46 protein-coding genes (1 of these 46 running past the window's edge) are annotated in these 57,671 nt (G+C 30.4%); 31 read left to right on the forward strand and 15 right to left on the reverse strand.

Going from position 1 to position 57,671, the window contains the following annotated elements:
* From Q0762_RS12425 to Q0762_RS12465, 9 genes are all read left to right on the forward strand, one after another.
* On the forward strand, positions 1-2,753 hold a 2,753-nt coding region (locus tag Q0762_RS12425), incomplete at its 5' end, for a gliding motility-associated C-terminal domain-containing protein (RefSeq protein ID WP_298767229.1).
* Between the two features lie 24 nt (positions 2,754-2,777).
* Entirely contained in the window at positions 2,778-3,695 is a 918-nt protein-coding gene (locus tag Q0762_RS12430) for a type IX secretion system membrane protein PorP/SprF (RefSeq protein ID WP_298767230.1), read from the forward strand.
* A 13-nt stretch (positions 3,696-3,708) separates the two neighbouring features.
* Entirely contained in the window at positions 3,709-5,700 is a 1,992-nt protein-coding gene (locus Q0762_RS12435; RefSeq protein ID WP_298767231.1) for an OmpA family protein, read from the forward strand.
* A 113-nt stretch (positions 5,701-5,813) separates the two neighbouring features.
* The gene (gene ileS / locus Q0762_RS12440) at positions 5,814-9,218 is read left to right on the forward strand and encodes an isoleucine--tRNA ligase (protein ID WP_298767232.1); all 3,405 of its coding nucleotides are present in this window, start codon (positions 5,814-5,816) and stop codon (positions 9,216-9,218) included.
* Positions 9,219-9,222: 4 nt separating this feature from the next.
* On the forward strand, positions 9,223-9,600 hold the full coding sequence (locus Q0762_RS12445) for a TraR/DksA C4-type zinc finger protein (RefSeq protein ID WP_298767233.1): 378 nt from the start codon (positions 9,223-9,225) through the stop codon (positions 9,598-9,600).
* A gap of 63 nt (positions 9,601-9,663) precedes the next feature.
* Entirely contained in the window at positions 9,664-10,320 is a 657-nt protein-coding gene (locus Q0762_RS12450; protein WP_298767234.1) for a hypothetical protein, read from the forward strand.
* A gap of 88 nt (positions 10,321-10,408) precedes the next feature.
* A complete protein-coding gene (locus Q0762_RS12455) occupies positions 10,409-10,669 on the forward strand; it encodes a hypothetical protein (protein ID WP_298767235.1) in 261 nt (86 codons plus the stop codon).
* Between the two features lie 119 nt (positions 10,670-10,788).
* The gene (locus tag Q0762_RS12460) at positions 10,789-11,406 is read left to right on the forward strand and encodes a lipoprotein signal peptidase (RefSeq protein ID WP_298767236.1); all 618 of its coding nucleotides are present in this window, start codon (positions 10,789-10,791) and stop codon (positions 11,404-11,406) included.
* A gap of 33 nt (positions 11,407-11,439) precedes the next feature.
* Positions 11,440-12,036, forward strand: coding sequence for a DUF4230 domain-containing protein (locus Q0762_RS12465; RefSeq protein ID WP_298767237.1), 597 nt, complete (start codon positions 11,440-11,442; stop codon positions 12,034-12,036).
* 76 nt (positions 12,037-12,112) lie between these two features.
* Here the strand turns inward: Q0762_RS12465 and Q0762_RS12470 are convergent, their stop codons facing one another.
* The 7 genes from Q0762_RS12470 to Q0762_RS12500 form a co-directional block, all read right to left on the reverse strand.
* A complete protein-coding gene (locus Q0762_RS12470; RefSeq protein ID WP_298767238.1) occupies positions 12,113-12,295 on the reverse strand; it encodes a hypothetical protein in 183 nt (60 codons plus the stop codon).
* Between the two features lie 28 nt (positions 12,296-12,323).
* Entirely contained in the window at positions 12,324-16,301 is a 3,978-nt protein-coding gene (locus tag Q0762_RS12475; RefSeq protein ID WP_298767239.1) for an Ig-like domain-containing protein, read from the reverse strand.
* Positions 16,302-16,403: 102 nt separating this feature from the next.
* Complete coding sequence (locus Q0762_RS12480) at positions 16,404-17,024, reverse strand: tail fiber protein (RefSeq protein ID WP_298767240.1); 621 nt, start codon at positions 17,022-17,024, stop codon at positions 16,404-16,406.
* Positions 17,025-17,191: 167 nt separating this feature from the next.
* On the reverse strand, positions 17,192-17,872 hold the full coding sequence (locus Q0762_RS12485; RefSeq protein ID WP_298767241.1) for a response regulator transcription factor: 681 nt from the start codon (positions 17,870-17,872) through the stop codon (positions 17,192-17,194).
* Complete coding sequence (locus tag Q0762_RS12490) at positions 17,869-18,675, reverse strand: sensor histidine kinase (protein ID WP_298767242.1); 807 nt, start codon at positions 18,673-18,675, stop codon at positions 17,869-17,871. The genes Q0762_RS12485 and Q0762_RS12490 overlap by 4 nt, the downstream gene beginning before the upstream one ends.
* A gap of 134 nt (positions 18,676-18,809) precedes the next feature.
* The gene (locus Q0762_RS12495) at positions 18,810-19,463 is read right to left on the reverse strand and encodes a hypothetical protein (protein ID WP_298767243.1); all 654 of its coding nucleotides are present in this window, start codon (positions 19,461-19,463) and stop codon (positions 18,810-18,812) included.
* Between the two features lie 5 nt (positions 19,464-19,468).
* Positions 19,469-19,864, reverse strand: a complete 396-nt coding sequence (locus Q0762_RS12500; RefSeq protein ID WP_298767244.1) for a hypothetical protein — start codon at positions 19,862-19,864, stop codon at positions 19,469-19,471.
* Positions 19,865-20,031: 167 nt separating this feature from the next.
* Between Q0762_RS12500 and uvrC the strand changes: the two genes are divergently transcribed.
* Together uvrC and Q0762_RS12510 are read left to right on the forward strand one after the other, a co-directional pair.
* Positions 20,032-21,831 carry an excinuclease ABC subunit UvrC gene (uvrC, locus tag Q0762_RS12505; protein WP_298767245.1) on the forward strand — a complete coding sequence of 600 codons (1,800 nt, stop codon included), beginning with the start codon at positions 20,032-20,034 and terminating at the stop codon, positions 21,829-21,831.
* Positions 21,832-21,838: 7 nt separating this feature from the next.
* Complete coding sequence (locus tag Q0762_RS12510; protein WP_298767246.1) at positions 21,839-24,043, forward strand: patatin-like phospholipase family protein; 2,205 nt, start codon at positions 21,839-21,841, stop codon at positions 24,041-24,043.
* 54 nt (positions 24,044-24,097) lie between these two features.
* Here the strand turns inward: Q0762_RS12510 and Q0762_RS12515 are convergent, their stop codons facing one another.
* Positions 24,098-26,344, reverse strand: a complete 2,247-nt coding sequence (locus tag Q0762_RS12515) for an inorganic phosphate transporter (protein WP_298767247.1) — start codon at positions 26,342-26,344, stop codon at positions 24,098-24,100.
* A 261-nt stretch (positions 26,345-26,605) separates the two neighbouring features.
* Between Q0762_RS12515 and Q0762_RS12520 the strand changes: the two genes are divergently transcribed.
* Positions 26,606-29,344: a TonB-dependent receptor gene (locus tag Q0762_RS12520; RefSeq protein WP_298767248.1), complete on the forward strand. Its 2,739-nt coding sequence runs from the start codon at positions 26,606-26,608 to the stop codon at positions 29,342-29,344.
* Positions 29,345-29,558: 214 nt separating this feature from the next.
* Positions 29,559-31,502, forward strand: a complete 1,944-nt coding sequence (locus tag Q0762_RS12525; protein WP_298767249.1) for a hypothetical protein — start codon at positions 29,559-29,561, stop codon at positions 31,500-31,502.
* A gap of 71 nt (positions 31,503-31,573) precedes the next feature.
* On the opposite strand, the gene Q0762_RS12530 is transcribed toward Q0762_RS12525, so the two are convergent.
* Positions 31,574-32,056 carry a heavy metal-associated domain-containing protein gene (locus tag Q0762_RS12530; RefSeq protein WP_298767250.1) on the reverse strand — a complete coding sequence of 161 codons (483 nt, stop codon included), beginning with the start codon at positions 32,054-32,056 and terminating at the stop codon, positions 31,574-31,576.
* 94 nt (positions 32,057-32,150) lie between these two features.
* On the opposite strand from Q0762_RS12530, the gene Q0762_RS12535 reads away from it, so the two are divergent.
* The gene (locus Q0762_RS12535; protein WP_298767251.1) at positions 32,151-33,026 is read left to right on the forward strand and encodes a DMT family transporter; all 876 of its coding nucleotides are present in this window, start codon (positions 32,151-32,153) and stop codon (positions 33,024-33,026) included.
* 100 nt (positions 33,027-33,126) lie between these two features.
* Here the strand turns inward: Q0762_RS12535 and Q0762_RS12540 are convergent, their stop codons facing one another.
* On the reverse strand, positions 33,127-35,175 hold the full coding sequence (locus tag Q0762_RS12540) for a pitrilysin family protein (protein WP_298767252.1): 2,049 nt from the start codon (positions 35,173-35,175) through the stop codon (positions 33,127-33,129).
* Between the two features lie 45 nt (positions 35,176-35,220).
* The gene (locus tag Q0762_RS12545; RefSeq protein ID WP_298767253.1) at positions 35,221-36,534 is read right to left on the reverse strand and encodes a pitrilysin family protein; all 1,314 of its coding nucleotides are present in this window, start codon (positions 36,532-36,534) and stop codon (positions 35,221-35,223) included.
* A gap of 261 nt (positions 36,535-36,795) precedes the next feature.
* On the opposite strand from Q0762_RS12545, the gene rplU reads away from it, so the two are divergent.
* The 15 genes from rplU to Q0762_RS12620 all read left to right on the forward strand — a co-directional run bounded on the left by rplU (position 36,796) and on the right by Q0762_RS12620 (position 52,102).
* A complete protein-coding gene (gene rplU, locus Q0762_RS12550; protein ID WP_298767254.1) occupies positions 36,796-37,458 on the forward strand; it encodes a 50S ribosomal protein L21 in 663 nt (220 codons plus the stop codon).
* A gap of 40 nt (positions 37,459-37,498) precedes the next feature.
* Positions 37,499-37,759 carry a 50S ribosomal protein L27 gene (gene rpmA / locus Q0762_RS12555; protein ID WP_208080109.1) on the forward strand — a complete coding sequence of 87 codons (261 nt, stop codon included), beginning with the start codon at positions 37,499-37,501 and terminating at the stop codon, positions 37,757-37,759.
* A gap of 118 nt (positions 37,760-37,877) precedes the next feature.
* On the forward strand, positions 37,878-39,785 hold the full coding sequence (locus tag Q0762_RS12560; protein WP_298767255.1) for a sensor histidine kinase: 1,908 nt from the start codon (positions 37,878-37,880) through the stop codon (positions 39,783-39,785).
* A gap of 1 nt (position 39,786) precedes the next feature.
* Positions 39,787-40,509, forward strand: coding sequence for a response regulator (locus Q0762_RS12565; protein ID WP_298767256.1), 723 nt, complete (start codon positions 39,787-39,789; stop codon positions 40,507-40,509).
* Between the two features lie 239 nt (positions 40,510-40,748).
* Positions 40,749-41,993 carry a glycosyltransferase N-terminal domain-containing protein gene (locus Q0762_RS12570; protein WP_298767257.1) on the forward strand — a complete coding sequence of 415 codons (1,245 nt, stop codon included), beginning with the start codon at positions 40,749-40,751 and terminating at the stop codon, positions 41,991-41,993.
* A 2-nt stretch (positions 41,994-41,995) separates the two neighbouring features.
* A complete protein-coding gene (locus Q0762_RS12575) occupies positions 41,996-42,550 on the forward strand; it encodes a YeeE/YedE thiosulfate transporter family protein (RefSeq protein WP_298767258.1) in 555 nt (184 codons plus the stop codon).
* Between the two features lie 28 nt (positions 42,551-42,578).
* Positions 42,579-42,992, forward strand: a complete 414-nt coding sequence (locus tag Q0762_RS12580; RefSeq protein WP_298767259.1) for a YeeE/YedE thiosulfate transporter family protein — start codon at positions 42,579-42,581, stop codon at positions 42,990-42,992.
* Positions 42,993-43,985, forward strand: a complete 993-nt coding sequence (gene moaA / locus Q0762_RS12585) for a GTP 3',8-cyclase MoaA (protein WP_298767260.1) — start codon at positions 42,993-42,995, stop codon at positions 43,983-43,985.
* Between the two features lie 249 nt (positions 43,986-44,234).
* Positions 44,235-44,771, forward strand: a complete 537-nt coding sequence (locus tag Q0762_RS12590; protein ID WP_298767261.1) for a GRAM domain-containing protein — start codon at positions 44,235-44,237, stop codon at positions 44,769-44,771.
* A complete protein-coding gene (locus tag Q0762_RS12595; protein WP_298767262.1) occupies positions 44,768-46,003 on the forward strand; it encodes a molybdopterin molybdotransferase MoeA in 1,236 nt (411 codons plus the stop codon). Before Q0762_RS12590 ends, Q0762_RS12595 begins: the two co-directional genes overlap by 4 nt.
* A gap of 50 nt (positions 46,004-46,053) precedes the next feature.
* Positions 46,054-46,410 (forward strand): four helix bundle protein, encoded by a 357-nt coding sequence (locus tag Q0762_RS12600; RefSeq protein ID WP_298767263.1) that lies wholly within the window; start codon positions 46,054-46,056, stop codon positions 46,408-46,410.
* 25 nt (positions 46,411-46,435) lie between these two features.
* On the forward strand, positions 46,436-46,909 hold the full coding sequence (gene moaC / locus Q0762_RS12605) for a cyclic pyranopterin monophosphate synthase MoaC (RefSeq protein WP_298767264.1): 474 nt from the start codon (positions 46,436-46,438) through the stop codon (positions 46,907-46,909).
* 1,142 nt (positions 46,910-48,051) lie between these two features.
* Positions 48,052-49,182 (forward strand): NTP transferase domain-containing protein, encoded by a 1,131-nt coding sequence (locus Q0762_RS12610; protein WP_298767265.1) that lies wholly within the window; start codon positions 48,052-48,054, stop codon positions 49,180-49,182.
* A gap of 63 nt (positions 49,183-49,245) precedes the next feature.
* Positions 49,246-50,325: a HesA/MoeB/ThiF family protein gene (locus Q0762_RS12615; protein ID WP_298767266.1), complete on the forward strand. Its 1,080-nt coding sequence runs from the start codon at positions 49,246-49,248 to the stop codon at positions 50,323-50,325.
* Between the two features lie 7 nt (positions 50,326-50,332).
* The gene (locus tag Q0762_RS12620) at positions 50,333-52,102 is read left to right on the forward strand and encodes a DNA mismatch repair protein MutS (protein WP_298767267.1); all 1,770 of its coding nucleotides are present in this window, start codon (positions 50,333-50,335) and stop codon (positions 52,100-52,102) included.
* Here Q0762_RS12620 and gldD read toward each other — a convergent pair.
* From gldD to mutY, 4 genes are all read right to left on the reverse strand, one after another.
* Entirely contained in the window at positions 52,099-52,665 is a 567-nt protein-coding gene (gldD, locus tag Q0762_RS12625; RefSeq protein ID WP_298767268.1) for a gliding motility lipoprotein GldD, read from the reverse strand. The two genes, Q0762_RS12620 and gldD, sit on opposite strands and share 4 nt — an antisense overlap.
* Positions 52,658-53,986, reverse strand: coding sequence for a gliding motility-associated protein GldE (locus tag Q0762_RS12630; protein WP_298767269.1), 1,329 nt, complete (start codon positions 53,984-53,986; stop codon positions 52,658-52,660). Before Q0762_RS12630 ends, gldD begins: the two co-directional genes overlap by 8 nt.
* Positions 53,987-54,008: 22 nt before the next feature.
* A complete protein-coding gene (ssb, locus tag Q0762_RS12635; RefSeq protein WP_298767270.1) occupies positions 54,009-54,446 on the reverse strand; it encodes a single-stranded DNA-binding protein in 438 nt (145 codons plus the stop codon).
* A gap of 83 nt (positions 54,447-54,529) precedes the next feature.
* On the reverse strand, positions 54,530-55,600 hold the full coding sequence (gene mutY, locus Q0762_RS12640) for an A/G-specific adenine glycosylase (RefSeq protein WP_298767271.1): 1,071 nt from the start codon (positions 55,598-55,600) through the stop codon (positions 54,530-54,532).
* 141 nt (positions 55,601-55,741) lie between these two features.
* On the opposite strand from mutY, the gene Q0762_RS12645 reads away from it, so the two are divergent.
* Positions 55,742-56,032 (forward strand): HU family DNA-binding protein, encoded by a 291-nt coding sequence (locus Q0762_RS12645; protein ID WP_187482354.1) that lies wholly within the window; start codon positions 55,742-55,744, stop codon positions 56,030-56,032.
* Positions 56,033-56,351: 319 nt separating this feature from the next.
* On the forward strand, positions 56,352-57,671 hold the 5' portion of the coding sequence (locus tag Q0762_RS12650; RefSeq protein WP_298767273.1) for an Rne/Rng family ribonuclease. The gene runs 210 nt beyond the window's last position; 1,320 of the gene's 1,530 nt are visible here — the first part of the coding sequence; the start codon lies at positions 56,352-56,354; its stop codon lies beyond the right edge, outside the window.

Here is a 57,671-nt window from a genome sequence, read left to right on the forward strand (position 1 = left end):
CAGTAACAGGTATTACATCTCCAATAGATGCTAATAACCCAGTAACATTAGATGATGGAACGGTAGTTTCATTAAATTCAGATGGTACATTAGAGGTTACACCATTTACGGATAGTACAGAGCCAATTAATTTTGACTACACGGTAGTTGACGAAGATGGCGCATCAGATACAGGAAACGTAGCGATTACTTTTACACAATTATTACCAGTAGCTGATAACGATTCAAGTGTGGGTAACTTAACTGGAACTCCAGTATTAATTGATGTATTGAATGGTGATGATGACTTAGATGGTGAAATAGACCCTACTACTGTTCAAATAGTAGGTACAGATAATCCAGGTGATTCATTAGTAGTTCCTGGAGAGGGAGAATGGACAGTTGATCCAGTAACAGGAGCAATTACTTTTATTCCAGAGTTTGGCTTTACAGCAGATCCAACACCAATTGCTTACGTTGTATCAGATAATGATGGAAATATAAGTAATGAGGCTGAAGTAACTGTAGATTATGAAGTACAGGCGCCAGTAGTGATGTCAGATGAAAGTTTAGGCAATGTACCACCAGGTAGTACTATTTCAATAGATGTTCTTAGTAATGATAATGATTCAGATTCAGCTGCAGGAGGTACGTTAGATCCAACTACGGTAAGTTTAGTTGTTCCTTCAGGAGTTACGAATATATTAACAGATGAAAATGGAGATATTATCGGATTTACAGTGCCTGGTGAAGGAGATTGGCAAGTTAATCCTATAACAGGAGAAATTAGCTTTATTCCAGAAGAAGGCTTTACAGGAGATCCTATGCAAATTTCATATACAGTTAAAGATAATGATGGAAACGAAAGTAACGAAGCAACAGTTACTATAGGTTATGACGATAACTGTTTGAATGATCCTAACGCAGATTGTGATGGAGATGGAGTTTCAAATGCAGACGAAATAGCAACAGGAACAGACCCTAATGATCCATGTGATTTTGACGGATCAATCCAGAATATGGCCAATGTAGATGTAGCTTGGTTAGGTGCAGATTGTGATGGTGATGGAGTAAGTAATGGTACAGAGAAAAATGATGGTACCAATTTTCAAAATCCATGTAGTTATTTATTAACTAGCCAGAATTTAAGCATTGTAACATCGGAGTGGAGCGATATTGATTGTGACGGTGATGGTGTAACTAATGGAACTGAAGTAACCATTGACGGTACAGATCCTTTTGTACCTTGTGATTTCAATCCAACAAGTATTACACTTGAATTGTCAGTATCTTCTAGTGCGTTAGATTGTGATATGGATGGTCTTGCTAATGGAGATGAAATTACAAATGGTACAGGTTTATTAAATCCTGATACAGATGGAGATGGATTATTAGACGGTGTTGAAGTTAATATTGGTACAGATCCATTAAATCCAGATACGGATGGAGATGGAGTAACCGATGGAGATGAGATAGCTAATGGCACAGACCCATTAAATCCAGATACAGATGGAGACGGAGTAACCGATGGAGATGAGATAAATATTGGTACAGATCCAAATGGATTAAATCCAGATACAGACGGAGATGGAGTAAACGACGGAGATGAAATCGCCAATGGTACAGACCCATTAAATCCAGATACAGACGGAGATGGAGTAAATGACGGAGATGAGATAGCTAATGGTACAGATGCATTAAATCCAGATACAGATGGAGATGGAGTAATTGATGGAGATGAAGTTAGAGATGGAACTTCAGGAACTGACCCTTGTTTATTTAACCTTACAAGTCAATCAAGACCAGTATCTGCAGCTTGGAATGCTTTAGACTGTGATTCAGATGGTGTTTCAAATGGTCAAGAATTTGCAGATGTAGCAGACCCATCTAAAGATTCAGATGGAGATGGTATTCCTAACTATTTGGACACTGATGATGATAATGATGGAATTTTAACTGCAGATGAAGATAATAATGGTGATGCAGACTTCTCTAATGATGATGAAAATTTAGATGGTGTTCCAGATTATTTAGATGGCACAGATACCGATGGTGATGGTGTTCCAGATTCTATAGATTTAGATGACGATAATGATGGTATTCCAGATTTAATAGAAAATGGAGGAGATAATTCATTAGATTCAGATGGTGATGGAATTCCAGATCATTTAGATTTAGATTCAGATGGAGATGGTTTAACAGATCTTGAAGAATCTGGATCTGGAGGCGCAGATGCTGATGGAAATGGTGTTATTGATGATAGTGCTAATAGGTCTGGAAATAACGGTTTATTTAATCCTTTTGAAACATTTGTAGACAGTGGTATATTAAATTATACAGCACAAGATACAGATAATGATGGTAAACGTAATTTCCAAGATGTAGATGATGATAATGATGGAGTAGCATCATCAGAGGAATTCATGTTGGATTGTGATAATGATGGAATTCCAGATCATATAGATCTTACAGATTGTGACCTAGTGCCCAATGCATTTTCACCTAATGGAGATGGGACTAATGATGTGCTAGTTATTCCTGCATTAGCTGCGTATCCAAACTTTACAATGGAGGTTTATAACAGATGGGGTAATCAGGTATATGATTATAAGAATAATGGTAATACATCGCCAATATGGTGGGATGGTTATTCTACAGGTAGGTTAACATTAAACGATAGCAAACCAGTACCAGCAGGAACGTATTACTACATTATTAATTTTAATGATGGTACTAGAGAACCATTAGTAGGTTGGGTATATTTAAATAGATAACAGATAAAAATAAAGGCAATAGAAATGAAAAAAATTATAGGAATAATTGCAGTTGTATTATTTACTGTTTCTGCAAAGGCGCAACAAGACCCACAATATACTCAGTATATGTATAATATGAATATCATTAACCCAGCTTACGCTGGGTCATATGATGCGCTGAGTTTAAACTTTTTGGGAAGAACACAATGGGTTGGTATAGACGGTGCACCACGAACGTTTACAATGGGGATTAATACTCCTGTAGGTAAAAATGTTGGTTTGGGACTTTCTTTAATAGTTGATGAAATTGGTCCTATTCAAGAGCAAAATGCTTATGGGGATTTTTCTTACACTTTAAAAGTTACGGAGAATGCGAATTTAGCTTTCGGTTTAAAAGGAGGATTTACATTTTTTAATGTTTGTTTGCCTTGTTTAAATCCGGTTAATGGTGGTGATGCTGCATTTGTAAATCAAAATGTAAACAGAGTAATGCCTAATATAGGAGCTGGTATTTACTATTACACAGATAAATTCTTTTTAGGGGCATCTGCACCTAACTTATTAGAAACATTACATTTCGATAAGCAAGGAGGTCAAATTACAAGAGCTTCAGAAAGAAAACATTTGTTTTTAACTTCTGGATATGTTTTTGATTTATCAGATGCAGTTAAATTGAAACCATCTACAATGATAAAAGCCGCGGAAGGTGCTCCATTATCAATAGATTTATCTGGTAATGTTTTACTTTATGATAAATTAGAATTTGGTTTATCTTACCGCTTAGACGAAAGTGTTTCTGGGCTAGTTAATGTTAGAGCAACTAATAGTTTAAGAATAGGTTATGCTTATGACCATACATTAACTAATTTAGGTAATTTTAATTCAGGATCTCACGAGATATTTTTATTATTCAACTTTGACTTCCAAAGAGATAAAATTAAATCCCCAAGATTCTTCTAGTAAAAACATAATTATGAAAAAAACTATACAAATAACTACCTTACTTCTTTTTAGTTCTTTTGTGCTGTTAGGCCAAACTAGATCTACAAAAATTGCAGATGATTTCTTTGAAAATTTAGCATATGTAAAAGCTGCAGCGTCATATAAGTCTTTAGCAAAAGGAGGGGCAACAGAACATATTTTAAAAAGGCTTGGAGACTGTTACTATTTTTTAGTACAAATGCCAGAGGCATCAGAAACATACAGTGAGTTATTTTTAAGATTTCCAAATCAAACTCCAGAATATGTGTTTAAGTATGCGCAAGCTTTAAGAAGTGTTGGAAAATACAATGAATCAGATAAGATGATGAAAAAATTTCATCAATTAGCTGAAGATGATTCAAGAGGTATAAACTTTACAGAAAATAAGTGGTTACTTAAAGCACTTACACCAAAAAATCCTAGTTTTAAAGTAGAAAACTTAAAAAGCATCAATACTGTAAATTCAGATTTTGGTGTAACAGAATACGGTAATACTATTTTATTTTCGTCTCCACAGGCAGATGGGATATACGTAAAAAGAGATCATTCAAGAAATAACAAAAGTTTCTTGGACATTTACAAGGTTTTAAAGAAAGACATAACAACTACAGAAGGTGATAAGTCAGAGATTAAACCAATGTTTACCAATAGAATCAATTCTAAATATCATGAATCTTCAGTTACTTTTTCGCCTAAAAAAGATACCATGTATTTTACTAGAAATAATTATTTGAAAGGAAAATACAGAAAAGATGGGGAAGGCGTAAATAAGTTAAAAATTTATAGAGCTACTTGGAAAAAAAGAAAATGGGCTAATGTAGAGGAATTACCTTTTAATGGAAATGACTTTTCAACAGGGCATCCAAGTTTAAGTGCAGATGGAAACCAATTGTATTTTGCATCTGATAGACCAGGAGGCCTAGGTAAATCTGATATTTATGTCGTAGAAGTAAAGGCAGATGGTTCTTTTGGTGAAGTTCAAAATTTAGGTCCAACAGTTAATACAGAAGGTAGAGAAATGTTTCCTTTTAAGGCTTTAGATGATGTTTTATATTTTTCTTCTGATGGTCATTTTGGTTTAGGAGCTTTAGATGTTTTTGCTACTAATAAACAAAAAGACGGTTACACAACTCCTTTAAATTTAACGGCGCCTGTAAATTCTAAGTTAGATGATTTTGCATTTTCTATAAACCCATTTACAAAAAAGGGTTACCTATCTTCTAACAGAGAAGGCGGTTTAGGAGATGATGATATATACAGTGTTGAACAATTGCAAGATTTAGCGCAAATTGTAAAAGAAGTTATGCCAAAAACTTGTACTCAAAATGTTACAGGTATTGTAAGAGATAAAAAAGATTTAAAACTGTTACCAGGTGCTAAATTGGTGCTTTTAGATCAAAGCGGCGCAAATGTAGGAGAAACTATTGCAGATATTAATGCTACTTTTTCGTTTAATTCTTTAGCATGTGATCAAAACTTTACAGTAATAGCAGCAAAAGAGTATTACAGTGAAAACAGCGTGTCTTTTATAAGTACAAAGGATAAAAAACTTAATTTAGAAATTTCTTTGGATATAGCTAATGATTTTTCTTACAATGAAATAGGTCAAACCATTATTAAAATAAATCCTATTTATTTTGATTATGATAAATCTTACATTAGACCAGATGCAATTATAGAGTTAAATAATATTGTTAGGATAATGAAAAAATATCCAAACATGATTATAGAAAGTGGTTCTCATACAGATGCAAGAGGAAATTCGTCTTACAACGAAGCCTTATCAGATAGAAGAGCAAAGTCTACGGTTGCATATATTGTAGAAAAAGGAATTGAAAGCTCTAGAATTTCTGGAAGAGGATATGGAGAAGAAAGGTTAGTTAACGGATGTTTAGAGAACGATAGCAAAACCAAGACAGTAAAATGTACCGAAGAAGAACATCAATCAAATAGAAGAACAGAATTTGTAATCATAAGAAGATAGTAAATTTTAACACATTTACGTGAAAGAGCCTTTAGGGGCTCTTTTTTTATGGCTAAAACTCGCTATTTTCAATAAATTGATTAATTTCGCAATCTGATTTGAAAAGAAACAAAATGAACGCTAAATTTCCTGAATATAAAGGACTTGACTTACCAAAAGTTGCAGAAGAAATTCTTAATTATTGGCAAGAAAATGACATCTTCGATAAAAGTGTAACTTCTAGAGAAGGAGCAAAACCTTATGTGTTTTTTGAAGGACCACCATCTGCAAACGGCCTTCCAGGAGTGCACCATGTTTTAGCAAGAGCTATAAAAGATATTTTTCCACGTTACAAAACCATGAAAGGCTACCAAGTAAAACGTAAGGCTGGTTGGGATACGCATGGTTTACCTATAGAATTAGGTGTAGAAAAAGAATTAGGAATTACAAAAGAAGATATTGGTAAAAAAATAAGTGTAGAAGATTACAATGCTGCCTGTAGAAAAGCGGTAATGCGTTACACAGATATTTGGAACGATTTAACCCAAAAAATGGGGTATTGGGTAGATATGGAAGATCCGTATATTACTTATGAACCCAAATATATGGAATCTGTTTGGTGGTTATTAAAGCAGATTTACAACAAAAAGTTAATTTACAAAGGCTATACAATTCAGCCTTATTCGCCAAAAGCAGGTACAGGTTTAAGTTCTCACGAATTAAATCAACCAGGAACTTACCAAGACGTAACAGACACCACTGTTGTTGCACAATTTAAAACTATACAAAGTTCTTTACCAGATTTTTTAAAAAATGAAGGAAACGTTTACTTTTTAGCTTGGACAACCACACCTTGGACATTACCAAGTAACACAGCCTTAACGGTAGGTCCAAAAATAGAATACGTTTTAGTAGATACTTTTAATCAGTATACATTTGAGCCCACAAAAGTAGTTTTAGCCAAAAATTTAGTTGGTAAACAATTTGATAAAAAGTTTGTTCAAGTAACAACTTCCGAAGAAATTAAAGCGTATAATTCTAGTGATAAAAAAATACCTTTTAGAATAATTGCAGAATGTTTAGGTAAAGATTTAGTTGGTATTAAATACGAACAAATTTTAGACTACGTTTTACCAAATGATAATGCAGAAAATGCATTTAGAGTAATTGCAGGAGACTTTGTTACTACAGAAGATGGTACAGGAATTGTACACACAGCGCCAACTTTTGGTGCAGATGATGCGCTGGTTTGTAAGCAAGCAACTCCAGAGATTCCACCATTATTAGTAAAAGACGAAAATGATAACTTGGTGCCTTTGGTAGATTTACAAGGTAAATTTAGACCAGAAGTTGGAGAATTTGCAGGTAAATACGTAAAAAACGAATATTACCCAGATGGTGAAGCTCCAGAAAAATCTATTGATGTAGAATTGGCCATCAAATTAAAAACAGAAAATAAAGCTTTTAAAGTAGAAAAATATAAGCATAGTTACCCAAATTGTTGGAGAACAGACAAACCAATTCTATATTATCCATTAGATTCTTGGTTTATAAAAGTAACCGATGTAAAGGATAAAATGCATGAGTTGAATAAAACCATAAACTGGAAACCAGAATCTACAGGAACTGGCCGTTTTGGAAATTGGTTGGCAAATGCAAACGATTGGAACTTATCTCGTTCTCGTTATTGGGGAATTCCCTTACCAATCTGGAGAACAGAAGATGGTAAAGAAGAAATTTGTATTGGTTCTGTTGAAGAATTAAAACAAGAAATGAAAAAATCGGTAGCAATGGGATTTATCCCATTGGATATTTTTGAAGATTTTGAAATCGGAAATATGTCTGATGAAAACTATGCAAAAATAGATTTACATAAAAACATTGTTGATGAAATTATCTTAGTTTCATCTGAAGGAAAACCAATGAAACGTGAAAGCGATTTAATAGATGTTTGGTTCGATTCTGGTTCTATGCCTTATGCACAATGGCATTATCCGTTTGAAAATAAACAAAAAATTGATGGAAATGAAAGCTTTCCAGCAGATTTTATAGCAGAAGGAGTAGACCAAACACGTGGTTGGTTTTATACACTGCACGCAATTGCAACCATGGTTTTTGATACTGTAGCCTATAAAAATGTGGTTTCTAACGGTTTAGTTTTAGATAAAAATGGCCATAAAATGTCTAAACGTCTAGGAAACGCAACAGATCCGTTTACAACATTATCAACTTATGGGGCAGATGCAACACGTTGGTACATGATTTCTAATGCAAATCCTTGGGACAATTTAAAATTCGATTTAGAAGGAATAGAAGAAGTAAAACGTAAGTTTTTTGGAACACTTTACAATACCTATTCTTTCTTTAGTTTATATACGAATATTGATGGTTTTGCATACAAAGAGGCAGATATTCCTCAGAATGAAAGACCTGAATTAGACCGTTGGATTTTATCTGAATTGCATACTTTAATTAACAAAGTAGATAAATTTTACGCGGAATATGAGCCAACAAGAGCAGCAAGAGCAATATCAGACTTTACGCAAGATTATTTAAGTAATTGGTATGTGCGTTTAAGTAGAAGACGTTTTTGGAAAGGAACCTACGAAACAGATAAAATTTCTGCATATCAAACATTATACACTTGTATGGTTACAATTGCCAAATTAAGCGCGCCAATTGCACCGTTTTTTATGGATAAATTGTATCAAGATTTAAATGCGGTAACAGGCAAAGAAACATCAGAAAGTATTCATTTATCAGATTTTCCAAAATTTGATGTTGGTTTTGTTGATGCATCTTTAGAACGTAAAATGGAAAATGCACAAATAATATCATCTTTAGTATTGTCTTTAAGAGCTAAAGAAAAAATAAAAGTGCGCCAACCATTGCAAAAAATTATGATTCCTGTAGATAATTTGCAACAAAAAGAAGAAATTTTAGCGGTTGCAGATTTAATAAAAAATGAAGTAAACATTAAAGAAATTCAAATTTTAGAAGACGCTTCAGAGATATTAATCAAACAAATTAAACCAAATTTTAAAGCTTTAGGCCCTAAATTTGGTAAGGATATGCGTTTTATTGCTACTGAAGTACAAAAGTTTACACAAGAAGATATCAACAAAATAGAAAAAGATAAAAGCATTGCCATAGAAGTTAATGGAAAAAATATTACTTTAGAAATCTCAGATGTAGAAATTTCTTCTAAAGATATAGCAGGTTGGTTGGTTGCAAATGAAGGCGCTTTAACCGTAGCTTTAGATGTAACCATAACAGAAGAGTTGCATAAAGAGGGTATTGCCAGAGAATTGGTAAATAGAATTCAAAATGCTCGTAAAGACAGCGGTTTAGAGGTAACCGATAAAATTAAATTAACGGTTTTAAATTTCGAGAATTTGCAAAATTCTATAAACCAAAACAAAACCTATATTATGAGTGAAACATTAACTCAAGAATTGGTTTTTGTAGATGAATTAAAAGGTGGTTCAGAAATTGAGTTTGACACCATAAAAAGTAGAATATTAATAGAAAAAATGTAAAATTATGCCAAATACTAAATCAAAATATTCGGAGGAAGATTTACAAGAGTTTAAAGCAATTATTGATAAAAAAATTGCACTTGCACAAGAAGATTTAGCGCTATTACAAGCATCATATAAAAATGATTCTAGTAATGGTACAGATGATACTTTATCTTCTTTTAAATCCTTTGATGAGGGTTCTGAAGTAATGAACAAAGAAAAAAATGTACAATTAGCCATTAGGCAAGAAAAGTTTATTAGAGATCTTAAAAATGCATTATTACGTATAGAAAATGGTACGTATGGTGTTTGCAGAGTTACTGGTAAATTAATTCAAAAAGAACGCTTAAGACTTGTACCACACGCAACTTTAAGTATAGAGGCAAAACGCAAACAATAATATTTAAAAACTTCCTTCTTAATTTACAGAAGGAAGTTTTTTTTAAACACAAAATTCTTAAACATGTTAGTTGCAGCGCAGTCAAGAATTTTTATTTATTTCCTCTTACTTTCCTCCATTGGTTTTTCTCAAAAACAAGTAATAAAAAAGTTTACATCAGAAAACAACAAAATTACAATTGCTACAGAGGGTTTAGATAGTTTTGTTATAGAAAACACTACTTCTAAATTTATAGAAGTAATTTTACATGCAGAAAACCCAACAAAACAACACATTTTAGTTGACGAAAAACACTACGAAACCGTTATAAAGTTTCAGCTCCCAGTTGTTTTAGAAAAAGAAATAATTTTTAGAAAATTTATTACAGAAAGACTACAAAGGGCAAAAGCAGTAATAAGAATTCCAATAAATAAACAAGTAATTATTTTTGGAGATAATATAGATGTAACGTCTAAAGGCTGTAAAAACAACTTAGAAATTTATATAGAAAACGGTATTGTAAAATTTAAGGAAGTACAAGGAAATGTGCTTTTAAAGTTATATTCTGGTAATGTATATGCTTCTTTAAAAAAAAGCACCATCAATATTGTATCCAACAACGGCGCTATAAAAGTTGATGAGGAAACGTATCAAAAAAAATACGTGAATAGCTCAAAAAAACACACACTTAATTTTACCGCAAACAGCCTTAAAGCAAACTTTTTTATTGATGCAGAGTAATAGCCTTTGTTTTCTTTTACTATTTATTATCATATGTAAATTTTATTTATTACTTTCGTTAATATTTTAATAAATTAATAAATATTATATGAATAATTCCCCCGTTATTTTAATGATAAGATGTATTGGTTGTTGTGTACATCCAGATGGTTCACCAGGAAGTTGTGCTACTGAAGCTGATAAATGTGGAACCTGTCCAACAGACCCAGCAACACTGCCAATAGATAATTACATTTTAGTTCTACTACTATTTGCCATTGTTTACGTTCTTTGGTTTTTTAATAAAGAAATAGTTAAAAATGCTTTAAATAACTTTTTAATAAAAGTTTTACCATTTAAGAGAAAATAGTACAATTGTTTATAGCGCCTTAATATTTCTAAAAATTAGAAGATTTTTTTTCAGAGAATTTATAACAAATATTATATTCTGAATAATATGCTTATTTTTGTGTATATAAAATTAAGAAAATGTCAAAAAAGACACTCGCTATACTTACAGTTTTAATTGCACTTATATTAGATCAGATTATAAAAATTTATGTAAAAACACACTTTTATTTAGGAGAAGAAGTGGTGGTTTTTGATTGGTTTAGAATTCATTTTACCGAAAATAATGGTATGGCAATGGGTTTTGAATTTGGTGGTAAATTGGGTAAATTATTTTTAACTTTATTTAGAATTGTTGCTGTAACTGCTATAGTTTATTGGCTTGTAAATCTTATTAAAACCAAAACGCACACCGCTGTAATTACTGCAGTAGCATTAATTCTTTCTGGAGCTATAGGTAATATTTTAGATTCTGTGTTTTATGGTGTTATTTTTAATTCGCCACAGCACACACCTGCAACGCTTTTTTCTGATGAAGCTAATGGGCAGTTTTTTTTCGGCAAAGTAGTAGATATGTTTTACTTTCCTATTTGGCAAGGTAATTTACCAGAATGGTTTCCCTTTATAGGAGGAGACCCATTTAAGTTTTTTCAATATATTTTTAATCCTGCAGATGCCTATATTTCTATTGGTGTTGCTCTGTTGTTTATTTTTAACAAACAGGCATTTCCTAAAGAAGAAAAAATGGCTAACGCATAATCTTTTAGTATCTTTATAGAAAGATTTACATTAATGCGCTTTCTAAAATATATTGCTATTTTTCTATTGGGCTTTTTATTGGCTAAGTTTTGGTATCAAAAAAATGAAAAGCCTTATAAGAAAGAAGAAATTAAAGTAGTAGTAAACGCCATTGAAAACCTTAGTAAATTGGTAGTTTCTAGCGGTACATTTTCTGAAGTATACAATTATTCAGATTCAAAAAAATATTTTTATGATTATCTTTCTTTTGATAAAAAAGCAATTGTTACTGTAAATGCTAAAGTAGAAATAGGTTATGATTTATCTCAGTTAGCAATAGAATTAGATTCTTTAGATAAAAAAATAATTATTCATAAAATACCAACAGAAGAGATAGTTATTGCGCCAGACATTAAATATTTTGATATACAACAAAGTAGTTTTAATGCTTTTTCTAAAGAAGAATTAAACAAAATAAATGAAAAAAGTATTGCTAATATTAAAGAAACAATAGCAATTACTAATTTAAAGAAAGAGGCAAAAAAACGTTTTTTAGAAGAGATTTCTAAAATCTATCAGCTTTCTGCGATATACAATTGGCAGGTAATAGACAATACCAAATCTAGCTTTCTAGAACATTTTAAAGACTAAATATTTCTCCAAGTAATATCAGAAACAAAAAAGACCAACACTTTAAATGTTGGTCTTTTTATTGGTTTTTAAATTCTTAAAAATTACCAGTTCCTGGTGCTTCTGGGCTTTGTGCTTGTGCCTTTTGCGGATTTAATATCATATAAGTGCCTAAAGCAGTTAGTGCAGCATATTTGCCATAATTACCAATTTTTTTAATAGCTTGTTTACGAGTAATTTCTGGAGTACTATCTTGCTTGTTTTTTGTATTATTTTTCATGAAGTTGTATGCTTTAAAATTACTGTTACTATTCAATTATCATTTTCTTATTTAACTTACCAGATTTAGTTTTTATTTGTACCAAATAAGGGCCACTAGCTAAGTTTGGTAAGGCAATATCTTTACTTCCATTAGAAGTAAAAGAAGTTTTTAATATTTGTTTACCAAGAATATTAAATAAAGAAATTGTTGTGTTCTCTTCTTGCAAACCATTTACTCTAAGCGTAGTATTGTTCAATTTAAAAACAGTTACATTTTGTAACTTTATAGCATTATCTGTACTAAGTACTTTTTGTGCTGTAGTATATATGTAGAATCTTCCAACTCCGTTTTGTTCTTCGGTTAAAGTAACTTTATAATTAGTATCAGGTTCGTTTAAACTTGTAAAGGTGCTTTTTAGTCTATCTTCTATAATCACTTTTAAATTATCAGGGAAATTAATGGTTTCTGTAGAAAAGGTAATTTCTTCTCCAGCTTTGCCAATAATACCCAAAGGAATCACCATGTTTTCATAATTTTTATTAGGCAATGTTTGTATGGCAAGTTTACTACCATCATTATTGCTTAATAATTCTGTAAATACGGCAAAGTTATGTGTTGCTCCTCCAAATATTTTAGAATCGTAACCACTATCATGCCCTGTAGTTTTACCATCTAAATAGAAAACTTGTGTATACCTTTTGGCATCTTTACTTTCTGCAAATAATTTAAAAGAAGTATTTTCTTCCTGTTTTAGGAAAGTATCTGTGTTTTGATGACTTTGATTTGAATTGAAAAAGGTAACAGTACCATTAGTATTTGCTTCCACAAAAAATCCTTGTGCAGGGGCAATTTCTATTGGATTAACAGCATTATACGTTACATATTGTGTACCATCCCATAACCATAAAGTTTCGTTATTAATAGTTGTTGTATTGATAGCAGCTAAAGTAGCAGAGTTAATGTAGGATGTATAAGGGTTTGCTAATAAGTTAAAATTATTTCTGGTACCAGTGGTAATAGGAATGCCGTAATTAGTTGTAATTAAATCACCTGTAAAAGATATATCACCAGGAGCACTTAATTTCATAGAAGTACCAAAACCAGGAACAATATTTCCTGTAGATGCTAAATTAGCATAGATCCATGCAGCTCCTGTATTATTTTGAAATGTACCAATTCCAATATTACCACTAGTTCCTGTTGCAAATGTATGGTTTGCAATAAGATCTTGTTGCGTTTCTCCTGAGACAGGAGCACCTACTAAATACCAGTTTGTGGTTGGTAAATTTCTGTTATAGGTTACTTGTCCGGTTACATCAGCTGTAGCAATTAAAGAGGCACCAGAAGCAATATCAATAGAATTTACTGTAATTGCAGATGAAATTGTTGGATAATTTGTTAGTCCAGCAGGTATGGTTACATCTGCTGTTGAAACTGGTAATGCATTTAAACTCCAGTTACCTATGTTATTCCAATCATTACTTAATGTTCCTGTCCAAGTTATAGCAGAAGTTTGTGTAATTGCAGGCACATCTACATCTACAGAAGTGTTTCCCGCAATATCTTGCGCTTCTATTACAAAATTATTAACTGTATTTGCTGTTAAGTTTACAGAAAAACTCCAAGTTCCTCCAGAAACTGTTGCAGATCCTAAAGAGGTTGTGTTGTCTGCAATACCGTCATTATTTGCATCTGCATATGCAGTTACTATAGTTCCGTTTTCTGGATGGTTACCTGTAATTACCTGTGCAGTTGCGTTAACAGTTGCAGCAGCAGTAGGACTTGTTATTACAGGATTGTTAATGGTAGTATCTATGGTTACATTTTGAATATCAGAAGTCCTAGAAACTCCATTTAATGAAGAAATGACATCGAAAGCAACAGTCCCATCTGTTGCAACTCCAAAAGGTGCAGGATAAGGAATCGTGTATTGTCCATTTGAATTTGTTATAGCTGATATTCTCAAAAAAGCAGAAGAAAAACCATCTACAGTTACAAAAATAGTACTACCAGCAGTTGCAGTTCCGTTTAATGTAGGTGTATTATCTGAAGTTATAAAATCTGTACTACTTACACCTGTATCATCAGAAATACTTGTAATTGTTGGTTTTGCTAAAATAGTAATGTTAAAAGTAGCAGCTGTACTACAAGGACTAATAGGTGTATACGTTACTGTATAAATACCCGGTGTAGAATCTGATAAATCTATAATTCCGCTAGTAGCATTTATAGTTAAGCCAGTAGTAGCTCTAAATGCACCTCCTGTTAAACCTACTATTGTAGGTGTAGGGTCTGTATCTGTTGGTAGGTAAGTTGTTGCAGGGTATGAAATAGAAATGTCACACGCATTTACCAAAACACCATTGGTAACTCCTACACTGTCAAGTGTTAAATTTGCATTGTTATTGGCAGCATCTTTAAGCGTAGCTCCATTTGCTGCTAAAGCGACCACAGCAATACCGTCTGTATCTAAATCTGAAACCTGCACTGTGTATCTAAAAAGTAAGGCACCTGAACCAGAACCAGAAACATAGGCTGCTTGCCTTGTGGTAGAACCTATAGTAAGGCTTATTTGTGGAGTTCCGCCAGTGGTGTTTACAATAACATTTTCAGCAAAGTTAACAGTAAAATCTAAATTTTGATTAGTAACATAATCTGCATTTGTAGGTACAGTTACACTTGTAGCTGTTGGAGCACTTGCATCTACAACAATGGCTTTGTTAGCACCTAAAGAATTAGCAGCACCAGGACTTGCTAAAGTTAATGTAGCATTATTATTTGCACTATCTCTTATTAGTCCGCCATTTAAAGCTAAAGAATTGGTAGCTACATAATCTAAATCTGCAGTATTGTCTCCAGCTTGAACAGTATAGTTAAAAGTTAAGGTGTTTGTGCCACTACCAGAAGTAAAGTTTATAGTTCTGTCTGTAAAACCAGTTTCTAAAGTAATTTGCGGTGTACCTGTAACGGTTACACTTTCAGAAAAAGTAACATTTACAGCAATTAAACTTCCTGGGCCAAATGTACCGTTTGCAGTAGAAGAGGTAACATTGGTAACTGTTGGAGCAACATTGTCTACAACAGTAATGGTAAATTGTTTGGCAAAATCGTCTGTACCATCATTTGTATTGATACGTACACTATAATTACCAGTAGCTAAAGCAGATGAGGTTCTTAAAGTAGCACCACTAATATTAAAATTGCCATTATTTGAATCTCCTGTGCCAGATACTAAAGAATACATATGCGTATCTGCGCCATCTGCATCTGTAGTAGATAAAATACCTACAGTTGCATTATTTCCTGTAGCACTTTGGTTTATAGAGTTAGATGATAAACTGATGTCTGTAGGTGCATTATTTGCTGCAGGAGTTCCTTTCAAAATAATATCATCAAAAAGGATTTCTTCTTGTGATTCTAGTGAACTAAATTCTACTCGAATTATAAGAGAATTACCTGTACCTGCAAAAGATTTTTCTATATTTATAGAGTTAGCTGTTAGTAAGACATCATCTCCTGATCCTGTTATCCCATTTAGAGAAGCATCATGATAAAAATTTCTTGTTGCAAAAAGACCACCTGTATTAATTATTGTTTGAAAAGCACCGCCATCAATAGATACTTGTACTCTTAAAAAATCAGCATCTTCAAAACGATTTCCATCATTACCTCTTGGAACTGCAATTCGAATTGATGCACTTAATGAAACCATTCCAGAAATATTTATTGGATCTATTTCAATAGCATGTGAACCAAAAAAACCAGCATCATCATGATCTTCAATCGCAATTACATTACCACTAAAACCTGTGGCTAGTGCACCTAAAGGTAAACTTGCAGGAGTAGTCCTTAAAATATAATCTATACCTGTGCTGGCAAAAGGAACTGCTGTACCACTGGAGTTTTTAAGCTTATATCCTACTTGGTCTGCACCTTCAAAATTTTGAGTGTAAATGGTTGTTTGTGCGATGGCACTAGACACAACTAAAAGTAATATACTTAATAAATACGTAATTTTTTTCATAATATATAAAATTGCTTAGCGGTAGTAAACTTATTGAGAAATAGTATAAAAAAAACAGGTGAAAATACCTGTTTTCAAAAATAATTAAAGCGAATAGTTTGGTTAACTTCTAGAAGGAAAAAGACCTTCCAAAGCTATAATGTAATTTATACCTAAACTTGGTTGCATGTTATTAAATGGAATACTACCACCAGTTAATCCTATATTTACTTCTCCTGCTGTTCCATTTAGAGCTACTGGTGCAGTAAAAGATTTTAGTGTTGTGTTTGCAGCAGTATTACTATAAACATTCACTTCGTCTCCGTTTGAAGCATTTTCAGCTACTGCTAAAACTACACTATCTGCAGGTTCTGTCTCATTTCCGGGATTTGTGCTTGCTGGTATGGCAATAGTTGCTTCCCCATTTGCCACTATTCTATTTACAGTACCAATATGGTTGTGTGCTGGTAAATTAACTATAGAAAGTGTTGTTTTTTCAGCACCAATTCTTTCTCCACCTTTTACAGGAGTTAATCCTGGTCCTACTCCAACATGTATTGAAGCTCTACCTCTTAAATCTGGTAAGGCAAAAGTGGTTCTTCCATCTCCACCATAGGTGGTTCCTAATAAAGAAAATAAAGCAGAATATTGGTTAATTGGTAATATTTGTCCGTCGCAAAAAGCCCATCCTCTTGGGGCAAAATTTCCTCCAAACATCATAATTTGTGCAATAAATGGTTCCATAATAAATAAATTTTTTAAATTAATGAATTAGTATTTGTATTAAGTACTTCGCAAAACTACTGGCTTATCAAAAGATGTGTAAGCGCATAAATTCTTTAAAAAAGAAAAGGGTATAAATACCTATTTGGTATCTATACCCTTAAAAAAGTAGTAGTTGTAGTGTTTGTTTAAAGCTTAAAATCTGGTGTAATTTCTATGAGTTTCTTTTGAATACCATAAATTACTAAACCTGCAACGTTTTTAGATTGTGTTTTTAATAATAAGTTATTTCTATGGCCTTCTACAGTACGCGGACTTATAAATAATTTTTCTGCAATTTCTGCAGTTGTATATTGCTCGCAAATTAATTCTAAGACGTCTATTTCTCTTTTAGATAATAAATTTTTGTCTAAATCGCTTTTTATGCGTTTTCCGCTAGAAGAAATGATGTTTTCATGTATTATTTTTAAAATTATTTCATCATAATAAAAGCCTTTATTATAAACTTCATTAATGGTTTGTATAACTGTTTTAGGATTAGAGTTTTTTAAGAGGTAAGAAGATGCGCCAACGTCTATCATATTGGTAATAAAAGATTTACCACCATAACTGGTTAAAGCTATAATTTTAATATCTGGGTGTGCTTTATGTATTAATTTGGTAGCCTCTACACCGTTAAGTTCTGGCATTTTTAAATCCATTAAAATTACATCTGGAAACTCTTCTGTATTAGAAACAAAATCTACAACTTCTTGGCCGTTTTTTGCTTCAAAAATTAAATTAAAGTTTTGTTCTCTTTCAATTAAAAATTTAATTCCAGTTCTAAACAACTCTTCGTCGTCTGCAATTAAAATGTTTATTTTTTTCATGTTAGGGTATTTTTAATTATTATTTCTATGCTAAAGCCTTGGTTAGGTTTGCTTGTTATGCTATAGTTTCCTGCTAATAAGGTTACTCTACTTTCTATGTTTTTCATACCTAAACCTTTTTGGTGTTTTTGGTCTGAAGCATTAAACCCAATACCATCATCAGTATACGTAAATAATAAATTGTTGTTTTCTGTTTTAAATATTAATTGGCTATTTTTTGCTTTGCCATGTCGTACAGAGTTATTAATTAGTTCTTGTATAATTCTAAAAAAATGCAACTCTTTTGCTTTGCTTAAAAATGCTTTAGGGTATTCTAAATTATAATCTATTGCAATTTTTCTGCTATTGCTAAAGCTATCTGCCAACTCTTCTATTGCTTCTTTTAAACCAAACTTATCTAGTATGGGTGGCAATAAATTGTGGGCTATTTTTCTAGCACTTTCTAATGTTTTGTCTGTGGCTTTTAAAATAGCGTCGTTTACAAAAGTGTATTCTTCTGGTTTTAGCTCGCCATCTTTTAGTAGGTTGGCATTTAGATTTATTACGTTTAGTTTCGCACTAATATCATCATGCAAATCTTGGGCAATACGTTTGCGTTCTTTTTCTTGGGTTACAATTATAGAAGATATCATTTCTTTTTGATGATTTACTTCTAGCGTTTTCTTTTCCAATTCTTTTTCTACTATTTTTTTTCTTGAAAAAAAGAAAAATGTAAGTAATGCGCCACCCATTAAAAAGAGCAGTAAAGTTCCTATAATTACTATTGCTATCAATTGATTTTCTTTGGTAAATAGTTGTTCCATTACAGGTTTTGTTTATACAAAACTAATGTAATAAAAAATTAAGTTACCCTAAAGATATATGAAAAATGAATAGCTTGTATACCACTTTTAAAAAACGGGTATTTATACCTAGTACTTTTTTCAACTATAAAAAGTTACTTATTTGCATTAGGTTTTAGGAAGTTTTTATACCATTCAACAAAGATTAATAGCAGATAAATAGAATACATAATATTGTTAAGAATCCAAACATAACTTGTTATTGATTTTGCAATTTCAGCTTCTACAATGTAGTTTCCTACAGAAAATAAAAAGGTACTAGCAATTAGATATACAAAAACACCTGAGTTAAAGTAGATAAATTTTTTAGAGAAATTAAGATTTTCTAAAAAAAACAGAAACGCAAAAAAAACCAGAGGTAAAGAGGTAATTATTACTTCTATTAAATTAAATCTAAGATATTCTTCTGGTTTTACAATATAAATAATAGCGACCAAAATAGGTACAATTAACAAACAAAGGTTAATTACTTTCTTTTTAATAGCTCCCTTTAATATTTGTTTGTAAAACAAACTTAACAACAGAAATTGGCCAACAAAATAATAATGAGATAAAAATAAATTAGGCTTTGAAAAAGATGCTAAATAGCTAGAGTAACCTTGCACTATAGTACAAAGTAAAAGATAAAAGCATATAATTTTATAAGCTACCGAATTATTTCGATAGCCTATAAAATAAAGTAAAGTATTTAAAACCACTAATATATAGTTAGAGTTGACTAATAAATCGTGCCAATTTTTATAAGTCATATATATTAGCCATTTAAAGGGCTGATATCATCGCACATGTTTGGACAAGGATTTGTAAAATCATAAAGATCTCCACCACCAATATCTAAAGTAACACCATCACTAGATGTAATCATGTCTTTTCCATTGGCATCTACACCAACAATAATTAGTTTTTCTATAAAAACATCCTCACCTTCAATAATTTGCTTTTCTACACCAATATAGCCTCTTACACTTGCTACACCTTCCTCTTTAATAACTTCTTGTAAGTCTATTAAGGGTATGTTAAAAGCTCTACAATCGTTATGTGCGTTGTAATCGCTTTCCATTGCACGCCATCTTGTTGTCCAGTCTTTTGCAATTTCTAAACTAATAGTGTTTCTTTTGTTAGGGTTTGGTACATCATTAATAGTTGCCATAGTTTTAATATTTAATTTTAGTTAGGTTATAAATGTATACATTTTAAATTAAAAACCGTATTTCTACTTAAAATTCTATTGAAAACAGGTGTTTTTACTTATAAAAAATTTGTGTTTAGAGGTGTTTTTTACTTTAACAATTCTATTAATTAATGTAATTTCGTAACATGTCTGTATCTTTAGAACTTCAACTACAAACTTTACCAAGCACACCTGGTGTTTATCAATATTTTGATAAAAACGATGTTATTATTTATGTAGGTAAAGCCAAAAATTTAAAGAAAAGAGTAAGTTCTTATTTTACTAAAAACCACGATAGTGGTAAAACCAGAGTTCTAGTTAAAAACATTGTGCGCATAAAACACATTGTTGTTAACACAGAAACAGATGCACTTTTATTAGAAAACAACTTAATTAAAAAATACAAACCACGGTATAATGTTTTATTAAAAGATGATAAAACTTACCCTTGGTTGTGTATTAAAAAAGAACGTTTCCCAAGAATATTTTTAACCCGTAGCGTTATAAAAGATGGTTCAGAATATTTTGGGCCTTATACTTCTGTAAGAACTGTAAGAACTTTGTTAGATCTTATTAAAGAATTGTATCCATTAAGAACGTGTAAGTACGATTTAAGTATGCAAAATGTAAATGAAGGCAAGTACAAAGTTTGCTTAGAATATCATTTAAAAAATTGCAAAGGACCTTGTGAGAATTTGCAAACAGAAGCCAACTACAACAATGCCATAAAAGAGATTAGAAATATTATTAAAGGAAACTTTAAAGAGAGTTTGGCTAAATTTAACGATATTATGTTAGATTTTGCATCTAAAATGGAATTTGAAGAGGCGCAAAAAATTAAAGAAAAACTAGATCGTTTAAACAGCTATCAAGCAAAAAGTACCATTGTAAATCCGTCTATTAATAACGTAGATGTGTTTTCTATTATTTCTGATGAAACCCACGCGTATGCAAATTTCTTAAAAATTTCTAACGGAAGTATTATACAATCACACACCACAGAAATTAAGAAAAAATTAGATGAAAGCGATAAAGAATTATTAGAATTATTTATTGTTGAAATTAGGCAACGCTTCAACTCTTTAGCACCAGAAATTTATGTACCTTTTAAGGTAAATTTGGGTGATGTTGTTAAAGTAACCATCCCAAAATTGGGCGATAAAAAACGTATTGTAGAACTCTCTGAAAGAAACGCCAAATTCTACAAATTAGAACAACTAAAGCAAGTACAAATTGTAGATCCAGACAGACATGTAAAGCGTATTATGGCACAAATGAAAAAAGATTTACGCTTGTCTGTAGAACCACGTCACATAGAATGTTTTGATAATTCTAACATACAAGGAACCAACCCTGTTGCAGCTTGTGTAGTTTTTAAAGACGGCAAACCCAGTAAAAAAGACTACAGACATTTTAATATAAAAACTGTTGTTGGGCCAGATGATTTTGGTTCTATGGAAGAGGTAGTTTACAGACGTTACAAACGTTTGTTGGCAGAAGACCAACCTTTGCCACAACTAATTATTGTAGATGGTGGTAAAGGCCAATTATCTTCTGGTTTAAAGGCTTTAGAACGTTTAGGTTTGCGTGGTAAAATTGCCATAATTGGTATTGCCAAACGTTTAGAAGAAATTTATTATCCAGGAGATCCTGTACCTTTGTATTTAGATAAAAAATCTGAAACTTTAAAAATTACCCAATATTTAAGAAACGAAGCACACCGTTTTGGAATTACTTTTCACAGAAATAAACGCAGCAAATCTGCCATACAAAGTGAGCTAGAACAAATACCAGATGTTGGCAAACAAACCATTACAACTTTATTGCGTAAATTTAAATCGGCAAAAAGAGTTAAAGAAGCTACTTTAGATGAGCTTAAAAAAGAAATTGGGCATTCTAGAGCAATAAAGGTTTACGGCTTTTATCATCAAAAAAAAGAAAAATAAGCATTACATGCATCCTATTACAAAACTTGGTACACTTTTTCTAATACTATTTTATAGTTTGGTTTTACGTGCGCAAAAACAACCTAAAGTTGGTTTGGTATTAAGTGGCGGTGGTGCAAAAGGTTTTGCCCACGTAGGTATTTTAAAAGAAATAGATAAAGCAGGTTTACATTTAGATTATATTGGTGGCACAAGTATGGGCGCTGTTGTTGGCGGTTTGTATGCTTATGGTTATAATGCAGACCAAATAGAACAAATTATAACAACTACAGATTTTGCTAACCTTATGCGAGATTTGCTACCTAGAAGTTCTAATACCTTTTTTGAGAAAGAATACGGCGAAAATACCATAGTTACTTTACCTTTAAATAAAGGTAAGATTGATTTACCTAAAGGAATCTCTAAAGGACAAAATGTATTAAATTTATTATTAGAACTTATAGACACCAACAGTAGCACAAAAGATTTCTCAAAATTGCAAACGCCGTTTTTTTGTATTGCAACAGATATAGAAAATGGTGCACAAATAGTTTTAGAAAAAGGCTCTTTACCAATGGCACTTAGAGCAAGTGGTTCTATACCTTCTATCTTAAATCCTATAGAAATAGACAACAAGTTGTTAATTGATGGTGGCGTTGCAAATAATTTTCCGGTTTCTGTAATGAAAAATAAAGGTATAGATATTATTATTGGTGTAGATGTAGAAGGTAAATTGTATCAAAAAGAAAATATAAATTCTTTAGTAGCTATTTTAAACCAAGTGGTTAGTTATAAAATGTACAATAAAACGGAACAAGAACGTAAAAAATTAGACGTTTATATACATCCAGATATTTATAAATTTGATGCTTCAGATTTTGATAAAAAAGACGAAATTATGCAAAAAGGCTTTGAAAAAGCCAGAGAATATAAAGCTGTATTTAAAGAAATAGCAAAGAAACAAGGGGTAAAAAAAGCTCGAAAAAAAATAGATTTCGATGCTAAAAAAACACTAATTTCTGCCATAAATATAACAGGTGTAAAAAATTATTCAAGAGCCTATACTTTAGGGAAATTAAATATAAAAGTAGGAGATAGTTTGTCTAAACAAGAACTTACTGAAAAAGTTTATTTGCTCTCTGCCACAAGAAATTATACTACTATAAATTATAATTTAATGCCAAATAAAGATGGCAGTTGTACTTTAAATTTTAGTTTATTAGAGTCTAATGAAAGGTCTAATTTAAAACTAGGTTTGCATTACGATTATTTGTATAAATCTGGTTTTTTGGTAAACTACAATCATAAAAGGTTACTTAGCAAAAATGATGCATTGTCCTTAAATGTTGTTTTAGGTGATAATATACGTTACGATTTAAATTATTTTGTAGATAATGGTTTTTACTACAGTTATGGCTTTAGATCTAGATACAATCAGTTTAAAGCACAGGTACCTTTTAATGATATTAGGTTGCCAGATATTAATAGTTTAAGTTTAAATTATAGAGATTTTACCAATCAATTTTTTGTACAAACAACATTTAAAAGACGTTTTGCAGTAGGTGTAAAAACAGAAATTCAAAGAATAAGGGCAATTACAGAAAATATTATAGAAGAAAACGACCAAAATATTTCAGATAACAGCACTTATTTTAATGCTGCTGCTTTTTTAAAATTAGATACCTATAACAAACGTTATTTTGCAACCAAAGGTTTTTATTTAGATTTAGAGTTTAAGTGGTTTATTGCTTCTTCTGATTTTGCTAATAACTTTAAAAACTATCCGCAGGCAAAAGGTACATTTGGTTTTGCTATACCAATTTCAAAAAATTTAACCATTCAAAACACCAATGCTGCTGGTTTTTCTTTAGAAGAGGTTCCGTCTGATGTTTTCGATTTTTATTTAGGTGGTAATAATCAAAATTACATTAATAACTTTGTTTCTTTTTATGGTTATGAATTTGCAACTTTATCTGACGATTCTTTTATAAAATCTGAGTTTGATTTGAGATATGAATTTTTACCAAAACACTATTTTTCTTTTATTGCCAATTATGCAAGAGTAAATGATAATGTGTTTAAAAACTTTAATTTATTTAACCAAATAAAATCTGGTTACGCAGTTGGTTACAGTTACAATTCTTTTATTGGTCCTATAGAGTTAAAATACAGTTGGTCTCCAGATGTTAAAAATTCGGCTACTTTCTTATTTAATTTAGGATTTTGGTTTTAATACCATTCATTAAAAAATGTGGTATAAAATAGGTATGCTTAACTCGTGCAGTAATTAATTTTTAGTTGTTAAATGAAACTCTTCATAAGTTTGTAAAAGACTAATTAAAGCACCTACCAAATCTTTAGTTTCTAATAAAACACTAAAATATAAGGTTGTATTTTTTGGTGATGTTTCATCTGTTCTAATTCTTGCAATTTGTTTTTCTACAGATTTAGAAACATGTTTTAATAGTTCTCTTTTTTCTATAATTATTGAATTTAAATCGTCAAAAGATCTATTTTTAAAGGTAGTATCTATTTTAGAAAGTAAAGAAGAAAACTCTATATCAATAGCTTTTAAGTCTTTTAATTGCCCTTTTTTTAAGTTTTTATGATTGTTGTGAACGTGTTTGTAACTTGCTCTAGAAATATAACTTATAGATTGTGCAACATCTTGTAAATACCCTAAAACCATAATATAAAAACGACTTGCCTGCACAGAGGTTTCATCTAGAGATTTAATAAAATAAAATACGTTGTCTTTTAGATCGTCTATTTCTGTATTAAGTTTGGCTACGTGTTTGTCTGTTTTGCGTAGTTTGTTTAAATCATGATTAGCCAAATCATTAACAACATTGGTGTATAATTTGTCAATTCTTTCTGCAACTCCAGAAATATGATCTGCGCTTTCTTCAATTACGCCATTTATGGTAATTAATTCTGCTCTTTCTATGTAATCTTTCTTCTTAACTTCGTTTTTCTGTTTTCTGTGTTTTAACGTATTTCTTCCAATAAGAAAAGCTACTAAAAGTAATAAAACAGGAATTGTAGCCACATGTAAGCTAATAAAATAGGCAATTGTACCTGCTGCAACAAAAGCAATAATTGCTGTTAAAAACCAACCACCAATAACATTTAATACCCCAGCAACTCTGTATACAGCGCTTTCACGTCCCCAAGCTCTATCTGCCAAAGAAGTACCCATAGCTACCATAAAAGTAACATAGGTTGTAGAAAGCGGCAATTTCATAGAAGTAGCTATAGAAATTAAAACACTAGCCATAATAAGGTTAACAGACGCCCTTACCAAATCAAAAGCAGGCATTTCATAGGTTTTGTCTTGTGGCAGTTTTAATACGGGTTTTTCAAATTTAGAATTTATGTAGGCTTGTGTTTTTGCAGGTATTATTGTATTAATAATGTTGTTTAATAACATTGCAAAACGCACTGTTATTCTAGAGACATTGTTTGCTTTAAATTTTTCATGCCCTTCTCCTTGTCTAGATAAATCTATACCCGTTTTTATTACGTTTTGTGCTTTAGAAGACGTCCATAAGGTGGTAACCATAATAGCACCAGCTAAAAGTAATAACCAAATGTTAGAAGGTACTTTTTTAGCCAAACTTCCCATAGAAAAAAGAGTAGCATCTACACCAGAAGCGCTCCAAGCTTCATAAGAATTTAAAGCAGCAATTGGTACACCAATAAAATTTACCAAGTCGTTACCTGCAAATGCCATTGCTAAAGAAAATGTACCTACACCAATAATTAAAACTAAGATATTTAGTTTTAAAAACCGAATTAGAACACCAGATAAAGCAGTCCATATAAGAAAGCTAATTGCAATAATTTGTATGGTATTTCCTTCTAAAATGCCTTTAATACTACTGTAAAAATCGGTTCCTTTTAAACCTTTAATTATAATAAAATAAGTAATCGCTGTAATGGCAAAACCACCAAATAGGGCATTAATATAATTGGGCCTACTTTCAAAATTAAAAGAATAAATTAATCTAGAAAAATATTGCACAATAGCACCAACGGAAAACGCAACAAGTACAGAGAGTAAAATACCTAAAATAATATCTGTTGCAGTATCATAATTAATATAATTCCAAATTGCAGCAATACTTTCAGCATCATTATTGGTAATTTTAATAAGTGCAATTACAACTGCAGCACCTAGTAATTCAAAAACAATAGAAACCGTAGTAGAGGTTGGCATTCCTAGAGAGTTAAAAATATCTAAGAGTAAGATATCTGTAATCATAACCGCCATAAAAATGTACATAACATCTTGAAAAACAAACATGTTTGGGTTAAAAATACCTTTTCTGGCAACTTCCATCATTCCACTAGAAGTTACTGCTCCAAAAAATACACCTACACTGGCAATAATCATTATTTTTTTTACTGAAATTGCTTTAGAACCTATAGCAGAATTTAAAAAGTTAACGGCATCATTACTAACACCAACTACTAAGTCTACAACAGCTAAAACGGCTAATGCAACCAGCATTAAAATATATATATCGCCCATTTTTATTTAAAAAATTTTGTATCACAAAGTTAAAAAAGTCAACTACATGGTTACGTTATCTTAACGTTATGATATCAACTTAAAATTGGTCGAAAATAATGATTTTTTTTTGAACAAATAATAACTTAAAGAAATATTAAATTAACATAAAAAAAAGTTTGTTAACATTATATTAACACCTTTATAACAGAAGCATAATTTACAACTAACAGAGACTTTACAAAACTAATAGACTTTTGCATTCGTAAATAACACATAATAATGAAGAAATTTTTATTTATTGCTCTTATAACTTTAACACAAGTTTTAGTAGCACAAGAAAAAGGAACAATTAAGGGTTTATTAACTGATAAAGAGACTAATAATGAGCCTTTGCCATTTGTAAACGTTTTTATTAAGGGTACCACCATTGGTGCAACTACAGATTTTGATGGTTTATACAATATTAAAGTACCTGCAGGAACGCATACAATATCTTTTAGTTTTTTAGGATATAAGACTATTAACAAATCTATTACAATTGCAGCAGGAGAAGTTCTTACTATAAACCAGGTAATGGCTGCAGAAGAAGGTGTTGGTTTAGATGAGGTTATCGTAAGGTCTTCTTCAAGTAAAGATAAAGAATCTGCTTTATTACTAAAACAGAAAAAGGCAACAATAATTGTAGAAAGTATTGGAGCAGAAAGACTAGCCAAAACAGGTGTTTCTAATGCTTCTAGTGCAACCACTAAAATATCTGGAGTTAGTAAAAGTGAAGGAACAGGAGATATTTATGTTAGGGGTTTAGGAGATAGGTATTTATCTACCACAATGAATGGTTTACCAATTCCTTCTGACAATGTTGATAATAAAAACATTAATTTAAGTTTATTTTCTACCAATATTATTCAAAATGTTGGTATCAGTAAAACGTATGCAGCATCTAATTATTTAGACCAAGCTTCTGGTAATGTAAATGTAGAAACCAAAGGATATACAAAAAAACAATTTTCTATAAGTGTTTCTGGTGGTTCTAATACAAATGTTATCGATCAGTTTGGTAATTTTAGAAGAACAATTATTACAGATGATGTTACTTTGGGTTTTCATCAAAAACAATTTGCTGTACAAGATTTAGTAACAAGACAAGGTTGGGATACAAATACTCAGAACACCCCAGCTAATTACAGTATTTCTATTTCTGGAGGTCGAAAATTTGAAGTTTTAGGAAAAGAGTTATCTGTTTTTGCAACTGCCTCTCATTCTAAGAATTATAACTATCAAACAGGGATATTTCAATTGGCAAGAGCAAATATTATAGAACAAATTTTTTCTGATGTAGAAGTTTATAGTTCTAATGTAAATACAAGTGGTTACGCAAATTTAGGCTTAAGATTAAATGATAATCATAAAATTAAATTAAACTCTCTTTTTGTTGCTAAAAGTGTAGATTATTTGTTCGAGCAAGGTAGAAATGGTGTTGGTTTTGTGTTCGAACAAGAACCACAAGAAGAAGGCGCATTTGTTAGAGACCAGAATTACAAACAAACACTTATGTTTGTAAATCAAGCTTTAGGAGAACATAAGTTATTTGAAAACAATACGCTAAATTGGGGAGCCGGTTATAATTTTATTTTAGCAGAAGAGCCAAATAGAATTAGAAATGAAGTTAGTATTTTAAACAATACAACTGTTCAATATGCAAATAACAGTGCTTTTCAACAAAGAAAATCAAGTCAAAGAATACAAGATAGTGAAGTAAATGCCTTTTTAAAAGATAGTTGGTCTTTAGGAGAAGCAGATGAAGATGATAATTTACCTTTTACCTTAAATTTAGGTGTAAATTATAGGCATAAAGAAAGAAATTTTAGATCTCTTTTTATTGGGGTAGATGCAGACGGTTTTCAAGTACCAACCGTAGATGATATTTCATCAACCTTTACAACAACAGCTTTTAATAATGGTTTACGTTTAATAGAAAGACCATTAGATAGATATAATGGAACTTTTGATGCAATTGCTGGTTTTGCAGATTTTGATTTTGCTTTTAACAAACTAACAGGTAATTTTGGGTTAAGATTTGAAAGAGATGAATTTTTTGTTGAGTGGGATGTTGCAAACTTTCAAGGAAGAACAGGTTCTTTAAATAGAGATTACAATAATTTAAACCCAAGTTTAAATTTAAAATTTGAGTTAAATGATAGAAACTTTATTCGTTTTGCCTCTAGTATTTCTCAAACATTACCAGAATTTAAAGAATTTGCTCCATTTGAATATGTGTCTCCAACAGGTAGGGTAACAAAAGGAAATCCAGATATAGAAAGATCTAATGTATATAATACAGATTTAAAATGGGAGTTTTTTCCTAGTAGAGAAGAGTTAATCTCAGTTACGGCTTTCTATAAAAACATTTCAGACCCAATTAACCTAGCACAAACTAGAGGTTCTGCTGGTATATTCCAGTTTAATAATACAGGTGAAGAAGCAAACATTTTTGGTGTAGAATTAGAGGGTAGAGTTGGTTTCTTAGAAAATGAAGACGAAGAAAATCTTTTAAACTTAACAGGTAACATTACACAAATGTGGTTAAAACAAGATTTATTGGTTAATTTTCAATACAACAATAAAACTGAATCTTCTTTACAAGGTGCATCTGATTTTATAATTAACGGAGCGCTTACATATAGCGATAAAAAAGAAAAAGAATTTACGGCAACTTTAACAGGTAATTACTCTTCAGATAAAATATTCGCTTTAGGAAATCCAGAAAGTTTTGCAAGTAGCGATACATTATTTAATGAAGAAATTATAGAAAAAGGTTTTGTTACTTTAGATTTAGTATTAAGTAAGCAAATAACAGAAAAATTATCTGCAAGATTTATTGGTAGAAATTTATTAAATCCATCAATAAGACAAACACAAGATATAAGAGATTTAAATATGGGAGCAATTAGTACTGCAACGGTATTAGAGTACAAAAAAGGTAGTCAAATTTCATTAAATTTTAAATATACTTTTTAAGGTATAAAAAATGAAATTTACTCTTTTTTAAAAGAATTAAAACGGTCTTTAACAGTAAAGTTAATGGCCGTTTTTTTTGTTAGCTAACAATAAGTTAACAAATGCGTTTTTTCTTTTTTCATTAGTAACAATCTCTTAATATTTAGTTAAAAAACAAAACAACATTTAATAATAATTTTGCGTGAACAAAAAACAAAACAAAACAACAAAAAAAATGAAAAATTTTAAATTATTTTTATTTGCAACAATTTTAGGTTTAACCTTTACTAGTTGTAATGATGAACCAACACCAATCATTCAGGAAGAATCTCCTGTAATTGAAAACCTTAAAAATGGTATAATGAGTGGGAAATTAGAAGAAGATTACACATTAGATGCTTCTACTTCATACACATTAAGTGGTTCTTTTCTTATAGATGATAACGCAACACTTAACATTCCTGCAGGAACACAAATTAGTGCTGTATCTGGCGGAGTAGATATTTATATTGCAGTTTTACAAGGTGGTAAAATAAATGTAAATGGTACTGCCTCTAACCCAGTAATTATGGCATCTACAAATAGTAACCCAGGAGATTGGGGTGGTTTAACTTTATGTGGTAAAGCAACTACTACAGCAGGTGCAGGTGCTTCTGCAGAAGTAGGTGGTTTTATTTATGGTGGTTCAGAAGATTCAGATAGTTCTGGTATCATAAGAAACTTAATAATTAGAGGTACAGGAGCAGCAATTAATGCAGATTCTGAATATAATGGAGTTTCTTTTTATGCCGTAGGTTCTAGTACAGTTGTAGAAAACTTAGCAGTAATAGATGGTGCAGATGATGGTGTAGAATTTTTTGGAGGTACTGTATCTGTAACAAATCTTTACTTAGAAAATAACGAAGATGATGCAATTGACTGGACAGAAGGTTGGAATGGTACAGTAACAAATTCTTACATTGTGAATACCAAAGCAGATTTTTCTACTGTGGTTGAAGCTGATAAAGAAAATGGAAACCCAAAATTAACAAACTTAACAGCAGTTTCTTCTGTAGGTGGTACAGCTTTACAATTTAAAAAACAATCAGGAGCAACAATTACTGGTTTGTCTTTATTAGGGTATGATGATACAATTGATATGGCAGATGATGGTCCTTTAGCAAATGTTATTATAGATGGTGTTGCAGCAGACCCAACTAATAGTTATAATGCACCAGCAACTGTAGATATTTCATTATTTTCTTGGGCAAATGCAGAATTAGCAGAAGTAGTAGATTTAAGTGGTACATTAAGTACAACTTTAACTTTAGATAGCGATAAAAAATATAGATTAAGCTCTGCTTATATTGTTGAAGCTGGTGGTAAATTAATAATTCCTGCTGGGACAAAAATTAGTGCTAGAGCTGGTGGTGTAGATGTTTACTTAGCAGTTTTAGTAGATGGAGAAATAGATATTCAAGGTACAGAGGCTAATCCTGTTGTAATGTCTTCTACTGGGGCAGAACCAGGAGATTGGGGTGGTTTAACTATTTGTGGTAAAGCAACAACAACATCTGGAGCTAATTCTACAGCAGAAGTAGGTGGTTTTACTTATGGAGGTACAATGGATACTGATAGTTCAGGTTCAATTAAAAACTTAGTTATTAAAGGTACAGGTGCAGCAATTAATGCAGATTCTGAGTATAATGGAGTTTCTTTATATGCTGTTGGTTCTGGTACAACAATAGAAAATTTAGCAGTAATTAATGGTGCAGATGATGGTATCGAATTTTATGGAGGTACAGTATCTGTAACAAACCTTTATTTAGAAAATAACGAAGATGATGCTGTAGATTGGACAGAAGGATGGAATGGTACAGTAACAAATACGTATATTTCTCATACAATAGAAAATTTTTCAACTGCTTTTGAAGCTGATAAAGAAAACAACAATCCTAAGTTTGTAAATGTAACAGCAATCTCTACAACTGGTGGAACTGCATTACAATTTAAAAAACAGTCTGGTGCAACAATTACAAATCTTTTTTTAGAAGGTTATGATACTAACATAGATATGGCAGATAATGGTCCTTTATCTAATGTGATTATAGATGGTGTAGCAGCAACAACTACAGATGCTTATGATTCTGGTAGTCAAGTAAATATTTCTGCTTGGGCTTGGAGAAATGCAGGTTTATAAAAGTAATAGTATTTTAAAACAAAAAAAAGCAGGCTTTAAGCCTGCTTTTTTTATGCAATAAAATAAAGAAATTATTTAGATGTTTTGTCTGCGCAACACGCCATTTTACAATCTGCTAGACAACTCATCTTTCCGTCTGCATCTTTAACACAACATTTTGCTTTGTCTGCCTTTTTCATATCGCAGTTTTCTTTGCAATTATTAGCGCAAGAATGGGCTACTTTTTTTGAAGATTTTGCTTTAGCTGTAATTTCTGAAGCTTTGTATAAATCTCCTCCAGCAATACCATCTACAAAAGCTATTAAATCTTTTTTAGAGGTAGTATTGGCATCGTATTCTATATTAGCAATACTATCTGTAAAAACAACTTTTGCATCTATTATACCTTCTTTTTTAGATAATTTAGATTGTATGGTTTTTGCACAACCAATTTCACAAGTCATACCAGAAATAGCCAAAGCTATTTTTTCTTTTTTAACTTCTTTATTTTCCTTGCAACCTGTCAAGGTAAATAATGCTATCGCTATTGCGAAAAATATATTTTTTGTTCTCATTGTATTTATGAATTAAATTATGTTACAAATTTATTAATAATCAGGCGTATATTTTAATAAAAGTGGCATTTTTGCAGTTGTAAATGAGTTTTATATGAATAATCAGCAACAAAAATGGTTGTATTTGCTTTTACTTTCCTTAGTTTGGGGCAGTTCTTTCATTTTAATGAAAAAAGCACTTTTAGGAGTTACACCAATACAATTGGGTGCTATAAGAATGTTGTTTACAGCAATTTTTCTGTTAACTTTTGCATTTCCATCGCTAAAAAAAATACAGAAAAAACATTACAAGTATATTGTATTTACCTCTTTTGCAGCAACCTTTATACCTGGTTTTTTATTTGCATTTGCCATTACTAATATAGATAGTGCAGTAGTTTCTATATTAAATTCTTTAACGCCTTTTAATACGTTAATTTTTGGTGCTGCCTTATTTGGTTTTGCTTTTAAAAAAAGCCAATTGTACGGAATTTTAATTGGTTTGGTAGGTACGCTAATTTTAATTTTACAAGGAGCTGTTTTAAATCCAGAACAAAATTATTGGTACGCCTTATTAATAATTATTGCTTCTATTGGTTATGCTTTAAATGCCAATGTGGTTAAAAAATATTTAAGTGATTTAAATGCACTTTCTATTGTAACTGGTAATTTTTTAGTGCTAATTGTACCAGCATTTACAGTTTTGTGCTTTACAGATTTCTTTAAAACATTTCGTTTTAATAATAATGTAGTAATAGAATCTTTAGGGTACTTGGCAATATTATCAATTGTAGGTACAGGTATGGCAAAGGTTATTTATAATAAATTGGTACAAATTTCAGATCCTGTATTTTCTTCTTCTGTAACCTATTTAATTCCTTTAGTAGCTATTTTTTGGGGCGCTTTAGATGGTGAAGAATTAAGTCCATTACAAATTTTAGGTGGCTTTATAATTCTACTGGGTGTTTATTTGGTGAATAAGAAGAAGTAGTTTTTTGTATTAAGTTTAAAAATTTAAAACATTTTAGAGCAAAAAAAGAGCCAAAACCTAAGTTTTGACTCTTATTTATAATTACAATAATAGCTAAAATTTACTCAAAATCTGCATCAGAAACACCTTCGTTTACTTTAAGGTCAGTTACTTTTAAATCTAAACTAATTGGTCCCATTTTAACACCTATTCCATGTGGAAATAATACGCCTTTTACAGCTTTATAATCAGAAAAAACAGTTGGCGTTTTTACGGCTTTACCATCAGGAGTTTTGGTATTTTCTATTTCTTTTACTTTTAAGCCAGATGCCATATCATAAAACACTTCTGTGTCTTTATATTGTAAAACAATAGCATTTTTACCTTCTAATGGTTCTATTCTTAATAATTTACCAGCGGTGTAAGCCAAATCTTTAAATAAAGCATTACCATCTTTTGCTTTTGCAACCTGTTCTGCAGGTAGGTTCATTTTTTGACCTCTGGCTTCTTGGTAGCCATTTTCTCCATTAAAAACAGATTTACTCATTGTATTACCCATTACAGAAACTATTTGAGATGTTTTATTAGGAGCCGCAGCTTTCATAGTCATAACAACAGGTGTACCTTGTACAGTTGCGTTTGCAACCATCATAGTTGTTTTAACAGCCATAACTTTGTCTTTTCCGCCAATAGCTTGTAAATATTTATTTACTACAGTTTCAGCTGTCATTCCATCAGGAATTGGCATTGTCATTTCTGGTTTTTCTGTGGCGTTTCCATATTTATCAAAATACTTAATTGCATAATCTGTTTTTTCTAGATTTTTAAGTACTTCAATACCTTTACCTGTTATTACTATTCTAGCTTTGTCTCCTCTAAAATACTTAATGGCGGCATTTTGCACATCGTCTAAAGTAACTGCTTTTATGTTTTTAATGTAATTTGCATAAAAATCTTTAGGCAAGTTATAACGCGCAATGTTTAAAGCAAAATTAGCTACAGTTCTTGGTTTTTGCACATCCATAACAAAGCCACCAATATATTCTTCTTTAGAATTTTCTAATTCTTCTGCAGAAACTTTTTTGTATCTAATTTTATTAATTTCTTTCTGTAATTCTACAACAGAACTATCTGTAACCATGTTTCTAACACTTGCAGTTGCTCTAAAAGTTCCTGCATGTCTACTTTGTCTTAAACTAGAGTAAGATCCATAAGTATAGCCTTTGTCTTCACGCAAATTCATAAATAAACGTGCAGTACCACCACCACCAAGAATGTTATTTGCCATTAAAGCTGCATAATAATCTTTATCTCCAAGAGTTAAATCTATATTATTAATAATTGCAATTTCAGACTGAACGGCATTATCCATATTTATAAAATTAATTTCTGCAGTAGTAGGGTTTGTAGTGGCTGGCATGGTGTATTCTGGAATACTTCCTTTTTCCCAATTAGAAAATAAAGATTTCACTAATTTTTTAGTGGCTTTAACATCAATATCACCCTCAATAACTAAATATGCATTGTTTGGTCTGTAATAGGTATTGTAGTTGTTTTTAACATCTTGTAACGTAATTCTCTCTACACTTTCTTTAGAGGTAAATTCTCCAAATGGGTGGTTTTTACCATAAGTTAAAACGTCTTCTACACGTCTTGCAGCAGCAGTAACACTCTTTTCACTAGATTTTATACCGTCTAATGTAATTTGTACTTCTTTATCAAATTCCTCTTTTGTAAATTTAGAATTTTTAACACCATCTGCCATTAGACCTAAAATTTCTGGGAAATATTTTTTTAAAGAGGATGCGAATGCACCAGAACTATAAAAAGATACATTTGCTCCTAAAAAATCTACTTTTTCATTAAATTCATCTTTAGTAATGTTACTAGTTCCACGTCCTAATAAACTACCCATCATTCCAGAAACACCTGCTATTTCTCCTTCAAAATACGGTTTATTATCTATATTTAAACTTGCAGAAGCTCTAGGTAGTTTGTTGTTTTCTACTAGAATTACCTGTAAACCATTTTTAAGCGTAAAGGTTGTTGGTTTGCCTAATTTTACTACAGGATCTGGCCCTGGTTCTGGCATTTTACTTCTATCTATTTGTGCATTAACACTTATGGTAATTAAAAACAGTGTTATTAGTGATGCTATTTTTGTTTTCATAATTTGGTTTCTTTTGTTAGAAATTAATTTTAGATTTTAATTGATTTACTTCGCTTTAGGCAAATACTCTAAAGTTAATCTCTGGTTAGGGTTAAGATATTTTTTAGCAACATCTCTAATGTCTTCTCTAGTAATAGATCTATAAATATCTATTTCTGTATTAATTAAATTAGTATCGCCAAATAACACATGGTAACGTGCAAGAGAGTTTGCAATACCTTCCACACTAGAGTTTGAGTTTACAAAATTGTTTTCGAACTTATTTTGTAATTTTTGATAATCTTTTTCGGAAATTAAATTGTTTTGCATTTTTACAATTTCCTCATCAATTTCGGCAATAATATCTGCAAGTTTTGTTTCTCCTTGTGGTAATCCAAATAAAATATAGGTACCATAATCTTCCTGACTTAAGTTTATAGCTCCTGCTTGTAGCGCCATTTTTTTGTTGTCAACTAATTTTTTGTAAAGTACAGAGCTTTTACCAGAACTTAGGTAAGAAGATATCATATCTAAAACCCTAGAATCTCTAGTTTTCATAGATGGCGTTCTGTATGCCGCCATAATTGCAGGTATTTGAATGTTTGGATCATAACCTTTGGCAGTCATTGCTGTTGTAATAGGATCTTCTTTAGGAAAGTTTTTTGTAATATCTGCTCCTCTTGGTATTGGTCCAAAGTAATCTTGTATCATTTTTTTTGTAGTGGCAAAATCTATATCACCTGCAACAACTAAAGTAGCGTTATTAGGTACATAAAACTTTTTATTAAAGGCCAAAAACTCATCTAAAGTAGCAGCATCTAAATGCGCCATTTTACCAATTGTAGTGCCTTTATAAGGGTGTTTTTTGAACATATTTTCTTTCACATATTCTAAAAAACGCGAGTAAGGTTGATTGTCTACACGCAATCTTTTTTCCTCTTTTACAACTTCATTTTGGGTATCTACACCTTCTTGTTTTATAATTGGGTGCAATAAGCGTTCAGACTCCATCCAAAGACCTAATTCTAATTTGTTTGAAGGAAAAATTTCATAATAATAGGTTCTATCATCTGTTGTGTTGGCATTGTTTCTACCTCCATTAGAAGATACTATTTTAAACCAATCTCCTTTTTTAATATTTTTTGTTCCTTCAAACAATAGATGTTCAAAAAAGTGAGCCATTCCTGTTCTATCTGGCTGTTCGTCTTTTGCACCAACATGGTACATTACAGAAGTTATAACAACAGGCGCAGAGGTGTCTTTATGCAAAATAACGTGCATTCCGTTACTTAAATTGTACTCTTCAAAATCTACTTTTTGGGCATTTGTAGAAAAAGCCAATAACACTGCCGTAGCAATGGACAAAATACTTTTTTTCATTTAAAGTTAGTTTAATTAATAGTTAGCTGTATGTTGGACGCAAACAAACCGATTGTGTTACGTGTTTTTAGCATTTTTTTATTGGTTTCAAAAATAAAGAATTTAAAAACTAATTTTTTGTTAAAAATGGAATAACAACTTGTTTTTTAATTGATTATTTTTTGGTAATAACATGTTGTATTTTAAAAAAAGACGTATATTTGCATCCGCATTTTAAAGATAAAATGTTAATAATTAGTATAAATACGCAAAATTAAAAGTATGTACGCAATCGTAGAGATAGCAGGGCAGCAATTTAAAGTAGCAAAAGACCAAAAAGTATACGTACACCGTTTACAGGAGGAAGAAGGATCAAAAGTAACTTTTGATAATGTTCTTTTAACTGATGATAAAGGTAACGTAACTATTGGCGCCCCAGCTATAGAAGGAGCCGCAGTAACGGCAAAAATTCTAGGTCACTTAAAAGGTGATAAAGTAATCGTTTTTAAGAAGAAAAGAAGAAAAGGTTACAGAAAGAAAAACGGACACAGACAATCTTTTACAGAGATTCAAATAGAATCTGTTGTAGCTTCTGGTGCTAAAAAAGCAACAAAGAAAGCGGCAGCGCCTAAAAAAGAAGAAAAAGTAGAGGCTCCTAAAGTTGAAGCTGCAAAAGTTGCTCCAAAGAAAGCTGCAAAAGCAGATGATTTAAAGAAAATTGAAGGAATTGGACCAAAGATTGCTGCTACATTAGTAGAAGCAGGAATTGCTACATTTGCAGATTTAGCAAAAGAAGCACCAGCAAAAATTTCTGAAATTATTGCAGGTGTACGTGGAAATCACGTTACAGATACTTGGCCAACGCAAGCGCAATTAGCTGCAGATGGTAAGTGGGATGAATTAAATGAATTACAAGATAGATTAGACGGTGGTGTTGAAAAATAACCAACTTTAATTTAGCTTTAACCTATAAAAACTCAATACAATGGCACATAAAAAAGGTGTAGGTAGTTCTAAGAACGGTAGAGAATCAGAATCAAAACGTTTAGGCGTAAAGATTTTTGGTGGTCAAGCAGCAATTGCTGGTAACATTATTGTTAGACAAAGAGGAACTACACACAATCCAGGAGAAAACGTTTACATGGGTAAAGATCATACTTTACATGCAAAGGTTGATGGAATTGTAGAATTTCAAAAGAAAAGAGATAACAGATCTTACGTATCTATTACTCCATTTGAAGCTTAATATTTAAGTTTTAAAATATAAAAAAGCTCAAACATTTAGTTGTTTGAGCTTTTTTTTGCAAAAAATGTAAATTTTTTAAATTCTTTTAGTTACTTTCATATGTTAATTCCCCAAAACTATGAAATTATACATTAGTATTGCTATCTTCTTTTCTGCATTACAATTGTTTGCGCAATCAAATTTAGATTATTTTAAAGTAGAGCAGTACATTTTACAAGATAAGCTAGATTCTGCATCCTATTTTTTAAATAGTCTAGATGTTTCTCCTCAAAAAAAATTGTTAAACAAATTAATTGCTAAAGAAAAATTAACTTATGCAGACTATTATTTGTTTATTCTTAAGCTAACAAAAAGACAAAATGTAGATTATTTAGAGGTGCAACGTTATATTAATAAAACGGTAAAAGAACCTTTAAATAAAGACAAAATTAATATAGATTTTTTTAATATAAAGTGGATTTTAATTACCAAATTATTAGAAGACGCGCATCTAAGCGAAGGAAATATAGAACAAAAAAAACTTGAGAACTACATAAAACAATTTTCTGAAAAAAAACCTAATTATCTTTGGGCTACTACAAAACTAAAAACACATACTGTAGTAATGTACTTCATAGAAAAAGAGTTGGAAAAAGGAAAAAAACTTAGCTTAGATTGCCTAAAAATAGCAGAAGAATTAAACGATACTGAATTACAAATTGCGTTTTTATATAATTATAATGGTTATTTGCTTTATGAAAAGAATGTAGATAAATTTATAACTAGCTCAGAAAAATTACTTGCTTTGGATAAGCAATTACCAAAACATAGTTTTTATTATTACAAAGCTTTAAGAAATATTATTAATGCCTACATTTATAAAGGCGGTTACGAAGAAAAAGTAGCCCAATTAATTGATGAGTTGTACAATTCAGAAGCAAAAATTTACTCTTACTTATTGTACGTCCAAATCATTACCAAATTAAATAAAGAATCAGAAGTTTTTAAGGCAATTTTAAAAAAGTTTGAAGTTAGTAATGTTTTAGAATTAACAAAAAAATTAGAAGTTTTAGGTAAAAATCAAAATTCTAATGGATACTTTTTTTTAATAGATAAATTTTCTAGGGCTTTACATAAACATAAATATTATGATGAAGCTTTAGCTTATAAAGAAAAAGGAATAGAACTAACAAGAAAAATCTATTCAGAAGAATTATCATCATCATTAGCAAGTTTTAAAATAGCACAAACAGAAAAAGAAAAAGAAATAGAAGTGCAAATAGAAAAAGAAAAAACAAAGTTATATCTTATTATTGCATCACTTTTATTGTTTCTTTTGGGTGTTACATTTATTACACTTAGAAAATTAAAAAAGCAATCTTTACAACTATCAGAAAAGAATAAACTGATTAAAAAATCGCTTAAAGAAAAAGATTTACTTGTTAAAGAAATACACCATAGGGTTAAAAATAATTTTCAACTCATTACAAGTTTACTAGAACTTCAGGTAAAAGATATAGAAGATGAGAAAGCATTAAGTCTTATTTTAGAGGGTAAAAATAGAGTAAAATCTATGGCTTTGATCCATCAAAAACTATATTTAAATGAAAAAGGTTTAATAGATTTTGATGAATATATTCAATTATTAATTAAAGAAATTAATGCTATTTATGATGATAAGAATGAGGTAGAAACTAAAATTGTTTCTAAAAATATGATGCTAGATATAGATACAGCAATACCACTTGGTTTAATTATTAATGAAATTATTACCAATTCTTATAAATATGCCTTTAGTAAAATAGAGAAGAAACGCTTAGATATAGTTATGACTAAAACAGAAAATAAAGATATTAAGCTAGTTATTCAAGATAACGGACCAGGAATTTCTGATAAAATTAATTTGAAAAAAATAACCAGTTTAGGATTAAGATTAATTCATAGATTGGTAAGGCAATTACACGGGTCTATAAATGTTAGTAATGTAAACGGTACAAAATTTGAAATTATTGTTAAAGACTTTGAAGGGAGGCAATTGGTAGACTAACATGAGCAAATTAAAAGTTTTAGTAGTAGAAGATGAAATTATTATTGCAGACAACATTTGCAATGCTTTAAGAGATTTAGGTTATGAAACTTTAGAGCCTGCCATAAATTATACAGAGGCGCTAATAGCAATAGAAAAAGAAAAGCCAGACATTGCTATTTTAGACATTCATTTATCAGGAAAAAAAACAGGTATTGATATTGCTAAAAAAATAAGAGCTTCTTATTCCTTTCCGTTTATATTTTTAACCTCAAATTCCGATAAAATTACATTAAATTCAGCCAAAGAGGTAATGCCACCAGCTTATTTAATTAAACCATTTTCTAAGCAAGAATTGTATACATCATTAGAAATTACAATGCATAATTTTTCTGAAAGCGTTAAAGAAGCAGAAACTCAAAAAGCAAAAAACAAAGAAGCGCTTTTTATAAAAGAAAAAGGAGCTTACAAAAAGGTGTATTTTGAAGATATTCTTTATTTTCAAAGTGCCCACGTTTATATAGAGATTATTTTAAAGAATAATCAAAAAATTGTAGCAAGAACAAGTTTAAATGAAATTTTAAATAAATTAAATGATTCCTTTATAAGAATTCATAGACGTTATATAGTTAATACAATGTATTTATCACAAATATCGCACACTACTTTAATGGTTTTAAATGAAGAATTGCCAATAGGTAAAAAATATAAAGATGATGTTATAACCCGCTTTAATTTAATTTAATACACGCTAAAACACTTTTAGAACATTATTTAGCCGTTTAGAACATTTTACATAACCTATGTTAAGTTTTGACTTATATTTACAATGTATTAATAGATTTAAACTTTTTTTTCGGGGGAATGTAGACGTTTAAAATATTAAAACAAGATAATCATTAAAAAGCTACCATCATTGGTAGCTTTTTTTATTCACAATTATTTCGGCTCATTTCGCTTGTACTTTTTGTATTTTTGTAGCAAATGATTTATGCTTATAATTTTATAGTTTTAATAGCTTCTCTATGCTTGCCTATATTTGCTAAGTTTAGTAAAAAATTACAATTTTTTGTTGCTGGCGGAAAAGATACTTTTACAAAAATAGCTACACTAAAAAATGAGCAAGTAATTTGGTTTCACGCCTCGTCTTTAGGCGAGTTTGAGCAAGCAATACCTTTAATTGAAGCAATTAAAAGTCAAAATATAAAGCATAAAATTTTAGTTACTTTTTTTTCACCTTCTGGTTATCAAATTAGAAAAAACTATCCTTTAGCAGATGTAATTTGTTATTTGCCTTTAGATTCTAAAAAAAATGCGCAAAAGTTTATAGAAATAGTAAATCCTAAAATAGCCATTTTTATAAAATATGAGTTCTGGCCCAATCTTTTGAACGAATTAAAAAAGAAAGAAATTAAAACCATTCTAGTTTCTGGTATTTTAAGAGAAAAGCAACTATTTTTTAAAGGGTATGGAGGTTTTATGAGGAGTGCTTTGCAAGCATTTCATTACTTTTTTGTGCAAGACCAAAACTCTAAAGAATTACTAAATTCCATCAACTTTAAAAATGTTAGCGTTGCAGGAGATACCCGTTTTGACAGAGTTTCTAAAATTTTAGAACAAGAAAACGCTTTAGATTTTATAAACGAATTTAAAGATAATAAATACACAATAGTTGCAGGTAGCACTTGGCAAGAAGATGAAGCGCTGTTAGTGAATTACATAAATAACAAGGCTTTAGAAGACGAAAAATTTATTATTGCACCACATAATATTAAAGCAGATGCAATTTTAGAACTGCAAAAATCCATCAACAAAAAAAATATACTTTATTCTGATGTTATTGAGAATAATGCAAACCTATCTTTAAAAGAAAGCCAAGTATTTATCATAGACACTATAGGAATTTTAACCAAAATTTATGCAGCTGCAGATTTGGCTTATGTTGGTGGAGGTTTAAAAACAGGTTTACACAATATTTTAGAACCCGCAACTTTTGGGATTCCTGTTCTTATAGGAAATCAATACAGTAAGTTTAAAGAAGCTGTAGATTTGGTAAAAATTGGTGGTTGTATTGCTATTAAAAATCAGAAAGAATTTACAGAAAACCTTGTTCATTTAAAAAACGATGAAAATTTTAGAAAATTAACAGGTACTATCAACAGAAAATATATTGAAGATAATTTAGGTGCAACTTCAATAATTATGAATTATTTAAAAGAAAATATTTAATTATGGATTTTATATTACAACCTTGGCCTTGGTTTATTGGCGGCCCATTAATAGCTTTATCGCTATTTTTATATTTTTATTTTGGCCAAAATTTTGGAGCTTCAACAAACTTTGAAACGCTTTGCACCATGGCTGGCGCAGGAAAATTTTCTGATTATTTTAAAAAAGATTGGAAACAAAGAGACTTTGCTTTGTTATTTGTAGTTGGTTTAATTATTGGTGGCTTTATTTCATCAACCTATTTAATTCCTAATCAACATGTAGCTTTAAATCCAAAAACGGTTCAAGAATTAACAGATTTAGGTTTTGCTAATACAGCAAATCAATATTTTCCAGATGAAATTTTTGGTAAAAACGCATTCTCTTTAAAAGGTTTTTTAATATTACTTTTTTCAGGCGTTTTAGTGGGTTTTGGAACACGTTATGCAGGTGGTTGTACTTCAGGACATGCCATTACAGGTTTAAGTAATTTAGAAATACCTTCTTTACTAGCTGTAATTGGCTTTTTTATTGGTGGTATTATAGCTACATGGTTTATAATTCCCATTTTATTTTAAACTCGATTCAATATCAAAAAAACATTACATGAAAAACATCAAATTTTTAATATTAGGAATTTTTTTCGCAATTGTATTAAGCAAATCTCAAGCCATTTCTTGGTACAGATTTTACGAAATGTTTAAATTTCAATCTTTTCATATGTATGGCATTATTGGAGGTGCAGTTGTAATTTCTGCCATAATTATGCAGTTGTTTAAAAATGGTAAGATAAAAGACATTAATGGCAATAAAATAGTACCAAAACCAAAAAAGAAGGGTTTTATAAGTACCATTTTTGGTGGAACCTTATTTGGCTTAGGTTGGGGAATTTCTGGCGCTTGTGCAGCACCTATTTTTGTAATTTTGGGTTTTAAATTAATACCTGCTTTAATTTTATTAATTGGAGCATTATTAGGCGCATTTTTCTATGGATTAATTAGCAAGAAATTACCAAATTAAATGAGTAAATTAATAGACAATTTTGGCAGACAAATGGAGTATGTTAGACTCGCAGTTACAGATCGCTGTAATTTGCGTTGCCAATATTGCATGCCTGCTCATGGAATAAATATTGTACCCAAACAAGAATTACTTACGTTTAAAGAAATGTATCGTTTAATTCGCGTGTTAACAGAATTGGGTGTAAATAAAGTACGTTTAACAGGTGGCGAACCTTTTGTGCGTAAAGATTTTGTGGGTTTTCTAGAAATGTTGTCTTATAACGATTTGTTAGACGCTATTAATATTACCACAAATGGCGCTTTAATTTCTAATCATATTGCTAAAATTGAGCAACTTAAAAAAGTAAAAAACATCAATTTAAGTATAGATAGTTTAAACCGTGAAAAATTTGCGAAAATTACGCGTAGAGATGTATATCCAGAAGTTTATAAAACGTTTGAATTGCTAGAAAAAAGCAGTTTAAATTTAAAGCTAAATGTGGTTGTACAATCTGGTTTTAATACTGATGAGATTGTTGATTTTGTAAGATTAACAAAAGATAAAAATGTAGCTGTTCGTTTTATTGAAGAAATGCCTTTTAACGGAAAAGGACAACGTGAAATGCAAGAAAACTGGACGTTTGCTAAAATTTTAAATGAAGTTAAAACCGAGTTTTCTGTGGATGAAATTCAGTCCGAGAAATCATCAACCTCTAGAAATTATAAAGTAGAAAACCACTTAGGAACTTTCGGAATTATACCTGCATTTACAAGAACTATTTGTAACGATTGTAACAGAATTAGAATAACATCTACAGGTACTTTTAAAAATTGCTTGTTTGATGATGGCGTTTTTAACCTTAGAGATTTTATAAGAAATGGCGCAAGTAATAACGATTTAAAAGAACTTTTTTTATCTTTAGTAAAACAAAAACCAGAAAACGGTTTTATTGCAGAAGCAAATAGAAAAGATGGTGGTGCTTCTGAAAGTATGAGTACAATTGGTGGGTAACATGGATGCATTAAAAAACATTTTTGAAGTTCATGCTCTGGAAGCAGGTGTTTTTATTGTAATACTTTGTAAAATAGTTATAATTATTCAGTTTTTTATCTCTAATAATACAGATGAAAAGAAATCTAAAAAGATAACATTTAAGTCTTTTTTTAAAAACTGGTTATTTTTAATACTTATGCTTTTTTATGGTTTATCACTAATTTTTAGAAACCTATAATTTTTAAATAAAAAACTCAACGAAGTATTATGGAAAAAAAATTTGAAGTAAAACTCAATTGGAAACAAATTACATTATTAAGTGTTTCCGTAACTTTTGGCTATGGTTTTATTCTATATTTATTAGACAATGAGTTAACTCTAAAAAATTTGGTAGCTCAATCATTAATTTACGGTGTTGCCATGACACTTTTTTTTGTTTTCTTGTTTCCTAAACTTATGAACAAGCTTGTTGGGAAAAGGATTGATACTATTAAACCAAGTTTACTAGCAGATGAAGTGCCAGAAAGAGAAATTTTTGCAAATTTATTTAGAGGATTAGAAGGTGTTGGAGGTAAAATATTTTTAACAAATGCTAGATTAATTTTTAAAAGCCACAGTTTAAATATTCAAAAAGGACAAACCAATATCGCTTATCAAGACATAAGCTCTGTGACCAAAAGAAAAACTATGAAATTAATAGATAACGGAATTAAAGTAACCAGCAAAGAAGGCAAAGTGTATTGTTTTGTAGTGAATAATAGAGATGTTGAATTACAAAATATTTTAGATAAGTTAAACTTATGATTTCAGTAAAAGAAGCAGAACATATCATTTTAAACTCAAGCCAAAATTTTGGAGTAGAAGAAGTTCCTTTTTTAAAAGCAGTTGGTAGAATTTTAAAAGAAGAAATTGTTGCAGATAGAGATTTTCCGCCTTTTAACAGAGTTTCTATGGATGGAATTGCAATTGATTTTACAACTTTTAGAAACGGAAAAAAAAGTTTTAAAATAGAAGGAATTCAGCCAGCAGGAAGTGAACAAATTTCAATGCAAAACAAAGAAAATTGTATTGAAGTAATGACAGGTGCAGTTTTACCAGACAACACAAATACGGTTATTAGATATGAAGATGTAACTATAAAAAACGGGATTGCAACAATTACTGTTGATGCAATAAAAAAAAATCAGAATGTACATCCAAAAGGAAAAGATGGTAAAGTTGGCGATGTATTAATTACAGCAAATAAAGTAATTTCTGCAGCAGAAATAGGTGTTTTAGCAACCGTTGGTAAATCAAACGTAAAAGTTGCAAAACTGCCCAAAGTTATCATTATTTCTACAGGAGATGAGTTGGTTGGTGTAGAAGAAATTCCACTAGAACATCAAATTAGAAGAAGTAATGTTTTTACCTTGGTTTCTTTGTTAGAAAAGTTACATATTCCTTCTAAAACTGCACATATTACAGATAATAAATCTGTTTTAAAAACTAAAATAGAAAACTATTTACAAACATATGATGTGCTACTTTTTAGTGGCGCAGTTAGCAAAGGAAAATTCGATTTTTTACCCGGAGTTTTTGAAGAATTAGGTGTAGAAAAATTATTTCATAAAGTTACACAAAGACCAGGAAAACCCTTTTGGTTTGGAAGCGCAACTTCATTAAATACTGATGAAAAAGAGGAGCATCAGAAAGAAAATAGTAACAAAACCATTGTTTTTGGTTTCCCAGGAAATCCAATTTCTACATTTGTAAATTGTTTGGCCTATTTTTATCCGTGGTACTCCAAATCAGTTGGAATAGAAACTAAAGAAGAAACAGCAATTTTAACAGAAAACGTAACGTTTAAACCTAATTTAACCTACTTTTTACAAGTAAAATTAAGCGATAAATTTGGCCATTTATTAGCAACACCCATTACAGGAAATGGATCTGGAGATTTGGCAAGTTTAGTACACGCAGATGCTTTTATAAAGTTACCAGCAACACAAACAGCATTTAAGAAAGGAGAGAATTATCCTGTAATTAGATATCGATAAACAGATAGTTTTAAGTGTTTAATTTTGAGTTTTTAGTTAAAGATTGCGCTATGAAAGAAAGTATTGTTCAAAAAAAGAGTTTCCAATTTTCTCTAAAAATTATTTCCCTTTACAAGCAATTACAACAAGAAAAGGAATTTATAATATCAAATCAAATTTTAAGAAGTGGAACTTCAATTGGAGCCAATATTGAAGAGGCATTAGCAGGACAAAGTAAAAAAGATTTTACAGCAAAAATGTCAATTTCATCAAAAGAGGCAAGAGAAACAAAATATTGGTTAAGATTATTAAAAGAAAGTGAATTAACAAATATAAACGTGAATTCATTAATTTTAGACATTGAAGAGTTAATTAGAATTTTAACTTCCATTGTTAAAACTTCACAGAATAACTTAACTAAAAATTAAACATTTAAAACTAAAAACTATTTAAATGAGCAATTTTACCCACATCAACAAAAAGAACAACCCTAAAATGGTAAATGTTTCTGATAAGAACGTTACCAAAAGAACAGCTATTGCAAAAGCAACTATGTTTTTAGGAAAAGAAGTTGTTTCTAATTTTTCAGAAAATGAACTTAAAACCAAAAAAGGCCCTGTTTTTCAAACTGCAATTATTGCTGGAATTCAAGCCGTAAAAAAAACATCCGATTTAATACCAATGTGCCATCCATTATTAATTAATGGCGTAGATATTGATATAAATATAATAGATTTAGAAAATATAGAAGTATTTTGCAAAGTAACTATAGAAGGGAAAACAGGCGTGGAAATGGAGGCTTTAACAGGTGCAAACATTACGTGTTTAACTATCTATGATATGTGTAAAAGCATCAGTCAAAAAATGGTGATTAAAGAAGTAAAATTAGTAGAAAAAACCGGCGGAAAATCAGATATAAAGAATTGATTTTCCCATACAGTTTTTCATTCTGAAAGAATCTCTGCGTTTTGTTTCATACTCTTGAGTGGGACGCTTACATTTTCCCACACAGTTTGTCATTCTGCAAGAATCTCTGTGTTTTTATTCTTACTCAAGAGTGGGACGCTTACAGCGTGACAAATTTTATTTTTAAGCTTAGATTGAAAAAAACACTGAAGTAAGTTCAGGATAAAATGAAAAAATATTAGAAACGTAAAATTTAGAGAGAAGACAAATGGATAATTTTGTGAAAAATATTTTTCCACACAGTTTGTCATTCTGAAAGAATCTCTGCGTTTTGTTTCTTACTCATGAGTGGGACGCTTACAGCGTGACAACCTTAACGGGTAAAAGTAAGTTGAATAAAAGACAAAGATAATTTTGAGCAAAATATTTGCCCACCCAGTTTGTCATTCTGAAAGAATCTCTGCGCTTTGAATCTTACTCATGAGTGGGACGCTTGCAGCGTGACAACTTTAACGAGTAAAAGTAAATTAAATAAAAAACACTGAAATAAGTTCAGCATAAAATGAAAAAACATCAAAAACACACAAATTTAGAAAGAAGAAAAAAGGATAATTTTGTATAAAATATTTTCCCACACAGTTTGTCATTCTGAAAGAATCTTTGTGTTTTTATTCTTACTCAAGAGTGGGACGCTTACAGTGTGACAAATTTTATGTTTTAGCGTAAATTGAATAAAAAAACACTGAAATAAGTTCAGCATAAAATGAAAAAATATTAGAAACGTAAAATTTAGAGAGCAGAAATAACGATAATTTTGTGTAAAATATTTTCCCATACAATTTGTCATTCTGAAAGAATCTCTGCGTTTTGTTTCTTACTGTTGAGTGAGACGCTTACAGCGTGACAAACTTTATGTTTAAACGTAAATTGAATAAAAAATACTGAAATAAGTTCAGGATAAAATGAAAAAACATCAAAAACACACAAATTTAGAGAGCAGAAATAACGATAATTTTGTGTAAAAATATTTTCCCACCCAGTTTGTCATTCTGAAAGAATCTCTGCGTTTTGTTTCTTACTTTTGAGTGAGACGCTTACAGCGTGACAACCTTAACGAGTAAGAGTAAATTGAATAAAAAATACTGAAACAAGTTCAGCATAAAATGAAAAAACATCAAAAACATACAAATTTAGAAAGACGAGATAACGACAATTTTGCGCCAAATGAAATTGCCATTTTAGGAACAAATTGCAATAATATTTCTAATCTAGTACAAAAAGTATCAGAAAAATTAGCTGACTATAAATTGGCTTATTTTGATGCGTCACACGCAAAAAATATTGAAGAAAATAAATTGTCTGAATATGTTTTTCATCATGATGGAAATTTACAAATAACCACTTCTGGAAACGTAAATAAATTTGAACAACGTTTAAAATTTGCGCAATATGATTATGTTTTTATAAACGGCAATCATTACCAAGGTGCAAAACAAATTTTAATTTTAGATGAAGCTAAAGAAGCATCCGTTTTAAAGAGATTAGACCAATTAGATGCTGTTCAGTTTATTGTAAAATTAAAGTCAGAAACAGCGTTTTTTGATTTTTTGGTTGAAAAATACCCAAACATTAAAAACAAGATTTGCTATACAATTAATGAAGTTGATAAAATTGCAAATCATATACATAATTTAATTCAAGAAAAAATTGCACCAGTAAAGGGATTAGTTTTAGTAGGTGGAAAAAGCACAAGAATGGGAACAGATAAATCTGAACTCAATTATTTTGGTAAGCCTCAAAAAAATCACGTAAAAGAAATATTAGAAAAACAAAATTTACAAACGTTTTATTCCGTTGAAAATGAGTCTCATAAAGTCGATGAAATTTCGGATAAATTTTTAAATTTAGGGCCTTTTGGAGGTATTTGTTCTGCTTTTCAAAAAGATCCAAATTCGGCTTGGTTGGTGTTGGCTACAGATGTTCCTTTTGTAGATGATAAAATTATTCAGCAATTATTAAAATGCAGAAATCCCAGTAAAGCAGCCACAGCAATTAAAGGAAAAAGTAAAGAATTTGTTGAACCTTTAATTACGATTTATGAGCCAAAAGCGTATCCAATTTTGCTACAATATTTAGCACAAGGTTATTCTTGTCCGCGTAAAATGTTAATTAATACTGATGTTGAAATTTTAGAAATTGAAGATGATTTTATTAGGAATGTGAATACTCCAGAAGAGTTTGCAGCTGCAAAAGAAGTTTTAAAATCGTCATTACGAGGAAGAATGACGAAGTAATCTGCTAATTTAATTATAGAATCTTAATGAGGAGATTGCTTCGTTCCTCGCAATGACAATAAAATGAAAAATAGTAAAACCCAACTTTTTAAACGCCAAATAACTTTACAAGAAATTGGAGCAGTTGGGCAACAAAAACTACAAAACGCTTCTGTTTTAGTGGTTGGCTGTGGTGGTTTAGGAAGTCCTATTGCAGTGTATTTAGCTGCAAGCGGTATTGGAAAAATACATTTGGTAGATTTTGATACGGTAGATATTACCAATCTTCACAGACAAGTTTTTTATTCTCTAGAAGATATTGGGAAACCAAAAGCAGCAGTTTTAACCAACTTTATAAAAAAAAGAGCGCCTTTTACAGAAGTTAATTTTACCAACAAACCCATTACAAAAGAAAATGTTTTTGAGTTGATGGAAAACGTGGATATTGTAGTAGATGGAACAGATTCTTTACCCACAAAATATTTGTTAAACGACGCTTGTGTTATCAAAAATAAACCTTTAGTATATGGTTCTTTATATAAGTTTGATGGGTATGTAGCTACTTTTAATGTGTTGCAGAAAGACGGAAATTACACTGCAAATTTAAGAGATGCTTTTCCAGAAATGGCAACAGATATTCCCAATTGTGAAGAAGCAGGAACGTTAAATGCTATTGTAGGAATAATTGCAACACAACAGGTAAATGAGGTTTTAAAATTAATTACAGGTATTGGAAAACCCTTAATTAATGAGTTATTAATTTATAATTCTTTACAAAATACACAGTTAAAAATGAAGTTAAAATCAACTGTTTTAAAAGAGCAAATTGCCAAATTATTTAAAGTACAAACGTATGTAGATATTGCTTGTGCTAATCAAAACCCTGATTGGCAAATATCATCAGAAAAATTAAAAGGAAGTTTAGGTGATGATAAATTAGAAATTATAGCAGTTTTAGAAAATTTAAAATTGCCTTTTAAAGTTGATAAAACCATTCCTATTCATAAATTTGACGCTGAAAAAATAGAAGTAGATTTTAATAAAACGTATGTTATGGTTTGCCAAAGAGGGCTTAACAGTTACAAAGCAACTTCAAAATTAAAAGCGAAATATCCAGATTTAAAGGTGTTGAATTTAACTGGTGGAATTTCTAGTTATAAATAAAATTTAGATGCAAAATCCATTAGAATTCTATACAAATACAAAGCGCGATTTAGAAAAAAAAGCAGCAGTTTTAAAGCAAAAATCAGTACAATTAAGTGTTTTTAGACTAGGTGTTTTTCTAGTAACTTGTTATTTAATTTACCTTACTTTAGGTAAATATCCAGATGTTTTTATCGTGGCTTTTTTAGGTGTTTTATTATTTGTATTTGTGCTTATAAAACATCAAAATTTACAAAGAAAAAGAGCTATTGTAAAGGCTAAAATTAATAGTAATGATACAGAAATTAGTGTTTTAAATAGAAATTTTCATCATTTAGAAGCCGGAGATGAATTTGTAAATCCTAGACATTTTTATAGCAATGATATAGATTTGTTTGGTAAAGGTTCTTTTTTTCAATACCTAAACAGAACAAAAACTAAAGACGGAAAAGTACTTTTAGCAAGCACCTTAACAGAAAACAAAATAACCGGAATTTTAGAGAAACAAAATGCGTTAAAAGAATTGTCTACAAAACCAATTTGGAGACAACATTTTTCTGCGTTGGCAAGTTTGGTTTCTGTTAAAAATACTTCAAAATCTATTGTAGGTTGGCTCTCTAATTATAGTAGTGTTTTTCCTGCTTATTTGGCAAAAATACAAGTTGGGTTTTCTATTATTTCAATAGCCTTAATTACTTTAGTTGCGCTAAGTTTTCTGAGTTTTAATTATATTTTGTGCTGGTTTTTTATAGGTTTATTTTTTACAGGTAGCTATGTAAAAAAAACTGGTAATTTATATACAGATACAGATAAAATTAGAGATACTTTTAAACAATATCATGTATTGTTAAATGAAATTGAGAACGAAGAGTTTTCATCAATAATACTAAAAGAAAAACAAGAAATTATTAATGCTGAAACTAAAAAAGCTTCAAAAATATTTAAAGAATTTGCTAGAATTTTAGATGCTTTTGATCAAAGAAACAATATTGTAATTGCTGTTTTTGGAAATGGGCTTTTTCTTACTGAAATATATAATGCTTGTAAAGTAGAAAAGTGGATTAATAGCTACAAACATACCGCAGAAAAATGGTTTCAAGTGGTTGCCTTTTTTGATGCACAGAATTCTTTGGCCAATTTCGTTTTTAACAAACCAAAATTTACGTATCCAGAAATTTCATTAGAAAATAATGGCGTAGAAGGTATTTATTTAGGACATCCTTTATTGGATGAAACCAAAAGAATAGATAACAACTTCAACATTAAAAAAGAGGAATTTTTTATTATTACAGGTGCAAATATGGCGGGTAAAAGTACCTTTTTAAGAACGGTTTCTTTATCTATTGTTATGGCAAATTGTGGTTTGCCTGTTTGTGCAGAAAGTTTTAAATATTCGCCAATAAAATTAATTACAAGCATGCGTACTACAGATTCTTTAACAGAAGATGAAAGTTATTTTTACAGTGAATTAAAGCGTTTAAAATTTATTGTTGATGAAATTGCGCAAGAAGATTACTTTATTATTTTAGACGAAATTTTAAAAGGAACCAATAGTAAAGACAAAGCCATTGGCTCTAAAAAGTTTGTAGAAAAATTAACCAAATCTAAATCTACAGGTATTATTGCTACGCATGATGTGAGTTTATGCGAATTAGAAAACGAATTTGCGACCATTAAAAATTATTATTTTGATGCAGAAATCTCTAATAATGAATTGTCTTTTGATTACAGCTTAAAAAACGGAGTTTGCAAAAACATGAATGCTTCTTTTCTGTTACAAAAAATGGAAATTGTTTAATTTTTCCACGCTGTAGTTTCCATCAATTTTAAAACGTCTTCTTTAATATAAGCTACCGCTGGTAAAATGGAATCGTAATTGGGTTTTGCATAAAAATATAAAGAACCTTTTATGAAGTTTTTTGTACTATCTGTAATATGAAATTGCAAATGCGATGCAGCATTTCCAGTAATTTCATACATACTACCAAATACTTGTTTTTGGTAATTGGTAAAATCTTTTGGTACTATTTGTTCGGCTTTTACAGCGTGTTTAAAAACCAGTTTTTCGGCTTCTTTTAAAAGTTCTGTAATATTGTTTTGTACTGGTCTGTATGTAATATCTATAGATGCTTTTAAATTAGGATATTGAATAGAAAGCCAGTTGTTAGTTTTGTCTATAATTTTTGAGTTTTCTAAAACTTTAAAAGTATAAGGTCTTTCCAACTCTAGTTTTTTGTACTTTTTTGATGGATAGGTTAAACTTAAATATCCTTTGGGTTTTGGCAAAACATCATCATTACAAGAAATTGAAATAAATAAAAATGAAAAAATGAAAAAAGGGATGGTGTTTTTTTTACACATTTCTTGTTGCTTTTACTTGTTTAATTCTCTTTTTATCTATGGCTTCTATGGTAAACGTGTAATTTTTAAAGTTTATTTTCTCTCCTTTTTTTGGAAATCTACCAGAGACTTCTAAAATAAAACCTGCCAAAGTTTCGCTTTCTCCTTTTTCTTCTTCAAAAATTGCTTCATCTTCATCATCTAAAACCCTACAAAAATCTTTAATTGTAGTTTTGCCATCAAAAATGTAGTTGTTTTCGTCTATTTTAGAATAGGATAAATCGTCGTCATCAAATTCATCATTAATATCTCCTACAATTTCTTCTATAACATCTTCTAGCGTAACCAAACCACTTGTGCCACCATACTCATCTACAACAATTGCTAAATGATTTTTTATGGCTCTAAAATCGCTTAATAAATCGTCTAACTTTTTGTTTTCAGGCACAAAAAAGGGTTCGCGAATTAGCGTTTGCCATTTGAAATTTTTCTTATTTAAATGCGCTAATAAATCCTTGGCATATAAAACGCCAACAATATGATCTATATTTTCTTTGTAAACGGGATTTCTAGAATAGCCATTTTTTAGAATTTTATCTAAAACTACTTCATAAGTTTCATCAGTAGCAATGGCAAAAATATCTATTCTTGGTTTCATTATTTGCACCGTTTCTGTATTGCCAAAATTTACAATGCCTTGTAATATTTTTTGTTCGCCTTTATTACTTTCGTCTTGTGTGGTTAATTCTAAAGCTTGTGATAAAGTTTCTACAGAAAAATTAGATCCTTTGCTGCCCAATTTTTTTTCTACCCATTTGGTAAGCGTAATTAATGGCAAACTAAAAGGTGTTAAAATAATGTTTACAGTGTGTATAAATTTAGACATTAATTTAGAAAATCGTAACGCATTTCTAGAAGCGTAAACTTTTGGTAAAACTTCTCCAAAAAGTAAAATTAAAAAGGTTACAAGTATTATTTCTATTAAAAAACGCAATGGAATTGTAAAATAGTAGAGGTCTATATTTAAATTAAAATTACCAAAAAGCGTTTTACCTAAAGAGGCAAAAAGTAGTACAATTAAAATATTTATAAAATTATTGGTAATTAGTATGGTTGCCAATAATTTTCTTGGTCTTTCTAACAATGTAACTACAATATTTTCTTGTTTTCCGTTGTTAGAAAGCTCGTTTAAATCGGTTTGTGTTAAAGAAAAAAATGCAATTTCTGAACCAGAAATTAAAGCAGAACAAATTAATAAAATAATTAATACAATTACGTTTAAAGACGTAACAATATCAAAAGCAATTAAGGTAGTAAATAATATTTCGGGATCTGGATCCAAGATAAAGGTTTGGTTTAAAGTATTAAAATGGTAAATCGTCTGTTTCTTCTGGTTCAGGCGTTTTTGTTACGGTTGGTTTAGGAATGTCTTGTGTTGGTGCAATATTAGCAGTATTTTCTGCAGTTCTTTTTGTAGAAAGCATGGTCATTTCTGTTACTTGCACTTCTGTGGCGTAGCGTTTTACACCATCTTGCTCCCATTGTCTGTTTTTTAATTTGCCTTCTACATACACCTTATCTCCTTTAGATAAGTATTTTTCGCAAACTTTTGCCAAACCATTTCTAACCACAATATTATGCCAATCTGTATTTGTTATTTTTTCGCCAGTTTGTTTGTTATTGTAACTTTCTGATGTTGCAATAGGAAAGCGCCCAACACAATTTTGATCATCAAAATAATGCATTTTTACATCATCTCCTAAATTACCAATTAAAATTACTTTATTTATTGTGCCTGCCATAGTTTTGTTTTTTAATTTGATTGCAATAGAAGTCTAATTTTATTTTTTAATTTTAAGGAGAAATAATTTAAACCAACTCTATCTTATATCAAAAGTACTAAAAATATCAAATACTTTTTAAGTTGAAATTGCTTCAAAAAATTTGCAATTAAAACAGGTACAGGAAAATCTTCTATAGCACGCCAAGAAACCTTGGCCTCTTTGTGTGTTTTTGTTTCTACAATCCAAAATTGTGTGTATAAATGTTGATGCGAAAGTTTGTGAACAATTTCCTTTTGGTTGAATAAACTAAGCGTAGTTTCTGTTGTAAGTAAGGTTTTAAATTCTTCAGTAGCTATTAAATTTTCTTTATTTAGGGTTTTTTTACTTTCAATTAGCGGAAATTGATACAAACCTTGCCAAATACCTTTGCCTTTTCTTTCAGATAGAATGGTTTTATCATCATTTGTTTTTATCACCAGAAAATTAAAAAAACGTTTTCTAACTTTAATCTTTTTTTCTTTAACAGGTAAATGTATTACTAAATTTTTTTGGAGAGCTACACAACTATCCGCTAGCGGACAAAACATGCATAAAGGTTTTTTGGGTTTACATTGTATGGCACCAAACTCCATAATTGCCTGGTTATAGTTTGCTGGTGTTTTTGGGTCTATTAAAGTAGCTGCTAATGTTTTAAATTCTTTTATACCCTTTGTAGAATTTATGGCTGTGTCTATACCAAAATAGCGCGATAAAACACGATATACATTGCCATCTACAACAGCTTTAGCTTCATTAAAAGCAAAAGAGGCAATGGCTGCTGCTGTATAATCTCCAATTCCTTTTAGTTTTATAATTTCAGAAAATGTAGCTGGAAACTCGCCATTTAATTCGTTAGCAATATATTTTGCTGTAAAATGTAGGTTTCTTGCGCGTGAATAATAGCCTAGACCTTGCCACATTTTTAAAACCGTACTTTCATCTGCTTTTGCTAGGTCAAAAATTGTAGGAAAAGTGGTTGTAAATTTTAAATAATAAGACAAACCTTGAGCAACTCTTGTTTGTTGCAGCATGATTTCACTTAACCAAATAAAATAGGGATTCTTGGTTTTACGCCAAGGTAAATCTCTTTTATTTTGTAAATACCACGTTATTAGTTTGTTAGAAAAATTCATTTGTTAAAAATAGAAATGCAATATTACATTTAAAAATTCAGATAATTTTAATGTTTAATATTTTTGGAATTGATTAATTATCATATATTTGCATCCGCATTTTTGAAAGTAAATTAATAAAAATATAGTAAAAATAGAAACATGACGAAAGCAGATATCGTATCGAAAATTTCAGATAAATCAGGAATTGAAAAAACAGATGTTTTGGCAACTGTAGAAGCATTTATGACTGAAGTTAAAGGTGCATTAGAGAGTGGGGATAACGTATATTTAAGAGGTTTTGGTAGTTTTATTATAAAAACAAGAGCAGAAAAAACCGGTAGAAATATTTCTAAGAATACTACTATTAAGATTCCAGCTCATAACATACCGGCTTTTAAACCAGCAAAAACATTTACAGAAGGTGTAAAAAGTAAAGTAGCTGTAAAGTAAAATATTATTAATCTAAGCTGTAAAGGCTTAAAAAAACATCAAGCATTATGCCAAGTGGTAAAAAAAGAAAGAGAGCTAAGATCTCTACACACAAAAGAAAGAAAAGAGCTAGAGCAAATAGACACAAGAAAAAGTAAGCATTCGCTTACTTTTTCGTTTATTGTTTAGCAAAAAGAAAAAGTAATAAAAAAAAAGTTCATTGACATAAGAAAATTTGCAAGCAGTGTAAGGCTGTAAATTTTCTATCGGTATTTAAAAATACCTGAATTTCAATTAATCCATCTGCACAATGAAGTGCAGTGTTAAAACCATTTTCAGTATGAAAACAGAATTAATTATTCGTTCCAATTCATCTGATATTGATTTTGCCTTATTAAGAGATGGAAAACTTATTGAATTAAATAATGAAACAACGGGTAACAAGTTTTCTGTTGGCGATATATTTTTGGCCAAAATAGGAAAAGTGTTAACCGGTTTAAATGCAGCCTTTGTGAATGTAGGTTACCCAAAAGACGGGTTTTTACATTACCATGATTTAGGTGCGCAGGTAAACTCATTAAATACGTTCATTAAGAAAGTAAGCACAGGTAAGTATAAAGAATTCACGTTAAAAAACTTTCAAAAGGAAGTTGATATTAACAAAGACGGTAGCATTAAAGATGTACTAAAAACAGGGCAAAACTTGTTGGTACAAATTGTAAAAGAACCAATTTCTACAAAAGGACCTAGATTAAGTTCTGAGTTGTCTATAGCAGGTAGATTTTTAGTTTTAGTACCTTTTTCTAACAGAGTTTCTGTTTCTCAAAAAATAGAAGATCCAAAAGAAAAAGAACGCTTAAAAAGATTAGCAAAAAGCATAAAACCAAAAGGTTTTGGCGTTATTCTAAGAACTGTTGCCGAAGGTAAAAAGGTAGCAGAATTAGACAAAGATTTGCAAAACTCTCTAGAACGTTGGGTGACTATGTGTAAACGCATAGCAAATACAAATACACCAACAAAAATTTTAGGAGAATTAAACAGAGCATCCTCTATTTTAAGAGATGTTATGAACGATTCTTTTACAAATATTGTTACAAATGATGAAACTTTAAAAGTAGAGATTCAAGAGTATCTACAAGAAATTTATCCTGAAAAGGAAAAAATAGTAAAGCTTCATAAGTCTGAAATACCAATTTTTGAAAAATATGGTATAGAAAGACAAATTAAAACTTCTTTTGGTAAAACAGTTTCTATGAGCAGAGGTGCCTATTTAGTTATAGAGCATACAGAGGCTTTACATGTAATAGATGTAAATAGTGGAAACCGTTCTAACAAAGCAGGTTCTCAAGAAGACACTGCACTAGAAGTAAATTTAATTTCTGCAACAGAAATAGCACGCCAATTGCAATTGCGCGATATGGGTGGTATTATAGTAGTAGATTTTATAGACATGCATAAAGCTGAAAATAGAAACAAACTATACCAGCATTTAAAAGAACAAATGGCTTTGGACAGAACAAAGCATAAAATATTACCTCCAAGTAAATTTGGTTTAGTTCAAATTACAAGACAAAGGGTAAGGCCAGAGTTAAGTATAAAAACTATGGAAACCAACCCAAATAAAAATGGAGAAGTAGAAGCGCCAATTGTCTTATTAGAC

Source organism: uncultured Polaribacter sp., assembly GCF_947495205.1.
In the GTDB taxonomy this organism is placed as follows: Bacteria; Bacteroidota; Bacteroidia; order Flavobacteriales; family Flavobacteriaceae; genus Polaribacter.

What these genes read in the sequence shown, in the direction of transcription:
- Q0762_RS12565 (WP_298767256.1), top strand. Translation starts at nt 39,787, where the DNA reads ATGAGCAAATTAAAAGTTTTAGTAGTAGAAGATGAAATTATTATTGCA.
- Q0762_RS12475 (WP_298767239.1), bottom strand. Translation starts at nt 16,301, where the DNA reads ATGAAAAAAATTACGTATTTATTAAGTATATTACTTTTAGTTGTGTCT.
- Q0762_RS12575 (WP_298767258.1), top strand. Translation starts at nt 41,996, where the DNA reads ATGGATTTTATATTACAACCTTGGCCTTGGTTTATTGGCGGCCCATTA.
- Q0762_RS12580 (WP_298767259.1), top strand. Translation starts at nt 42,579, where the DNA reads ATGAAAAACATCAAATTTTTAATATTAGGAATTTTTTTCGCAATTGTA.
- Q0762_RS12545 (WP_298767253.1), bottom strand. Translation starts at nt 36,534, where the DNA reads ATGAAAAAAAGTATTTTGTCCATTGCTACGGCAGTGTTATTGGCTTTT.
- Q0762_RS12485 (WP_298767241.1), bottom strand. Translation starts at nt 17,872, where the DNA reads ATGAAAAAAATAAACATTTTAATTGCAGACGACGAAGAGTTGTTTAGA.
- Q0762_RS12645 (WP_187482354.1), top strand. Translation starts at nt 55,742, where the DNA reads ATGACGAAAGCAGATATCGTATCGAAAATTTCAGATAAATCAGGAATT.
- Q0762_RS12450 (WP_298767234.1), top strand. Translation starts at nt 9,664, where the DNA reads ATGTTAGTTGCAGCGCAGTCAAGAATTTTTATTTATTTCCTCTTACTT.
- Q0762_RS12560 (WP_298767255.1), top strand. Translation starts at nt 37,878, where the DNA reads ATGAAATTATACATTAGTATTGCTATCTTCTTTTCTGCATTACAATTG.
- moaC (WP_298767264.1), top strand. Translation starts at nt 46,436, where the DNA reads ATGAGCAATTTTACCCACATCAACAAAAAGAACAACCCTAAAATGGTA.
- Q0762_RS12620 (WP_298767267.1), top strand. Translation starts at nt 50,333, where the DNA reads ATGCAAAATCCATTAGAATTCTATACAAATACAAAGCGCGATTTAGAA.
- Q0762_RS12470 (WP_298767238.1), bottom strand. Translation starts at nt 12,295, where the DNA reads ATGAAAAATAATACAAAAAACAAGCAAGATAGTACTCCAGAAATTACT.
- rpmA (WP_208080109.1), top strand. Translation starts at nt 37,499, where the DNA reads ATGGCACATAAAAAAGGTGTAGGTAGTTCTAAGAACGGTAGAGAATCA.
- rplU (WP_298767254.1), top strand. Translation starts at nt 36,796, where the DNA reads ATGTACGCAATCGTAGAGATAGCAGGGCAGCAATTTAAAGTAGCAAAA.
- Q0762_RS12460 (WP_298767236.1), top strand. Translation starts at nt 10,789, where the DNA reads ATGTCAAAAAAGACACTCGCTATACTTACAGTTTTAATTGCACTTATA.
- Q0762_RS12540 (WP_298767252.1), bottom strand. Translation starts at nt 35,175, where the DNA reads ATGAAAACAAAAATAGCATCACTAATAACACTGTTTTTAATTACCATA.
- Q0762_RS12570 (WP_298767257.1), top strand. Translation starts at nt 40,749, where the DNA reads ATGATTTATGCTTATAATTTTATAGTTTTAATAGCTTCTCTATGCTTG.
- Q0762_RS12445 (WP_298767233.1), top strand. Translation starts at nt 9,223, where the DNA reads ATGCCAAATACTAAATCAAAATATTCGGAGGAAGATTTACAAGAGTTT.
- Q0762_RS12590 (WP_298767261.1), top strand. Translation starts at nt 44,235, where the DNA reads ATGGAAAAAAAATTTGAAGTAAAACTCAATTGGAAACAAATTACATTA.
- Q0762_RS12455 (WP_298767235.1), top strand. Translation starts at nt 10,409, where the DNA reads ATGAATAATTCCCCCGTTATTTTAATGATAAGATGTATTGGTTGTTGT.
- Q0762_RS12615 (WP_298767266.1), top strand. Translation starts at nt 49,246, where the DNA reads ATGAAAAATAGTAAAACCCAACTTTTTAAACGCCAAATAACTTTACAA.
- moaA (WP_298767260.1), top strand. Translation starts at nt 42,993, where the DNA reads ATGAGTAAATTAATAGACAATTTTGGCAGACAAATGGAGTATGTTAGA.
- Q0762_RS12480 (WP_298767240.1), bottom strand. Translation starts at nt 17,024, where the DNA reads ATGGAACCATTTATTGCACAAATTATGATGTTTGGAGGAAATTTTGCC.
- Q0762_RS12510 (WP_298767246.1), top strand. Translation starts at nt 21,839, where the DNA reads ATGCATCCTATTACAAAACTTGGTACACTTTTTCTAATACTATTTTAT.
- Q0762_RS12535 (WP_298767251.1), top strand. Translation starts at nt 32,151, where the DNA reads ATGAATAATCAGCAACAAAAATGGTTGTATTTGCTTTTACTTTCCTTA.
- Q0762_RS12600 (WP_298767263.1), top strand. Translation starts at nt 46,054, where the DNA reads ATGAAAGAAAGTATTGTTCAAAAAAAGAGTTTCCAATTTTCTCTAAAA.
- Q0762_RS12495 (WP_298767243.1), bottom strand. Translation starts at nt 19,463, where the DNA reads ATGACTTATAAAAATTGGCACGATTTATTAGTCAACTCTAACTATATA.
- Q0762_RS12515 (WP_298767247.1), bottom strand. Translation starts at nt 26,344, where the DNA reads ATGGGCGATATATATATTTTAATGCTGGTTGCATTAGCCGTTTTAGCT.
- Q0762_RS12520 (WP_298767248.1), top strand. Translation starts at nt 26,606, where the DNA reads ATGAAGAAATTTTTATTTATTGCTCTTATAACTTTAACACAAGTTTTA.
- ssb (WP_298767270.1), bottom strand. Translation starts at nt 54,446, where the DNA reads ATGGCAGGCACAATAAATAAAGTAATTTTAATTGGTAATTTAGGAGAT.
- Q0762_RS12525 (WP_298767249.1), top strand. Translation starts at nt 29,559, where the DNA reads ATGAAAAATTTTAAATTATTTTTATTTGCAACAATTTTAGGTTTAACC.
- Q0762_RS12595 (WP_298767262.1), top strand. Translation starts at nt 44,768, where the DNA reads ATGATTTCAGTAAAAGAAGCAGAACATATCATTTTAAACTCAAGCCAA.
- mutY (WP_298767271.1), bottom strand. Translation starts at nt 55,600, where the DNA reads ATGAATTTTTCTAACAAACTAATAACGTGGTATTTACAAAATAAAAGA.
- ileS (WP_298767232.1), top strand. Translation starts at nt 5,814, where the DNA reads ATGAACGCTAAATTTCCTGAATATAAAGGACTTGACTTACCAAAAGTT.
- Q0762_RS12530 (WP_298767250.1), bottom strand. Translation starts at nt 32,056, where the DNA reads ATGAGAACAAAAAATATATTTTTCGCAATAGCGATAGCATTATTTACC.
- Q0762_RS12500 (WP_298767244.1), bottom strand. Translation starts at nt 19,864, where the DNA reads ATGGCAACTATTAATGATGTACCAAACCCTAACAAAAGAAACACTATT.
- Q0762_RS12430 (WP_298767230.1), top strand. Translation starts at nt 2,778, where the DNA reads ATGAAAAAAATTATAGGAATAATTGCAGTTGTATTATTTACTGTTTCT.
- uvrC (WP_298767245.1), top strand. Translation starts at nt 20,032, where the DNA reads ATGTCTGTATCTTTAGAACTTCAACTACAAACTTTACCAAGCACACCT.
- gldD (WP_298767268.1), bottom strand. Translation starts at nt 52,665, where the DNA reads ATGTGTAAAAAAAACACCATCCCTTTTTTCATTTTTTCATTTTTATTT.
- Q0762_RS12490 (WP_298767242.1), bottom strand. Translation starts at nt 18,675, where the DNA reads ATGGAACAACTATTTACCAAAGAAAATCAATTGATAGCAATAGTAATT.
- Q0762_RS12435 (WP_298767231.1), top strand. Translation starts at nt 3,709, where the DNA reads ATGAAAAAAACTATACAAATAACTACCTTACTTCTTTTTAGTTCTTTT.
- Q0762_RS12610 (WP_298767265.1), top strand. Translation starts at nt 48,052, where the DNA reads ATGAAAAAACATCAAAAACATACAAATTTAGAAAGACGAGATAACGAC.
- Q0762_RS12465 (WP_298767237.1), top strand. Translation starts at nt 11,440, where the DNA reads ATGCGCTTTCTAAAATATATTGCTATTTTTCTATTGGGCTTTTTATTG.